The organism is Streptococcus sp. 1621, from assembly GCF_013276615.1.
Classification (GTDB): domain Bacteria; phylum Bacillota; class Bacilli; order Lactobacillales; family Streptococcaceae; genus Streptococcus.
The window spans coordinates 1-42965 of the sequence record NZ_VMLJ01000038.1 but is presented as its reverse complement, the minus strand read 5'-3'; the positions used below and the strand labels follow the sequence as shown (position 1 = coordinate 42965).

At 42.6% G+C, this 42965-nt stretch carries 42 protein-coding genes, 1 pseudogene and 1 riboswitch; of the genes and pseudogenes, 30 read left to right on the top strand and 13 right to left on the bottom strand.

Features of this window, described 5'->3' with window-relative positions:
• Nucleotides 1-160: 160 nt before the first annotated feature.
• The 9 genes from HT697_RS08870 to tig all read left to right on the top strand — a co-directional run bounded on the left by HT697_RS08870 (nt 161) and on the right by tig (nt 10133).
• Nucleotides 161-2302 carry an SHIRT domain-containing protein gene (locus HT697_RS08870; protein WP_240149839.1) on the top strand — a complete coding sequence of 714 codons (2142 nt, stop codon included), beginning with the start codon at nt 161-163 and terminating at the stop codon, nt 2300-2302.
• Between the two features lie 174 nt (nt 2303-2476).
• On the top strand, nt 2477-3355 hold the full coding sequence (mvk, locus tag HT697_RS08865) for a mevalonate kinase (RefSeq protein WP_173217972.1): 879 nt from the start codon (nt 2477-2479) through the stop codon (nt 3353-3355).
• Nucleotides 3337-4290, top strand: coding sequence for a diphosphomevalonate decarboxylase (gene mvaD, locus HT697_RS08860; protein WP_054373741.1), 954 nt, complete (start codon nt 3337-3339; stop codon nt 4288-4290). Before mvk ends, mvaD begins: the two co-directional genes overlap by 19 nt.
• Entirely contained in the window at nt 4277-5284 is a 1008-nt protein-coding gene (locus HT697_RS08855; protein ID WP_054373744.1) for a phosphomevalonate kinase, read from the top strand. The genes mvaD and HT697_RS08855 overlap by 14 nt, the downstream gene beginning before the upstream one ends.
• A complete protein-coding gene (fni, locus tag HT697_RS08850) occupies nt 5268-6278 on the top strand; it encodes a type 2 isopentenyl-diphosphate Delta-isomerase (RefSeq protein WP_054373746.1) in 1011 nt (336 codons plus the stop codon). The genes HT697_RS08855 and fni overlap by 17 nt, the downstream gene beginning before the upstream one ends.
• Nucleotides 6279-6355: 77 nt before the next feature.
• Nucleotides 6356-7054, top strand: a complete 699-nt coding sequence (liaF, locus tag HT697_RS08845) for a cell wall-active antibiotics response protein LiaF (protein ID WP_173217970.1) — start codon at nt 6356-6358, stop codon at nt 7052-7054.
• Nucleotides 7051-8046: a sensor histidine kinase gene (locus HT697_RS08840; RefSeq protein WP_054373750.1), complete on the top strand. Its 996-nt coding sequence runs from the start codon at nt 7051-7053 to the stop codon at nt 8044-8046. Before liaF ends, HT697_RS08840 begins: the two co-directional genes overlap by 4 nt.
• A 13-nt stretch (nt 8047-8059) precedes the next feature.
• Nucleotides 8060-8692 (top strand): response regulator transcription factor, encoded by a 633-nt coding sequence (locus tag HT697_RS08835; protein ID WP_173217968.1) that lies wholly within the window; start codon nt 8060-8062, stop codon nt 8690-8692.
• 157 nt (nt 8693-8849) lie between these two features.
• Nucleotides 8850-10133 carry a trigger factor gene (tig, locus tag HT697_RS08830; protein WP_173217965.1) on the top strand — a complete coding sequence of 428 codons (1284 nt, stop codon included), beginning with the start codon at nt 8850-8852 and terminating at the stop codon, nt 10131-10133.
• Between the two features lie 47 nt (nt 10134-10180).
• On the opposite strand, the gene HT697_RS08825 is transcribed toward tig, so the two are convergent.
• From HT697_RS08825 to rnhC, 3 genes are all read right to left on the bottom strand, one after another.
• Nucleotides 10181-12547, bottom strand: a complete 2367-nt coding sequence (locus tag HT697_RS08825; RefSeq protein ID WP_173218062.1) for an ATP-dependent RecD-like DNA helicase — start codon at nt 12545-12547, stop codon at nt 10181-10183.
• A gap of 224 nt (nt 12548-12771) precedes the next feature.
• Nucleotides 12772-13386: a signal peptidase I gene (gene lepB, locus HT697_RS08820; RefSeq protein ID WP_001083986.1), complete on the bottom strand. Its 615-nt coding sequence runs from the start codon at nt 13384-13386 to the stop codon at nt 12772-12774.
• A gap of 3 nt (nt 13387-13389) precedes the next feature.
• Entirely contained in the window at nt 13390-14271 is an 882-nt protein-coding gene (gene rnhC, locus HT697_RS08815) for a ribonuclease HIII (protein ID WP_173217963.1), read from the bottom strand.
• A gap of 86 nt (nt 14272-14357) precedes the next feature.
• On the opposite strand from rnhC, the gene zapA reads away from it, so the two are divergent.
• From zapA to HT697_RS08785, 6 genes are all read left to right on the top strand, one after another.
• Nucleotides 14358-14660 carry a cell division protein ZapA gene (gene zapA / locus HT697_RS08810; RefSeq protein WP_000002019.1) on the top strand — a complete coding sequence of 101 codons (303 nt, stop codon included), beginning with the start codon at nt 14358-14360 and terminating at the stop codon, nt 14658-14660.
• Nucleotides 14657-15205: a CvpA family protein gene (locus HT697_RS08805; protein ID WP_173217961.1), complete on the top strand. Its 549-nt coding sequence runs from the start codon at nt 14657-14659 to the stop codon at nt 15203-15205. The genes zapA and HT697_RS08805 overlap by 4 nt, the downstream gene beginning before the upstream one ends.
• Nucleotides 15206-15308: 103 nt before the next feature.
• Nucleotides 15309-17645 (top strand): endonuclease MutS2, encoded by a 2337-nt coding sequence (locus HT697_RS08800; RefSeq protein ID WP_173217959.1) that lies wholly within the window; start codon nt 15309-15311, stop codon nt 17643-17645.
• A 163-nt stretch (nt 17646-17808) separates the two neighbouring features.
• Nucleotides 17809-17897: riboswitch (glycine riboswitch) on the top strand.
• A 90-nt stretch (nt 17898-17987) separates the two neighbouring features.
• Entirely contained in the window at nt 17988-19310 is a 1323-nt protein-coding gene (locus HT697_RS08795) for a sodium:alanine symporter family protein (RefSeq protein WP_112444382.1), read from the top strand.
• A gap of 131 nt (nt 19311-19441) precedes the next feature.
• A complete protein-coding gene (locus HT697_RS08790) occupies nt 19442-19990 on the top strand; it encodes a carboxymuconolactone decarboxylase family protein (protein WP_000206767.1) in 549 nt (182 codons plus the stop codon).
• A 232-nt stretch (nt 19991-20222) separates the two neighbouring features.
• Nucleotides 20223-21122, top strand: a complete 900-nt coding sequence (locus tag HT697_RS08785) for a TDT family transporter (RefSeq protein ID WP_173262963.1) — start codon at nt 20223-20225, stop codon at nt 21120-21122.
• Between the two features lie 23 nt (nt 21123-21145).
• On the opposite strand, the gene serS is transcribed toward HT697_RS08785, so the two are convergent.
• From serS to HT697_RS08770, 3 genes are all read right to left on the bottom strand, one after another.
• The gene (gene serS / locus HT697_RS08780; protein WP_173262960.1) at nt 21146-22420 is read right to left on the bottom strand and encodes a serine--tRNA ligase; all 1275 of its coding nucleotides are present in this window, start codon (nt 22418-22420) and stop codon (nt 21146-21148) included.
• A 213-nt stretch (nt 22421-22633) separates the two neighbouring features.
• Nucleotides 22634-23005 carry a DUF956 family protein gene (locus HT697_RS08775; RefSeq protein WP_000079358.1) on the bottom strand — a complete coding sequence of 124 codons (372 nt, stop codon included), beginning with the start codon at nt 23003-23005 and terminating at the stop codon, nt 22634-22636.
• Between the two features lie 2 nt (nt 23006-23007).
• The gene (locus HT697_RS08770; protein ID WP_173262957.1) at nt 23008-24372 is read right to left on the bottom strand and encodes an aspartate kinase; all 1365 of its coding nucleotides are present in this window, start codon (nt 24370-24372) and stop codon (nt 23008-23010) included.
• A gap of 209 nt (nt 24373-24581) precedes the next feature.
• Here HT697_RS08770 and HT697_RS08765 point away from each other — a divergent pair, with 209 nt between their 5' ends.
• The 13 genes from HT697_RS08765 (at nt 24582) to HT697_RS08705 (ending at nt 35141) form a co-directional block, all read left to right on the top strand.
• Nucleotides 24582-25367, top strand: a complete 786-nt coding sequence (locus HT697_RS08765; RefSeq protein ID WP_173262954.1) for an enoyl-CoA hydratase — start codon at nt 24582-24584, stop codon at nt 25365-25367.
• Between the two features lie 93 nt (nt 25368-25460).
• Complete coding sequence (locus tag HT697_RS08760) at nt 25461-25895, top strand: MarR family transcriptional regulator (protein WP_173262951.1); 435 nt, start codon at nt 25461-25463, stop codon at nt 25893-25895.
• Nucleotides 25895-26869 carry a beta-ketoacyl-ACP synthase III gene (locus HT697_RS08755; protein WP_173262948.1) on the top strand — a complete coding sequence of 325 codons (975 nt, stop codon included), beginning with the start codon at nt 25895-25897 and terminating at the stop codon, nt 26867-26869. The genes HT697_RS08760 and HT697_RS08755 overlap by 1 nt, the downstream gene beginning before the upstream one ends.
• A 58-nt stretch (nt 26870-26927) precedes the next feature.
• On the top strand, nt 26928-27152 hold the full coding sequence (locus tag HT697_RS08750) for an acyl carrier protein (protein WP_000257838.1): 225 nt from the start codon (nt 26928-26930) through the stop codon (nt 27150-27152).
• Between the two features lie 116 nt (nt 27153-27268).
• Nucleotides 27269-28243: an enoyl-[acyl-carrier-protein] reductase FabK gene (gene fabK, locus HT697_RS08745; protein WP_112444397.1), complete on the top strand. Its 975-nt coding sequence runs from the start codon at nt 27269-27271 to the stop codon at nt 28241-28243.
• A complete protein-coding gene (gene fabD, locus HT697_RS08740; protein WP_173217947.1) occupies nt 28236-29159 on the top strand; it encodes an ACP S-malonyltransferase in 924 nt (307 codons plus the stop codon). The genes fabK and fabD overlap by 8 nt, the downstream gene beginning before the upstream one ends.
• A gap of 40 nt (nt 29160-29199) precedes the next feature.
• Nucleotides 29200-29931: a 3-oxoacyl-[acyl-carrier-protein] reductase gene (gene fabG / locus HT697_RS08735; protein WP_173217945.1), complete on the top strand. Its 732-nt coding sequence runs from the start codon at nt 29200-29202 to the stop codon at nt 29929-29931.
• Nucleotides 29932-29952: 21 nt separating this feature from the next.
• Nucleotides 29953-31188, top strand: coding sequence for a beta-ketoacyl-ACP synthase II (gene fabF, locus HT697_RS08730; RefSeq protein ID WP_173217943.1), 1236 nt, complete (start codon nt 29953-29955; stop codon nt 31186-31188).
• A 2-nt stretch (nt 31189-31190) separates the two neighbouring features.
• Nucleotides 31191-31676: an acetyl-CoA carboxylase biotin carboxyl carrier protein gene (accB, locus tag HT697_RS08725; RefSeq protein ID WP_112444405.1), complete on the top strand. Its 486-nt coding sequence runs from the start codon at nt 31191-31193 to the stop codon at nt 31674-31676.
• Entirely contained in the window at nt 31673-32095 is a 423-nt protein-coding gene (gene fabZ / locus HT697_RS08720; RefSeq protein WP_000565515.1) for a 3-hydroxyacyl-ACP dehydratase FabZ, read from the top strand. Before accB ends, fabZ begins: the two co-directional genes overlap by 4 nt.
• An 11-nt stretch (nt 32096-32106) precedes the next feature.
• On the top strand, nt 32107-33474 hold the full coding sequence (gene accC, locus HT697_RS08715; RefSeq protein ID WP_173253072.1) for an acetyl-CoA carboxylase biotin carboxylase subunit: 1368 nt from the start codon (nt 32107-32109) through the stop codon (nt 33472-33474).
• Between the two features lie 36 nt (nt 33475-33510).
• The gene (accD, locus tag HT697_RS08710) at nt 33511-34377 is read left to right on the top strand and encodes an acetyl-CoA carboxylase, carboxyltransferase subunit beta (protein ID WP_173253073.1); all 867 of its coding nucleotides are present in this window, start codon (nt 33511-33513) and stop codon (nt 34375-34377) included.
• Nucleotides 34374-35141, top strand: a complete 768-nt coding sequence (locus HT697_RS08705; RefSeq protein WP_173253074.1) for an acetyl-CoA carboxylase carboxyl transferase subunit alpha — start codon at nt 34374-34376, stop codon at nt 35139-35141. Before accD ends, HT697_RS08705 begins: the two co-directional genes overlap by 4 nt.
• A gap of 101 nt (nt 35142-35242) precedes the next feature.
• On the opposite strand, the gene nusB is transcribed toward HT697_RS08705, so the two are convergent.
• The 6 genes from nusB to gatC form a co-directional block, all read right to left on the bottom strand.
• A complete protein-coding gene (nusB, locus tag HT697_RS08700) occupies nt 35243-35668 on the bottom strand; it encodes a transcription antitermination factor NusB (protein ID WP_173253075.1) in 426 nt (141 codons plus the stop codon).
• Nucleotides 35661-36050 carry an Asp23/Gls24 family envelope stress response protein gene (locus tag HT697_RS08695; protein WP_173262945.1) on the bottom strand — a complete coding sequence of 130 codons (390 nt, stop codon included), beginning with the start codon at nt 36048-36050 and terminating at the stop codon, nt 35661-35663. Before HT697_RS08695 ends, nusB begins: the two co-directional genes overlap by 8 nt.
• Nucleotides 36051-36071: 21 nt before the next feature.
• Entirely contained in the window at nt 36072-36632 is a 561-nt protein-coding gene (efp, locus tag HT697_RS08690; RefSeq protein WP_000568643.1) for an elongation factor P, read from the bottom strand.
• Between the two features lie 131 nt (nt 36633-36763).
• Nucleotides 36764-38206 (bottom strand): Asp-tRNA(Asn)/Glu-tRNA(Gln) amidotransferase subunit GatB, encoded by a 1443-nt coding sequence (gatB, locus tag HT697_RS08685; RefSeq protein WP_173262942.1) that lies wholly within the window; start codon nt 38204-38206, stop codon nt 36764-36766.
• On the bottom strand, nt 38206-39672 hold the full coding sequence (gene gatA / locus HT697_RS08680) for an Asp-tRNA(Asn)/Glu-tRNA(Gln) amidotransferase subunit GatA (protein WP_173262939.1): 1467 nt from the start codon (nt 39670-39672) through the stop codon (nt 38206-38208). The genes gatB and gatA overlap by 1 nt, the downstream gene beginning before the upstream one ends.
• Nucleotides 39672-39974: an Asp-tRNA(Asn)/Glu-tRNA(Gln) amidotransferase subunit GatC gene (gatC, locus tag HT697_RS08675; protein ID WP_057487535.1), complete on the bottom strand. Its 303-nt coding sequence runs from the start codon at nt 39972-39974 to the stop codon at nt 39672-39674. Before gatC ends, gatA begins: the two co-directional genes overlap by 1 nt.
• A 213-nt stretch (nt 39975-40187) precedes the next feature.
• On the opposite strand from gatC, the gene HT697_RS08670 reads away from it, so the two are divergent.
• A complete protein-coding gene (locus HT697_RS08670) occupies nt 40188-41732 on the top strand; it encodes a peptide chain release factor 3 (protein ID WP_173262966.1) in 1545 nt (514 codons plus the stop codon).
• Between the two features lie 493 nt (nt 41733-42225).
• Entirely contained in the window at nt 42226-42501 is a 276-nt protein-coding gene (locus HT697_RS08665; protein ID WP_345789521.1) for a glycosyltransferase, read from the top strand.
• 131 nt (nt 42502-42632) lie between these two features.
• On the opposite strand, the pseudogene HT697_RS08660 reads toward HT697_RS08665, so the two are convergent.
• Nucleotides 42633-42794: pseudogene (locus tag HT697_RS08660) on the bottom strand (helix-turn-helix domain-containing protein); the annotation flags it as partial.
• Nucleotides 42795-42965 lie beyond the last annotated feature (171 nt).

Sequence of the window (42965 nt, the reverse complement as noted above, 5' to 3'; positions counted from 1 at the left end):
AAAAAATTATTACCTAATACTAATTTAAAAAAAAAAAAAAAAAAAAAAAAAAAAAATTCCCCGCCGTATCATTGATGAGTATAAACCGGACAATAATGATACTACAAAAGTGAATGAAGTGGTTTTAAAAGCTGAGTTTGAAATGGATAAAACTACAGCGATGACTGTGTATAGAAATCCTCATGTAGGATATGTTGGTCCGGTTTTATCCAACACATACAAGGATAATAACTTTAAATTAGATGAAAAGAAAAAAACTTACACCTATGTAGACTTAAATGTGAATTTAGACAAAGATTTAGTTGTTCCGGAAAAATTATATGCAGAGTTTAATGGTTACTCATGGAGACCATTGTATGCTCTTGGAATTAAGGAAGATGGAACGAAGGAAATCCTAAATGTGTATTCAAAAGAAGGGACAGCCTTAGGAAATACAAAAGATAGCTTTAATTCAATCGTTAGTAATACGGACCCTAGAGTCACATTTGGTGTTGAAACTAAAGGTAACCATAATATAACATTTAGAATGATTCTTAGATCTTTAAACGGATATGATAGTAATAGACCGGAAAATGAACGAAATGAGCGTATAGCTGAGAGTGTAGTAAAACCGGATGAAGGTAAGTCTATTGCTGAAACAATTATGCGCAATATGATACTTCGATCTCTTACATCAACAGAACTTAAAGCCTTGTTCCCTAATAAGAGTGATGAAGAAATCAATCAGATGGTTGTTCGTATTAATCAAGATAAAGCCAAAGAGTTAGCAGATACAAATGGAAATACAGTACTAAAAGTAACAGGTTCTGTTGAGGGTAATGTTCATCCAAGTGCAGGTAGAATCGGTAGTGGCTGGTTAAGCCTGGATTCAGCTACAAATTTACCTATTAACAAAGTAGAAGCTAACGTTTTAGAACTAGGTTATGTTACATTTTATAATGTATCCTACCGATTCCAAAGTGGAACAGAGGGAAAAGTATTACCAGCAGTAATCGAAAACTATAAGCCAAAAGATACAGCTACTTACGAAAATGAAGCGAATGTAACACCAACACAACCGACAACTACAGAGTATATAGATGCAGAAAACGATGGAAAATGGGTCTTCAAAGGTTATGATGAAGCTAAAAAACAAGTAAACAAAGCAGATGTGGAGTTCATTGGAACATGGGTATTCGAATCTAATAAATACGGTGTAACATACAAATTCGTTAGTGGAACAGAAGGTAAAGCATTACCAGCAGCAATAGAAGGCTATAAACCAACAGACCAAAACCGTTATGTAGATAAAGCAAATGTAGTTGCGACTCAACCGACAAAAACAGAGTACGTAGATGCAGAAAATGATGGAAAATGGGTATTCAAGAGCTACGATGCTGAAAATAAACAAGTAAATAAAGCAGATGTAGCGTTTGTAGGAACATGGGTATTCGTGGCTAATAAATACGGTGTAACCTATAAATTTGAAAGTGGGACACCAGGTAAGACATTACCAGCAGCAATCGAAAACTATAAACCCACAGACCAAAACCGTTATGTAGATAAATCAAATGTAACAACAATTCAACCAACAAAAACAGAGTATGTTGATACAGCAAATGATGGAAAATGGGTATTCAAGAGTTACGATGCTGAAAATAAAGCAGTAAATAAAGCAGATGTAGAATTTGTAGGAACATGGGTATTCGAAGCTAAAAAATACGGTGTAACCTACAAATTTGAAAGTGGGACTGAAGGGAAAGAATTACCGAAGAATATTACCGAATTAACTCCTACAGATAAAAATGAGTATATTAACGGAAAGGAAGTTAAAGCAGAATCTCCAACAAAAACAGATGTGAAGGATGGAAAAGGAAGCTGGGTATTTAAAGGTTATAAAAAAGATACAGAAACAATAAACAAAGCAGATATCCAATTTGTGGGGATTTGGAAATATGTAGAAGAACCAGAACCTACGCCAAATCCAAATCCAAACCCAGGACCAAATCCAAACCCAAGACCAAATCCAAACCCAGGACCAAATCCAAACCCAGGACCAAATCCAGGACCAAATCCAAGCCCGGCACCAAGTCCAAGTCCAGCACCAAATCCAAGCCCGGCACCAAGTCCAAGCCCGGCACCAAACCCAAGTCCGGTACCAAGTCCAACTCCTTCAGAGAATTGGAATCAAGGAAGTACTGAAGTGTACAAGCAGGATGAACTACCTCAGACAGGTAGTCAACAAGATGAATGGTTGGTAGCTCTAGGTGGCATATCTCTCCTAGCTGCTTTGACGGTATTTCCTAAAAAACGAGAAGAATAGTACCTGCTAGAAATCGTTTAAATAATAAAATGATGGAAATATATCCTTATAATGGGAAAAGCGATTGTGAAGGAAACAATCGCTTTTTTTGTGAAAATATAATAAAATAGATAGGAAAGAATAAATACTGGTATGAAAAAATAAGACGATCTTTTCGTCTAGTAAAAGGAAAACATGACAAAAAAAGTTGGTGTCGGTCAGGCACATAGTAAGATAATTTTAATAGGGGAGCATGCGGTCGTTTACGGTTATCCTGCCATTTCCCTGCCTCTTTTGGAGGTGGAGGTAACTTGTAAGGTAGTTCCTGCAGTGAGTCCTTGGCGTCTCTATGAGGAGGATACCTTGTCCATGGCAGTTTATGCTTCGCTTGAGTATTTGGATATCAAAGAAGCCTGCATTCGCTGTGAGATTGACTCGGCTATCCCTGAAAAACGGGGAATGGGTTCGTCAGCAGCTATCAGCATAGCGGCCATTCGTGCTGTATTTGACTATTATCAGGCAGAACTGCCTCATGATGTACTAGAAATCTTGGTTAATCGGGCTGAGATGATTGCCCATATGAATCCGAGTGGTTTGGATGCCAAGACCTGTCTCAGTGACCAGCCTATTCGATTTATTAAGAATGTAGGATTTACAGAGCTTGAGATGGATTTATCTGCCTATTTGGTGATTGCTGATACAGGTGTTTATGGCCATACTCGTGAAGCCATCCAAGTGGTTCAAAATAAGGGGAAAGATGCCCTACCGTTTTTGCATGACTTGGGAGAATTGACCCAGCAGGCAGAAGTTGCGATTTCACAAAAAGATGCTGAAGGGCTGGGACAAATCCTCAGTCAAGCACATTTACATTTAAAAGAAATTGGTGTCAGTAGTCCTGAGTCAGATTCTTTAGTCGAAACGGCTCTTAGCCATGGTGCTCTGGGTGCCAAGATGAGCGGTGGTGGGCTTGGAGGCTGTATCATAGCCTTGGCAACCAATTTGACTCAAGCTCAAGAACTAGCAGAAAGATTAGAAGAGAAAGGAGCTATTCAGACATGGATCGAGAGCCTGTAACAGTACGTTCCTACGCAAATATTGCTATTATTAAATATTGGGGAAAGAAAAAAGAAAAAGAGATGGTGCCTGCTACTAGCAGTATTTCTCTGACTTTGGAAAATATGTATACGGAGACGACTTTGTCATCTCTACCGACGGATGCGACTTCTGATGAATTTTATATCAATGGTCAGCTACAAAACGAGGCTGAGCATGCCAAGATGAGTAAGATTATTGACCGCTACCGTCCAGCTGGTGAGGGCTTTGTCCGTATTGATACTCAAAACAATATGCCTACCGCAGCGGGATTGTCTTCAAGCTCTAGTGGTTTGTCCGCCCTGGTCAAGGCTTGCAATGCTTATTTCAAGCTTGGCTTGGATAGAAGTCAGTTGGCACAGGAGGCTAAGTTTGCCTCAGGCTCTTCTTCTCGGAGTTTTTATGGACCGCTAGGTGCCTGGGATAAGGATAGTGGAGAAATTTACCCTGTCGAGACAGACTTGAAACTAGCTATGATGATGTTGGTGCTAGAAGACAAGAAAAAACCAATTTCTAGCCGTGACGGGATGAAACTCTGTGTGGAAACCTCGACGACTTTTGACGACTGGGTGCGTCAGTCTGAGAAGGACTATCAGGATATGTTGGTTTACCTTAAGGAAAATGACTTTGCCAAGGTTGGGGAATTAACGGAGAAAAATGCCCTGGCTATGCATGCTACGACCAAAACAGCATCACCAGCCTTTTCTTATCTGACTGATGCAAGCTATGAAGCCATGGACTTTGTCCGCCAGCTTCGTGAGCAAGGAGAGGCCTGCTACTTTACCATGGATGCTGGTCCCAATGTCAAGGTCCTCTGTCAGGAGAAAGACTTGGAGCATTTATCTGAAATCTTCAGTCAGCGTTATCGCTTGATTGTGTCAAAAACAAAGGATTTGAGCCAAGATGATTGCTGTTAAAACTTGCGGAAAACTCTATTGGGCAGGTGAATATGCTATTTTAAATCCAGGACAGTTAGCCTTGATAAAGGCCATTCCCATCTATATGAGGGGAGAGATTGCTTTTTCTGATAGTTACCGTATCTATTCAGATATGTTTGATTTCGCAGTGGATTTGACACCCAATCCTGCCTACAGCTTGATTCAAGAAACGATTGCTTTAGTGGAAGATTTCCTCGTTTATCGTGGGCAAACCTTGCGACCTTTTTCTCTAGAAATTCGAGGAAAAATGGAACGAGAAGGGAAAAAGTTTGGTCTAGGATCTAGTGGTAGCGTCGTTGTCTTGGTTGTCAAGTCCTTACTGGCTTTATATGATATTTCGGTTAATCAGGAGCTCTTGTTCAAGTTGGCTAGCGCTGTCTTGCTCAAGCGCGGAGACAATGGTTCCATGGGAGACCTTGCCTGTATTGTGGTAGAGGATTTGGTCCTTTACCAGTCATTTGATCGCCAGAAGGTGGCTGCCTGGTTGGAAGAAGAAAACTTGGCAACAGTTTTGGAGCGTGATTGGGGCTTTTCTATCTCACAAGTGAAACCAACATTAGAATGTGATTTTCTAGTGGGATGGACCAAGGAAGTGGCTGTATCGAGTCATATGGTTCAACAAATCAAGCAAAATATCAATCAAAATTTTTTAAATTCCTCAAAAGAAACGGTAGTTGCTTTAGTAGAAGCCTTGGAGCAGGGGGAAGCAGAAAAAATTATCGAGCAGGTGGAAACAGCCAGTCAGCTTTTAGAAGGCTTGAGCACAGATATTTACACGCCTTCGCTCAGACAACTGAAAGAAGCCAGTCAAGATTTGCAGGCTGGTGCCAAGAGTAGCGGTGCGGGTGGTGGTGACTGTGGCATTGCCTTGAGTTTTGATGCGCAATCAACTGAAACTTTAAAAAATCGCTGGGCCGATCTGGGGATTGAGCTCTTATATCAAGAAAGGATAGGACATGACGACAAATCGTAAGGACGAGCATATCCGCTATGCCCTTGAGCAGAAAAGTTCCTATAATAGCTTTGATGAGGTGGAGTTGATTCATTCTTCCTTGCCTCTTTACGACCTGGATGAAATCGATCTTTCGACAGAATTTGCTGGTCGAAAGTGGAACTTTCCTTTTTATATCAATGCCATGACAGGTGGGAGTGAAAAAGGTAAAGAAATCAATCAAAAACTAGCTCAGGTGGCAGAAACCTGTGGTATTTTATTTGTAACGGGCTCTTATAGCGCAGCCCTAAAGGATCCTACAGATGCCTCATTTTCTGTTAAGTCTAGCTATCCAAATCTCCTTCTTGGAACCAATATTGGATTGGACAAGCCTGTTGAGTTGGGACTTCAGACTGTAGAAGAGATGAATCCTGTTCTCTTGCAAGTGCATGTCAATGTTATGCAGGAATTGCTTATGCCTGAGGGAGAAAGAAAGTTTCGAAGCTGGCAATCGCATTTAGCAGACTACAGCAAGCAAATCCCTGTTCCTATTGTCCTCAAGGAAGTGGGCTTTGGAATGGATGTGAAGACAATTGAGAGAGCTTATGAACTAGGGGTTCAAACCGTTGACCTATCGGGTCGTGGTGGTACCAGCTTTGCCTATATCGAAAACCGTCGCAGTGGTCAACGTGATTACCTCAATCAATGGGGCCAGTCCACCATGCAGGCCCTACTCAATGCCCAAGAATGGAAAGATAAGGTTGCACTCTTGGTCAGTGGAGGTGTTCGCAATCCGCTGGATATGATTAAGTGTTTGGTCTTTGGTGCCAAGGCTGTAGGACTGTCTCGAACAGTTCTGGAATTGGTTGAAACCTATTCAGTTGAAGAAGTGATTGGCATTGTCCAAGGCTGGAAAGACGATCTGCGTTTGATTATGTGTGCCCTTAATTGTGTCACCATAGCAGATCTGCAAAAAGTAGACTATCTTCTTTATGGAAAATTAAAAGAAGCAAAGGATCAGATGAAAAAGGCGTAACCACCGCCTTTTTTTCCATCCTCAGACTGAGGTGACTTTTTTGAATTGTGATAAAATAGAAGGGAGAGGATGCACCTATGAGAAAATTTAAAATCTTTTTATTTATCGAAGCCTGTCTTCTGACAGGAGCTCTGATTTTGATGGTATCAGAGCATTTTTCGCGTTTTCTGCTGATTTTATTCCTCTTTTTGCTTTTGATTCGCTATTACACTGGTAAAGAGGGCAATAATCTTCTTTTAGTGGTTGCAACCATTCTCTTCTTTTTCATCGTCATGCTTAATCCCTTTGTGATTCTAGCTATTTTTGTTGCGGTTATCTATAGCCTCTTTCTTCTTTATCCGATGATGAATCAGGAAAAAGAGCAGACCAATTTGGTCTTTGAAGAGGTGGTAACGGTTAAGAAGGAGAAAAATCGTTGGTTTGGAAATCTCCATCATTTTTCAAGCTACCAGACTTGCCAGTTTGATGATATCAATCTCTTTCGTTTCATGGGGAAGGACACTATTCATCTGGAGAGGGTCATTCTAACCAATCATGACAATGTCATTATCCTCAGAAAGATGGTAGGAACGACCAAAATCATTGTGCCTGTAGATGTGGAAGTCAGTCTTAGCGTTAACTGTCTCTATGGTGATTTGACTTTTTTCAATCAACCCAAGCGAGCCCTCCGTAATGAACACTATCATCAAGAAACAAGAGACTATCTCAAGAGTAACAAGAGTGTCAAGATTTTCTTGACCACTATGATTGGCGATGTGGAGGTGGTTAGAGGATGAAAAAACAAGCCTATGTAATCATTGCTCTCACCTCCTTCCTGTTTGTCTTATTTTTCTCCCACAGCTTGCTGGAAATCCTTGACTTTGACTGGTCTATTTTCTTGCATGATGTCGAAAAAACAGAAAAATTTGTCTTTTTGTTGTTGATATTCAGCATGACCATGACCTGTCTCTTAGCCCTATTTTGGCGAGGTATTGAAGAGCTTTCTCTAAGAAAGATGCAGGCTAATCTCAAGCGTTTATTGGCAGGGCAAGAAGTGGTTCAGCTTGCAGATCCAGATTTGGATGCCAGTTTCAAGTCCTTGTCAGGTAAACTTAATCTTTTGACAGAAGCTCTTCAAAAAGCAGAAAATCAGAGTCTTGCTCAGGAAGAGGAAATCATCGAGAAGGAACGGAAGCGGATTGCTCGGGATTTGCACGATACCGTCAGTCAGGAGTTGTTTGCGGCTCACATGATTTTGTCAGGTGTCAGTCAACAGGCTTTGAAATTGGATAGAGAAAAGATGCAGATCCAGTTGCAGAGTGTCACAGCTATTGTAGAAACTGCCCAGAAGGATTTACGGGTCTTGCTCTTGCATTTGCGACCAGTTGAGCTGGAGCAGAAGAGTCTGGTTGAAGGAATTCAAATCCTTTTAAAAGAGCTTGAGGACAAGAGTGATCTCAAGGTTAGTTTCAAGCAAAATGTGACGAAATTGCCTAAGAAAATCGAGGAGCATATCTTCCGTATTCTGCAAGAGTTGATTAGCAATACCCTTCGCCATGCCCAGGCCTCTTGTCTGGATGTCTATCTCTATCAGACAGATTTTGAAGTACAGCTGAAGGTGGTGGACAATGGGATTGGTTTCCAGTTAGGGAACTTAGACGACTTGAGTTATGGACTGCGAAATATCAAAGAGAGGGTTGAAGATATGGCTGGAACAGTTCAACTCTTGACAGCTCCCAAGCAAGGACTGGCGGTTGATATCCGTATTCGCCTGCTTGATAAGGAATGATAAAGGAGTAAAGATGAAAATTTTACTAGTAGATGACCATGAAATGGTCCGATTGGGCTTGAAAAGCTACTTTGACCTCCAAGACGATGTAGAAGTTGTGGGTGAGGCATCCAACGGATCTCAGGGCATTGACTTGGCCTTGGAATTACGTCCAGATGTCATTGTCATGGATATCGTCATGCCTGAGATGAATGGAATTGATGCGACCTTGGCTATCCTCAAAGAATGGCCTGAAGCCAAGATTTTGATTGTAACTTCGTACTTGGACAATGAAAAAATCATGCCTGTCTTAAATGCAGGTGCTCGCGGCTATATGCTTAAGACTTCTAGTGCAGACGAACTGCTCCATGCTGTCCGTAAGGTGGCTGCTGGCGAGTTAGCTATTGAGCAAGAGGTTAGCAAGAAGGTCGAATACCACCGCAATCACATAGAACTACATGAGGACTTGACTGCGCGTGAGCGAGATGTACTTCAACTCATTGCCAAGGGCTACGAAAATCAGCGCATCGCTGATGAACTTTTTATCTCTCTCAAGACGGTTAAGACCCATGTGTCCAACATCCTAGCCAAGCTGGAAGTCAGCGATCGTACCCAGGCAGCGGTCTATGCCTTTCAGCACCACTTGGTGGGGCATGAGGATTTTTAATTGTTATATAAGAATAATATTGGGGAAATGATTGCGTTGAGTATCAAAGAAGTGAAGTAGCTCCAGCATGATTGAAAAGCGCAGTCATTACTTGAAAAAAGTCGCTCATTTATGTTATAATAGACTGTATTTAAAAATTTTAAGGAGAAATGACAGAATGTCTGTATCATTTGAAAACAAAGAAACAAACCGTGGTGTCTTGACTTTCACTATCTCTCAAGACCAAATCAAACCAGAATTGGACCGTGTCTTCAACTCAGTGAAGAAATCTCTTAATGTTCCAGGTTTCCGTAAAGGTCACCTTCCACGTCCTATCTTCGACAAAAAATTTGGTGAAGAATCACTTTACCAAGACGTTATAAACGCTCTTTTGCCAAACGCTTATGAAGCAGCTGTAAAAGAAGCTGGTCTTGAAGTCGTTGCGCAACCAAAAATTGACGTAACTTCAATGGAAAAAGGTCAAGACTGGGTTATCACTGCTGAAGTCGTTACAAAACCTGAAGTAAAATTGGGTGACTACAAAAACCTTGAAGTATCAGTAGATGTAGAAAAAGAAGTAACTGACGCTGACGTTGAAGAGCGTATCGAACGCGAACGCAACAACTTGGCTGAATTGGTTATCAAGGAAGCTGCTGCTGAAAACGGCGACACTGTTGTTATCGACTTTGTTGGTTCTATCGACGGTGTTGAATTTGATGGCGGAAAAGGTGAAAACTTCTCACTTGGACTTGGTTCAGGTCAATTCATCCCTGGTTTCGAAGATCAATTGGTAGGTCACTCAGCTGGTGAAACTGTTGATGTAGTTGTAACATTCCCAGAAGACTACCAAGCAGAAGATCTTGCAGGTAAAGAAGCTAAATTCGTAACAACTATCCACGAAGTAAAAGCAAAAGAAGTTCCAGCTCTTGACGATGAGCTTGCAAAAGACATCGATGAAGAAGTTGAAACACTTGCTGAATTGAAAGAAAAATACCGCAAGGAATTAGCTGAAGCTAAAGCAGAAGCTTACAAAGATGCAGTAGAAGGTGCAGCAATCGATAAAGCAGTTGAAAATGCTGAAATCGTAGAACTTCCAGAAGAAATGATCCACGAAGAAGTTCACCGTTCAGTAAACGAATTCCTTGGAAACTTGCAACGTCAAGGTATCAACCCTGACATGTACTTCCAAATCACTGGAACTACTCAAGAAGACCTTCACAATCAATACCAAGCAGAAGCTGAGTCACGTACTAAGACTAACCTTGTTATCGAAGCAGTTGCGAAAGCTGAAGGATTTGACGCTTCAGAAGAAGAAATCCAAAAAGAAATCGAGCAATTGGCAACAGACTACAACATGGAAGTGGCTCAAGTACAAAGCTTGCTTTCAGCTGATATGTTGAAACATGATATCACAATCAAAAAAGCTGTTGAATTGATCACAAGCACAGCAACAGTAAAATAATCTTAATAAGATAAAAGCCCACCTGAATTGGTGGGTTTTCTTATGCACTATTTTCCAAAAATCTCTTTGAGGTCTGCGTCTGTAATCCCAATCATGGCCGGGATGCTGTCCCAGTTTTCTTCGGTTAGGATGTAGGATTCTTCAGAGGCGCTTGATGCGACTGTTTCAGAGATAGCTTGTTGCTTTTCTTCAACATTCTCCAATAAATCACTGAAGCGTTCAATCAAATAGGTTTTTCGGGCAGTTCCGATGTGTTGGGTAGCATAATCAAAGGCCTGTAATTCGCCTAGTAAGATAAGCTTGCTTTTGGCGCGTGTAATGGCTGTATAGATGAGATTGCGCTCCAGCATACGCCTACTAGCACTAGTGATAGGTAGGATGACAACAGGGAACTCACTTCCCTGGGACTTATGGATGCTCATGGCATAGGCCAGGCGAATCTTGTACCATTCGTTACGTGGGTAAGAGACCTCGTTGCCATCAAAATCAATGACAATCTCGTCTTGTTTCGACTCGGTGTATTTACCAGGAATCAGGTCTGTGATAGCTCCCAAATCTCCATTAAATACATTGATTTCAGCGTCGTTGACCAAATGAATGACCTTGTCTCCCTTGCGATAGTGACACTGGGGAGCTTCAAAACTGAGTTGGTCTTTTTGTGGTGGATTGAGCAGGTCTTGCATGAGCTGATTGATAGCATCAATCCCTGCTGTCCCTCGGTACATGGGAGCCAGAACTTGGATATCACGGGCAGGAATACCACTTCTGAGGGCAGCGCCTAAGATTTTCTCAATGGTAGCAGGAATATGCCTACTAGCAATTTCAAAGTAGGAACGGTCAGCTTTTTTCTGGGTGAAATCAGCTGGCAAGATTCCCTGTCGAATCTGACTAGCTAGGGTGACGATGGTTGATTCTTCACTTTGACGATAAATTTTTTCCAAGCGAGTCTGAGGAATCAAGGGAATATGAAGCAGGTCGGCTAGAATCTGTCCAGGACTGACAGATGGTAGCTGGTCGCTGTCTCCCACGATAAGGATTTTACTGTTAGAAGAGATGTTGGAGAAGAGTTGATTGGCCAGCCAAGTATCCACCATGGAAAATTCATCTATGATGATAAAGTCGGCATCCAGATAATCTTCCAGATGACTGGTATCATCGTCCCCTGTCATTCCCAAGTGACGGTGTATAGTAGCGCTAGGCAAGCCTGTCAATTCATTCATGCGCCGAGCGGCTCGACCAGTTGGAGCAGCAAGAAGAATGGGCAGATTGCTTTTTTTCCTGAGGTCAAGTCCTTCTAAAAGGGCATAAACAGCGATGATCCCATTGATAACAGTTGTCTTACCAGTACCAGGTCCACCTGTCAGGATAAAGACCTTGTTCTGTATAGCGTCACAAATCGCCTGTTTTTGAATGCTATCGTACTCAATCCCCAGCTCTTCTTCGACAGTAGTGATATGCTTTTGAATGGTTTCTAAATCCTGGCTCTTCTGTTTTCCTTTTTCAAGGATACGAACCAAGTGACTGCGGATGCCTTCCTCCGCGAAAAAGAGGCTGTTGTCAAAAATCTTGGTATCAACCTGCTGAACCTTGTCTTCTTCGATTAGGTAGGAGAGTTCTTGGGCCACTTGGCTGGGATCCAGTTCCACGGGACGGGAAGATTCAAGGAGAGTTAGGGTTTGTTCCAACAAATCCCGTGCTTCAACATAGGTATCCCCTGTTTCCATACAGGCCTGAAAAAGACTATGAACTAGACCGGCGCGGAAGCGTTCAGGAGCCTGACTTTCGATGCCTAGTTCCTCCGCTAATTGGTCAGCAATGGTAAAGCCCAAACCCTTGATATCCTCAACCAGTTGGTAGGGATAATTTTCAACCACATCAAGGGTTTCTTCCTTGTAAAAGTCTTGAATCTGGAAGGCTAATTTATTGGGAATACCGTAGTTGGCAAGTTTGGCCAAAACCATCTCGGTTCCGTAGTTGAGGCGGAGAGTGGAGACGAAAGCCTCTCGATTTTTGGCAGAGAGTCCTGTGATGCCTTCTAACTTTTCTGGGTGTTGCAAAATTTCGTCAATGGTATTGTCGCCATAGGTATCCACGATTTTCTGAGCTGTCTTGAGACCAATTCCCTTGAAATGGCTACTTGAAAAGTACTTAACCAAGCCTTTGCTAGTTGGTTTTGCGCGTTCATAACGGCTGATTTGCAGTTGTTCCCCATACTTGGAGTGCTGGACAATTTGCCCCCAAAATGTATAGTCTTCTCCCTCAATCACATCAGCCATGGTTCCTGTGACAATGATTTCAAAATCATCAAAATCCTCTGCGTCTGTATCGTCGATTTCTAGGAGGAGGATGCGATAAAAATTGCTGGGATTTTCAAAAATAATCCGTTCAATGGTTCCTGAAAAATAAACTTCCATAAGATTCCTTTGCATAAATAGGTGAGAGTTAATACTCTTCGAAAATCTCTTCAAACCACGTCAGCTTCGCCTTGCCGTATATATGTTACTGACTTCGTCAGTTCTATCNNGATTTTCATTGAGTATAACTTTGTTTCTATCTTAATCAAACTGGGTAGCGAATAATCATATTCTCACGATAGAAGAAGAGGCAGAGATTCTTGATTCTCGGCCTCTTCGATTTCTTAAAATGTTCCGATACGGGTGATTGGCCAGAAGCGGAATTTAGCTTCCCCTGTGATATCTTTTGCTTTAAAGGTACCTACGTGGCGGCTGTCGCTCGAAACCAAGCGGTCGTCTCCGAGGAGAAGGTATTCTCCTTCTGGGACAGTAAAGCTAAAGTTGGTATTGTAGTTGACATCGACTGTGAAGGCTTGGGCTTTTTGAGCGATACTTCTAAAGAAAGTTCCTTTATTTCCTTCAAAGCCCTTGCCTGAGTAAGTGCTTTGTAGTTTGTCATCCTTGAAGCGTTTGATGTAGTCAGCTAGGTAAGGTTCGTCCGTTTCTTTATCATTGATGTAAAGTTTATCGTTCTCGTAACGGATAGTATCGCCAGGCATTCCAATTACGCGCTTGACGATGTCCTTATTGCCATCTTCCTCATGGGCAACCACGATATCAAAACGGTCAATAGGGAGGTGTTTGACAACAAAGAGGATTTCGCCATCCGCTAGGGTTGGATCCATGGAATGCCCTTCTACGCGGACATTGCTCCAAAAAAAGATACGACTTAAAGCTAGTAATGACAGAATCAGGAGGAACAATCCCCACTCTTTTAGGAAATTTTTAAATGAATTCATAACTTACCTTTCTAAGCGTTTTTTCGCTTTTTCAGTATTTTTAAAGTGCAGTTTGGCGCAGAAATTTAGTCCCTGCATACCATAGGCTTGTAAAATCTGGCTAGCCACCTTGTCAGAAGCCGTTCCAGCTCCACTTGGAAGTTGATAGCCCAGTTCTCGTCCCAGATTTTCAAGATTTTCTAGAAAGAGATCACGCGCAATGATAGAAGAAACTGCGACGGCCAAGTATTTGCCCTCGGCCTTTTCTTCTAGGCTAATAGGATTGCTGAAACGATTGGCCTCTTGCGCCAAGTACTTGTCATAATTTTTAGCACTGGTAAAGGCGTCAATCACAATTTTCTCGGGCTGGATGCCTTTTTGAAGGAGGAGATAGATAGCCTGATTATGGAGGGCAACCTTAACCGAAACAGCATTGTAGCGGTCTCCGATGACCTCGTTGTACTTGCTTGGTGAGAGAAGCAGTGCCTGGTGCTGGATTTTTTCTTTGAGGATAGGGGCAATCTGACGGATTTTTAGGTCGGTCAGAGTCTTGGAATCCCCTACACCGAGTTTTCGCAAGAAGGTATGCTGGTCAGGTGTGACAAAGGAAGCCACAACTGCAAGTCCACCAAAGTAGGAACCATTTCCTACCTCATCTGTCCCAATCAAAGGGAGATTTTGTCCGCTGGTTTGCTCTACAGCTTGATAGCCAAAGAAACGAGCGTATTTCTCAGCCCCTTCACCCTGAAGTAAGACCTTTCCAGAAGTATAGATAGAAACCGTTGCTTGGGGTAGCCTCAAAAAGTAGCGGATATAGGGATTCTTGCTGGGAGCCAGACTGGTTTGATAGTGTTCAAGAAAAGCCTGAATCTCCTTTTCACTTGGTGTGAGTGTTATACTTGCCATAGTTTCTATTGTACCATAAAAGCAGGCAAATTTGTAAAAACTGACAAAATTAGCGAATTTTGGTATAATATCGTGAGGTGAATTTTATGGCAAATCTAAATCGATTCAAATTTACATTCGGGAAAAAATCATTAACTTTGACAAGCGAGCATGATAACCTTTTTATGGAGGAAATCGCCAAGGTTGCGACAGAAAAATACCAAGCAATTAAAGAACAAATGCCTAGTGCAGACGATGAAACAATCGCTCTTTTGTTGGCAGTCAACTGTTTATCAACTCAGCTCAGCCGTGAGATTGAATTTGATGATAAGGAGCAAGAATTAGAAGAACTCCGTCACAAGCTTGTGACTTGCAAGCAAGAACAGAGCAAGATTGAGGATTCCTTATGATTTCACTCCTTCTTCTATTGGTCTTGGCTTGGGGATTTTATATCGGCTATCGGAGAGGCCTGCTCTTACAGGTTTATTACCTGATTTCAGCCATGGCATCGGCTTTTGTGGCCGGCCAGTTTTACAAGGGAATTGGAGAGCAATTTCATTTGCTGCTCCCTTATGCAAATCCGCAGGAAGGTCAGGGAACTTTCTTTTTCCCATCGGATCAACTTTTCCAGTTGGATAAGGTCTTTTACGCAGGTATCGGCTACTTGTTGGTTTTCGGGGTTGTCTATAGCATAGGTCGTTTGCTTGGTCTCCTCTTACACTTGATTCCTAGTAAAAAACTGGGTGGTAAGTTGTTCCAAGTTTCAGCAGGGATCTTGTCCATGTTGGTGACCTTATTTGTCTTGCAAATGGCCTTGACCATACTAGCAACCATTCCCATGGCAGCTATACAAAATCCTCTTGAAAAGAGTATCGTCGCAAAACACATCATCCAGAGCATACCAGTAACAACTAGTTGGCTCAAACAAATCTGGGTGACAAATTTAATCGGATAAAAAGGGCAGGAGTTTTCCTAGCCCTTTGTTTACAGATTTGACTCGAATCTATCAGAATATAAAAAGCTACCACACCTAGACATTCAAAGACAAGGAAATAAAGATGAATAAGAAAATATTAGAAACATTAGAGTTCAATAAGGTCAAGGCTTTGTTTGAACCCCATTTGTTGACCGAGCAGGGCTTGGAGCAATTGAGACAGCTGGCTCCGACTGCTAAGGCAGATAAAATTAAACAGGCTTTTGCTGAGATGAAGGAAATGCAGGCTCTCTTTATCGAGCAACCGCATTTTACCATTCTCGCAATTAAGGAAATCGCAGGAGTCTGCAAGCGGTTGGAGATGGGGGCAGATCTCAATATCGAGGAGTTCCTCCTCTTGAAGCGCGTGCTTCTTGCTAGCCGAGAACTGCAAAGTTTTTATGCCAATCTGGAAAATGTCAGCTTGGAAGAGTTAGCCCTTTGGTTTGAGAAATTACACGATTTTCCGCAATTACAAGGAAATCTCCAAGCCTTTAATGATGCAGGTTTTATTGAAAATTTTGCCAGTGAAGAATTGGCGCGCATCCGTCGAAAAATCCATGATAGTGAGAGTCAGGTACGCGATGTCTTGCAAGATTTGCTCAAGCAAAAGTCGCAGATGTTGACGGAAGGAATCGTTGCCAGCAGAAATGGCCGTCAGGTTTTACCAGTTAAAAATACCTACCGCAATAAGATTGCAGGTGTTGTTCATGATATTTCTGCCAGCGGAAACACCGTCTATATCGAACCCCGTGAGGTGGTCAAACTGAGCGAGGAAATTGCTAGTCTGCGAGCAGATGAGCGCTATGAAATGCTTCGAATTCTTCAAGAAATTTCTGAGCGTGTCCGACCTCATGCGGCTGAGATTGCTAATGACGCTTGGATTATCGGCCATCTGGACTTGATTCGTGCCAAGGTACGCTTTATCCAAGAAAGGCAAGCAGTCGTTCCTCAGCTGTCAGAAAATCAAGAGATTCAACTGCTCCATGTCTGTCATCCTTTGGTCAAAAATGCCGTCGCAAATGATGTCCATTTTGGCCAAGATTTAACAGCCATTGTCATTACAGGTCCCAATACGGGCGGGAAGACCATCATGCTTAAAACTCTGGGATTGACGCAGGTTATGGCTCAGTCAGGTTTGCCGATTTTAGCAGATAAGGGAAGTCGTGTTGGTATTTTTGAAGAAATCTTTGCCGATATTGGCGATGAGCAGTCTATTGAACAGAGCTTGTCTACCTTCTCTAGCCACATGACCAATATTGTGGATATTCTTGGTAAGGTCAACCAGCATTCGCTCTTGCTCTTGGATGAGTTGGGGGCTGGTACAGATCCCCAAGAGGGAGCCGCCCTTGCCATGGCTATTCTGGAGGACCTTCGCCTGCGTCAAGTCAAGACTATGGCGACTACCCACTATCCGGAACTCAAGGCCTACGGTATTGAGACAGCCTTTGTGCAAAATGCCAGCATGGAGTTTAATACTGCAACTCTACGCCCGACCTATCGCTTTATGCAGGGAGTTCCTGGCCGAAGCAATGCCTTTGAAATTGCTAAACGTTTAGGCTTATCTGAAGTTATTGTAGGGGAGGCAAGCCAGCAGGTCGATCAGGACAATGATGTCAATCGGATTATTGAGCAACTGGAAGAGCAGACGTTAGAGAGTCGCAAACGCTTGGACAATATCCGTGAGGTGGAGCAAGAAAATCTCAAGATGAATCGTGCGCTAAAAAAACTCTACAATGAACTCAATCGTGAAAAGGAAACCGAGCTTAATAAGGCGCGTGAACAGGCTGCTGAGATTGTGGCCATGGCCCTCAGTGAGAGTGACCAGATTCTCAAAAATCTCCACAGTAAGTCCCAGCTCAAACCTCATGAAATCATTGAAGCCAAGGCCAAGCTGAAAAAATTGGCTCCTGAAAAAGTGGACTTGTCTAAAAACAAGGTCCTTCAAAAGGCCAAGAAAAAACGTGCTCCAAAGGTGGGAGATGATATCGTTGTTCTCAGTTATGGACAGCGTGGTACCCTGACCAGTCAACTTAAGGATGGCCGTTGGGAAGCCCAAGTTGGCTTGATTAAGATGACCTTGGAAGAGAAAGAGTTTGACCTTGTTCAAGCCCAGCAAGAAAAGCAAGTCAAGAAGAAACAGGTCAATGTCGTGAAACGAACTTCTGGTCGTGGCCCACAAGCCAGACTGGACCTTCGAGGCAAACGTTATGAAGAGGCCATGAATGAGCTAGATGCCTTTATCGACCAAGCCTTGCTTAATAATATGGCTCAAGTTGATATCATTCATGGTATTGGAACAGGTGTCATCCGTGAAGGTGTCACCAAATACCTACAAAGAAACAAACATGTCAAGAGTTTCGGCTATGCCCCACAAAATGCTGGAGGGAGTGGCGCAACTATTGTCACTTTTAAAGGATAGCAGTATTCTGGACTTTATAAAGTAAAAACTGTTGAACTAATTTTTACTAATAAACACATTGACAAAAGCCAACATTTTTTGTAAAATAAGAATCAATTAAATACCAACACCGAATGAAGTTTAATAGAAGTGGGGAATCGTTTGATTTTCCATGACTGTAAATGGACGGAACTCTGGAGAGACCGTAAAGGCACCGAAGGGGCAAGGCAGGCAACTGCTCAAACTCTCAGGTAAAAGGACAGAGCTAGGATAGACCGCTTTTTAGCATTTATCTAAGCATTCCAGAGTACATGTATCTTGCATGTGCTCTTTCTTTTGGGGTTGAAAAGATAGGAGAAGGAAATGTTAGAATTGCTTAAATCAATCGATGCTTTTGCTTGGGGACCGCCCCTCTTGATTTTATTGGTCGGAACAGGGCTTTACCTAACTATTCGGCTAGGACTCTTGCAGGTTTTGCGTCTGCCCAAGGCCTTTCAGCTTATTTTTATCCAGGATAAGGGACATGGGGATGTATCCAGTTTTGCAGCTCTGTGTACAGCCTTGGCATCAACCGTTGGAACAGGGAATATCATAGGGGTTGCGACGGCTATCAAGGTGGGGGGGCCTGGAGCCCTCTTTTGGATGTGGATGGCGGCTTTCTTTGGAATGGCTACCAAGTATGCGGAAGGACTCTTGGCCATCAAATACCGCACCAAGGACGACCATGGTGCAGTAGCGGGAGGTCCCATGCATTATATCCTTCTAGGGATGGGAAAAAAGTGGCGTCCACTTGCTGTTTTGTTTGCAGTAGCAGGAGTACTGGTTGCTCTCTTGGGAATCGGAACCTTCACTCAAGTTAACTCGATTACAGAATCTATCCAGAATACAACGACTATTTCGCCAGCTATCACTGCTCTCGTCTTGTCTGTCTTTGTAGCGATTGCAGTCTTTGGCGGACTCAAGTCCATTTCAAAGGTTTCAACTACTGTTGTGCCTTTTATGGCTATCATTTATATCTTAGGAACTCTTACAGTTATTTTCTTTAATATCGGGAAAATTCCTTCTACAATTGCTTTAGTCTTTACCTCAGCTTTTAATCCCCTTGCTGCGGTAGGTGGATTTGCTGGTGCTAGCGTTCGGATGGCTATTCAAAATGGTGTGGCGCGTGGTGTGTTCTCAAATGAATCTGGTCTGGGTTCTGCTCCCATTGCAGCTGCTGCGGCTAAGACAAATGAACCAGTAGAGCAAGGTTTGATTTCCATGACAGGAACCTTTATTGACACCCTCATTATCTGTACTCTGACTGGTTTGACCATCTTGGTAACTGGTGTTTGGAGTGGTGACTTGAATGGAGTGGCTTTGACTCAGTCAGCCTTCTCAACAGTCTTTTCACACTTTGGACCTGCCCTCTTAACCATCTTCCTTGTTCTCTTTGCCTTTACAACGATTCTAGGTTGGAACTACTATGGAGAACGCTGTTTTGAGTTCCTCTTTGGGGTTCGCTTTATCTGGCTCTACCGTGTGGTTTTTGTGCTCATGGTCTTGCTGGGAGGATTTATCGAGTTGGATATGGTTTGGATTATCGCAGATATTGTCAACGCCTTGATGGCTCTGCCAAACTTGATTGCCCTCTTGGTCTTGTCGCCAGTCGTTATTGCTGAAACTAAAAAGTATTTTGATAAATAATGGAATCACACACCGCGTGTGATTTTTTGCTTTCATAAAAAATTTCTATCAGTGTAATTTAAAATATATATTATACAAGGTATAGAATCTGTGATAGACTAGATTTCAACAACATGAAAAGAGGTTTTATGATGACAACATTTACAATTCATACAGTAGAATCAGCGCCAGCAGAAGTGAAAGAGGTTCTTGAAACAGTAGAAAAAGATAACAATGGCTATATTCCCAACCTAATCGGTCTCTTGGCTAATGCACCGACTGCTTTAGAGGCTTATCGTACTGTCGGAGCTATCAACCGTCGCAATAGCCTGACACCCGTTGAGCGCGAAGTCGTGCAAATCACGGCAGCCGTGACCAATGGTTGTGCCTTCTGTGTTGCAGGTCACACAGCCTTTTCAATCAAACAAATCCAGATGAATGATGATCTGCTTCAAGCCCTTCGCAATCGTACTCCAATTGAAACAGATCCTAAATTGGACACCCTAGCTAAGTTTACCTTGGCAGTTATCAATACCAAGGGTCGTGTAGGAGATGAAGCCTTAGCTGAGTTTTTAGAAGCTGGTTATAGCCAACAAAATGCCTTGGATGTGGTTCTTGGTGTCAGTCTAGCAAGCCTCTGTAACTATGCCAACAATCTAGCTAATACCCCAATTAACCCAGAATTGCAACCTTATGCTTAATTCATATCTGAGTAAAATGAAGTCTGAAATAATCGGACTTCGTTTTTTTTTTTTTTAATACTCAATGAAAGTCAAAGAGCAAACTAGGAGGCTAACCGCAGGTTGCTCAAAACAGTGTTTTGAGGTTGCAGATAGAAGCTGACGTGGTTTGAAGAGATTTTCGATGAGTATTAAGTCCTCATTTAAGCGCTTTTATGCTATACTGAAACTAACATGATTATTGGAGGTTAGGATGAAAAAACTCCCCTTAGTATTTTCAGGTTGTTTGCTAGGTTTGGCAGGAGCTGGAAATCTTATTTTAGATACGTTGCCGGTTCTGTCCCATCTGTTGAGTCTGACAGGTTTGATTTTGTGGATTTACTTTCTGATTCTTCATCTCTTTAATTGGAAGGAAACCAAGCAAGAATTGACCAAGCCCCCTCTTTTGTCAGGGATGGGCACTTTTCCTATGGCTGGGATGATTTTATCTACCTATGTTTTTCGCGTCTTACCTCATCTTCCTTTGGTAGCGCAAGGGCTCTGGTGGTTTTCATTTCTCTTGGATGTGGCTCTGATTGCTGGCTTCACTATCAAATTTGCCTATCCAGGGCGGAGGGTTCATGCGACTCCAAGCTGGACGGTTCTCTATGTGGGGATAGCAGTAGCAGCCTTGACCTATCCTCTTGTAGGTATCATCGAAATTGCCTATGCGACCTTGAGTTTTGGATTTCTCTTGACCTTCTATCTCTACCCGCTTATTTATAGCGATTTAAAGAAACATCCACTCCCACAATCCATGCTTGGACAAGAAGGGATCTACTGCGCTCCTTTCTCTCTACTCTTGGCTTCTCTAGTTCGAGTTGGAGGAGCCAGCCTACCGACTTGGCTCTTGATTGCCATGATTTTGGCTTCTCAATCCTTCTTTTTCTTTGTTTTGACTCGCCTGCCCAATATTTTAAAACAAGGTTTTCAACCAGCCTTTTCAGCCCTCACCTTCCCAACCATTATCACGGCTACCTCGCTCAAGATGGCTCAGGGACTCTTGAAACTTCCATTTTTGGATTATTTGGTACTGGCTGAAACTGTTATTTGCCTAATTATTTTGCTCTTTGTATTAGGCGCTTATCTGATTTGGTTACGAAAAAAGGTCTAGCTAGAAATAGCTAAACCTTTTTTTTATGGTTTGATAACTTCAGCTCCACCCATGTATGGACGAAGAGCTTCTGGAATGGTTACAGAACCATCTTCATTTTGATAGTTTTCAAGAATTGCAGCCACTGTACGTCCAACTGCAAGTCCAGAACCGTTCAAGGTATGGAGGAGTTTCACCTTGCCGTCTGCTTCATCACGGTAACGGATTTGGGCACGACGGGCTTGGAAATCTTCTGTGTTTGAACAGCTTGAGATTTCACGGTAGGTATTTTGCGCTGGAATCCAAACTTCCAAGTCGTAAGTCTTCGCAGCTGAGAAGCCCATATCTCCAGTAGAGAGGGCAACGACACGGTATGGAAGGTTAAGTTTTTGAAGGATATTTTCAGCGTTTGCTGTCATTTTTTCCAATTCTTCGTAAGATTCTTCTGGCTTGGCAAATTTAACCATTTCAACCTTGTGGAATTGGTGCAAACGAATCAAGCCACGAGTATCACGACCAGCTGAACCAGCCTCAGAACGGAATGAAGGACTCATAGCAGTGAAGTAGATTGGCAGATCTTTACCGTCAAGGATTTCATCACGGTAGTAGTTTGTTAGAGGAACTTCAGCTGTAGGAATAAGGACATAATTGCTGTCGCTGAGTTCAAAAGTATCTTCCTTGAATTTTGGATATTGACCAGTCCCAAACATAGAATCATGGTTAACCATGTAAGGCGTGATGACTTCCGTATAGCCTTCTTTTCCATGTTCATCCAACATAAAGTTGTAGATGGCACGTTCCAAACGAGCACCGAGGCCTTTATAGAAGAGGAAGCGAGCGCCTGTTACCTTACCACCGCGTTCCCAGTCAAGGATACCAAGCTCTTCACCAAGATCCCAGTGAGCTTTTGGTTCGAAGTCAAACTCGCGTGGAGTCCCCCAACGGCGAACTTCCACATTGTCATCTTCGTCAGCCCCAACAGGAACACTGTCAGCTGGAATGTTTGGAAGAGTAGTGGTAAATTCTGTCAATTTAGCATCGATGTCTGCCAATTCAGCATCCAAGGCTTTGACCTCAGCAGATAGAGTTTGCATGGCAGCAATCTTGTCATCTGCATTTTCTTTGTTGCGCTTAGCTTGGGCAATCTCAGCTGAAACTGTGTTACGTTCAGCCTTGAGAGTTTCAACCTTGACCAAAATATCACGACGTTTAGCATCGATTTCTTTCATCTCGTTTAAGACAGCAGCATCTACACCACGTGTAGCCAATTTTTCTGCGACAGCATCAAAATCTGTACGAATACGTTTGATATCTAACATAAGAACTCCTTTATGAAAAAAGCACACCTGACAAAGCGTTGGAGTGGCAGGGCCACGGTTCCATCCAACTTCACAGGTGTGCACTTGATTGTGTATGTAATTGTTACTAACGGTAGAATTTCACCTATCCCTCCTATCTGCTCGCAGCACCCGCAGACTTTCTGAAAGAAGAAGATAACCTACTTATCCGTTGCTATGATTATACTAAAGTTTCTACTTTTTTGCAAATAGATTTTTAAATTTTTGGCTAATTGTCTGAATCAGGGTCGGAAGTTTGACGACCTTGTCATTGCCCAGTTTTTCGCGTGCAATTTTGAGAATAGCACCTGAGTCTTTTGAAGCAAAGAGGAATTTTCCTTTGTCTGTAAAGACTTCGAAGTGGCGACTGATTTTCCGCCCAGTGACATTGGCTCCAATCTGATTGATATGGCTCCAAGGAATCTGGATAAATTGTTCGACATTGACATCTGGGTAAAATTCCAGAGCCTGATCTCCGACCAGGAATTTCCCAACTTTCCCAGCGATAGAGAGGTAGGAAGTGCCTGTCGTGCTGAGCAGCACTGTTTTGTTAAGCGATTGGGCCATGATTAGTCTTCCTTACTTTCTCCAAAAAAGGCATTGTAGAGGGCTTTGATTGCTGCTTTCTCTTGGTCTTTATTGACAACAAACATGATAGAAACTTCACTAGAACCTTGAGACATCATCTGGATGTTGATCTTGTTTTCAGATAAAGCGCGTGTCGCAGTAGCAGTTACTCCGATATGACTCTTCATTTTTTCTCCAACAATCATAATGATTGAAAGGTCGTGTTCGATTTCTGCATGGTCTACTTCAGCCTTTTGAACCAACTGACGAAGGATTTCTTCTTCCTTGATAGGAGTTAGTTCACGAGAACGGAGAATGATAGAAAGATCGTCGATACCAGTTGGCATATGTTCCCAACCGATGTTAAGGTCTTCAAGGATTTGCAGAACCTTGCGGCCAAATCCAACCTCACGGTTCATAAGGTATTTCGACATGTTAATGCTGACAAAGCCTGAGTCACCAGCAATTCCCACAACTGGAAATTCATCACTACTGTGTTTTAGAACGATACGAGTACCTGGATGGTCAGGGTTGTTGGTATTCTTGATAACCAGAGGAATTTTTCCACGGTAGGCAGGAAGAAGAGCCTCGTCATGAAGGACTGAGAAGCCTGCATAGGCCAACTCACGCATTTCACGGTAGGTCAACTCAGGAATCGAGTGTGGTTGGTGGATAATACCTGGGTGGGCTGCAAAGATACCATCAACGTCTGTAAAGTTTTCATAGAGATCGGCCTTAACACCGGCAGCAATGATAGAACCTGTAATGTCTGATCCTCCACGTGAGAAAGTACAGATTTGATTTTCCTTGGTAACTCCAAAGAAACCAGGAATGACAAGAACTTCATTTGTATTTGTCAATTCTTCAATCTTGTCATAACTTGACGGAATGATGCGAGCGTGACCAGGTTCACTTGTAACCACAATACCAGCTTCTCTAGGATGCACATAGCGTGCATCAATCCCATTTTGGTTAAAGTAGGCAGCAATCAATTTAGCATTGTTATTTTCACCGGCTGCTAGGAAAGTGTCGTAGAGAAATTCATTTTCTTCGATAGGAAGAGTGGCCAAGGCGCGAATGCTTTTTGAAATTTTGTCTAGCACAGCTGGTTTCAGTCCTAATTCACTAACCATGGCAGCATAGCGGTCGATAATCCAGTTCTGACTTTTGCTAATATCGTTACCAGCAACATAGTCGCGGTAGTATTTAATCAAGGCATCCGTAACCTTAGTATCTTCAGCATTGCGTTTACCAGGCGCAGAAACGACTACAAAACGACGCTCTGAATCGCTTTTTACGATATTTAAAACTTTTTCTAATTGACTAGCAGAGGCAAGAGAGCTACCTCCAAATTTAACAACTTTCATAAGAACTCCTAAAGTAAGTATTTTATACGATTATAGCAGAAAGAAAGCCTTTTTTCAATGAAGAAAATAAGATGCTTTCTAGCCTAAAACGATGCTTTCTAATCGGCTGAGACACTTTTAGTCGATTTTTTATTGCTTTCTGCTCCTAAACAAGATATACTTTGGAAATAAAATAATTTAAACTGCTTATAAAATAAAAAGGAGTCCAGATGGAACACATTATTTATCAGCTTGAAGAGGATTTGGCAATCCTTACCTTGAACCGTCCTGAGGTTGCAAATGGTTTTCATATTCCCATGTGTGAGGAGATTTTAGAAGCTCTGACTTTAGCAGAAGAGGATCCGGCTGTGCATTTTATCTTAATCAATGCCAATGGAAAGGTCTTCTCAGTTGGAGGAGATTTGGTAGAGATGAAGCGGGCAGTGGATGAGGATGATATTCCATCATTGACAAAAATCGCAGAGTTGGTCAATACGATTTCCTATAAAATCAAACAAATAGCCAAACCTGTTTTAATGGAAGTTGACGGTGCTGTTGCAGGTGCCGCAGCGAATATGGCTGTTGCGGCAGATTTCTGTCTGGCGACGGATAAGGCTAAGTTTATCCAAGCCTTTGTTGGAGTTGGTTTGGCTCCAGATGCAGGTGGGATTCATCTATTGAGCCGAAGTATTGGTGTGACGCGTGCTGCTCAATTAGCCATGACAGGCGAGGCTTTGAACGCAGAAAAAGCTTTAGAATGGGGGCTGGTTTACCGCGTCTGTGAAGCTGATAAACTTGAAAAGACGAGAGAACAGCTTCTTAAAAAATTGAGACGCGGGTCAGCTAATTCCTATGCTGCCATTAAGAAGTTGGTTTGGGAGAGCCAATTTAAAGACTGGCAGGATTACGCTACTTTAGAACTGAACCTACAGGAATCCTTAGCTCAAACAGAGGATTTCAAAGAAGGAGTGCGAGCTCATTCGGAGAGAAGACGGCCTAAATTTACAGGAAAATAAAAAAATACTTGCATCATTCTTTGAACTTTGATATAATTCTCTTGTCAAATGTTTTGATTGTAAAAGTTTTTTTGAGAAGGAGGGAAAGAAAGATTGGACTACCAACGAATTAATGAATATTTAACATCTATATTTAACAATGTCCTTGTCATTGAGGAAGTGAGCTTGAGAGGTAGTCGTTTCAAGGATATCTCCATCAAAGAAGTCCATACAATCGATGTAATTGGAAAATTCCCAGACGTGACGCCAAGTCAAGTGTCGAAAGAGTTGATGGTGACTCTTGGGACGGTTACGACGAGTTTGAATAATCTTGAACGAAAGGGTTACATTGAACGCATTCGCTCAGAGCAGGATCGTCGTGTGGTGCATCTACATTTGACAAAGAAAGGTCGCTTGGTTCATAGGCTGCATAAACGCTTCCACAAGGCCATGGTTGAAAAAATCATTGATGGTATGAGTAAGGAAGAAATTGATGTTATGAGCAAAGGTTTGATCAATCTTTATCAATTTTTGGAGGATTTGAAATAATGGCTTTTGCAAAAATAAGCCAGGTTGCTCATTATGTACCAGAGCAAGTGGTTACAAATCATGATTTGGCTCAGATTATGGATACCAATGATGAGTGGATTTCAAGTCGGACGGGAATACGACAAAGGCATATCTCAAGAACAGAATCTACTAGTGATTTGGCTACAGAGGTTGCTAAGAAACTGATGGCTAAAGCTGGAATCACAGGGGAGGAGTTGGATTTTATCATCCTAGCTACCATTACTCCAGATTCGATGATGCCCTCTACAGCTGCTCGTGTTCAAGCTAATATTGGTGCTAATAAGGCCTTTGCTTTTGACCTAACAGCGGCTTGCAGTGGATTTGTATTTGCTCTTTCAACTGCTGAAAAGTTTATCGCTTCTGGTCGCTTTCAAAAAGGCTTGGTGATTGGTAGTGAAACCCTCTCTAAGGCAGTCGATTGGTCGGACCGATCAACAGCTGTTTTGTTTGGAGATGGTGCTGGTGGCGTCTTGTTAGAAGCTAGCGAGCAAGAGCACTTCTTAGCAGAGAGTCTCAATAGTGATGGGAGTCGTAGCGAGTGTCTGACCTATGGACATTCAGGGTTACACTCTCCATTTTCAGATCAAGAAAGTGCAGATTCATTTTTGAAGATGGATGGACGCGCAGTCTTTGATTTTGCCATTCGGGATGTAGCCAAGTCTATCAAGCAGACTATTGATGAATCTCCTATAGAGGCGACAGACTTGGATTATCTGCTACTTCATCAGGCTAATGACCGTATTTTGGATAAGATGGCTAGAAAAATAGGTGTTAACCGAGATAAACTTCCAGCCAATATGATGGAATATGGCAATACCAGTGCAGCCAGTATCCCGATTTTACTTTCAGAGTGTGTGGAACAAGGTCTTATCCATTTAGATGGTAGCCAAACTGTTCTGCTATCAGGCTTCGGTGGAGGCTTGACATGGGGCACGCTCATTCTTACAATTTAGGTAATCATGTGGTGAACACATTGTTATAAAAAACTATTTATTTTAAAGGAGTCCTATCATGGCAGTATTTGAAAAAGTACAAGAAATTATCGTTGAAGAACTTGGAAAAGACGCATCAGAAGTAACGCTTGAATCAACTTTTGATGATTTGGACGCAGATTCATTGGACTTGTTCCAAGTAATCTCAGAAATCGAAGATGCTTTTGATATCCAAATCGAAGCAGAAGATGACTTGAAAACAGTTGGTGACTTGGTTGCCTACGTTGAAGAGCAAACAAAATAAACAGAATATAGATAGAAGGAGTAGGGAAACCCGCTCCCTCTTGTTTAGGCAATAGTTTGATTGTCAAATTATGACGGTATCGAACTATTACGTAAGCAAGAAACGATGGAGGCACTATGAAAACGCGTATTACAGAATTATTGAATATTGAGTATCCTATTTTCCAAGGAGGAATGGCTTGGGTTGCTGATGGTGATTTGGCAGGGGCTGTTTCCAAGGCTGGAGGACTAGGGATTATTGGTGGGGGAAATGCCCCGAAAGAAGTCGTCAAGGCAAATATTGACAAGATTAAATCGTTAACGGATAAACCCTTTGGTGTCAACATCATGCTCTTGTCTCCCTTTGTGGAAGATATTGTAGACCTTGTTATCGAGGAAGGGGTTAAGGTAGTGACAACAGGCGCAGGAAATCCTGGTAAATACATGGAACGTTTCCATGAAGCGGGGATTACAGTTATTCCTGTTGTACCAAGCGTTGCCCTAGCTAAACGCATGGAAAAAATCGGTGCGGATGCTGTTATTGCAGAAGGAATGGAAGCTGGGGGGCATATCGGTAAATTAACAACCATGACCTTGGTGCGTCAAGTGGCTGCTGCTGTATCTATTCCTGTTATTGCTGCAGGAGGGATTGCGGATGGTGAAGGTGCTGCGGCTGGCTTTATGCTAGGTGCAGAGGCTGTTCAGGTTGGAACGCGTTTTGTCGTTGCAAAAGAGTCTAATGCCCATCCAAATTATAAGGCGAAAATTTTAAAAGCTAGAGATATTGATACTACGATTTCAGCTCAACACTTTGGACATGCTGTTCGAGCTATTAAAAACCAGTTGACTCGTGATTTTGAAAAAGCTGAAAAAGATGCCTTTAAACAAGAAAATCCAGATTTGGAAATTTTTGAACAAATGGGAGCAGGTGCCCTAGCCAAAGCAGTTGTTCACGGAGATGTGGATGGCGGATCTGTCATGGCAGGTCAGATTGCAGGGCTTGTTTCCAAAGAAGAAACCGTTGAAGAAATCCTAAAAGATTTGTACTATGGAGCAGCTAAGAAAATTCAAGAAGAAGCCTCTCGTTGGGCAGGAGTTGTAAGAAATGACTAAAACAGCCTTTTTATTTGCTGGCCAAGGTGCCCAGTATCTAGGTATGGGACGGGATCTCTATGATCAGTATCCGATTGTCAAAGAAACGATTGATCAAGCTAGTCAGGTACTCGGTTATGATTTGCGTCATCTCATCGATAGGGAAGAAGACAAACTCAATCATACCCGCTATACGCAACCAGCTATTTTAGCGACTTCGGTTGCTATCTACCGTTTATTGCAAGAAAAGGGCTATCAGCCTGATATGGTTGCTGGTTTATCCCTTGGAGAATATTCTGCTTTGGTGGCCAGTGGTGCTTTGGATTTTGAAGATGCGGTTGCCTTGGTAGCTAAGCGTGGAGCTTATATGGAAGAAGCAGCTCCTGCTGGCTCTGGTAAGATGGTCGCAGTTCTCAATACGCCAGTAGAGGTCATTGAAGAAGCCTGTCAAAAAGCTTCTGAACTTGGAGTGGTTACTCCAGCCAACTATAATACACCTGCACAAATCGTGATTGGTGGAGAAGTGGCTGCAGTTGACCGAGCTGTCGAACTCTTGCAGGAAGCAGGTGCCAAACGCTTGATTCCTCTCAAGGTGTCAGGACCTTTTCATACCGCTCTCCTTGAGCCTGCTAGCCAGAAACTAGCTGAAACTCTAGCTCAAGTAAGTTTCTCAGATTTCACCTGTCCCCTAGTTGGTAATACAGAAGCTAAGGTCATGAAAAAAGAAGACATTGCTCAACTCTTGATGCGTCAGGTCAAGGAACCAGTTCGTTTCTATGAAAGTATTGCGGTTATGCAAGAAGCAGGCATAACCAACTTTATCGAGATTGGCCCGGGAAAAGTTTTGTCAGGCTTTGTGAAAAAAATTGATAAAACGGCTAAACTAGCCAATGTTGAAGATCAGGCTAGCTTGGAAGCCTTGCTAGAAAACAAGTAATCCCTTCTCCCATAAAGACAAGAGGAAACAGGAGAAAAGAATGCAATTAAAAAATAAAAATATCTTTATTACAGGTTCTAGTCGTGGTATTGGTCTTGCTATCGCCCACAAGTTTGCTCAAGCAGGAGCCAATATTGTTTTAAACAGTCGTGGGTCTATCTCAGAAGAATTGCTCGCTGAGTTTTCAAACTATGGTGTCAAGGTGGTTCCCATTTCAGGAGATGTATCAGATTTTGCAGACGCTAAGCGTATGGTTGAGCAAGCTATTGCAGATCTGGGTTCAGTAGATGTTTTGGTCAACAATGCAGGAATTACTCAAGATACCCTGATGCTCAAGATGACAGAAGTAGATTTTGAAAAAGTGCTTAAAGTGAATCTGACTGGTGCCTTTAACATGACACAATCAGTCTTGAAACCGATGATAAAAGCCAGAGAAGGTGCTATCATTAATATGTCTAGTGTTGTTGGTTTGATGGGAAATATTGGTCAAGCTAACTATGCTGCTTCTAAGGCTGGTTTGATTGGTTTTACCAAGTCTGTGGCGCGTGAAGTGGCTAATCGCAATATCAGAGTTAATGCTATTGCACCTGGAATGATTGAGTCCGATATGACAGCTGTCCTATCAGACAAGGTCAAAGATGCCATGCTGGCGCAAATTCCTATGAAAGCATTTGGGCAGGCAGAGCAGGTTGCAGATTTGACGGTATTTTTAGCAGGCCAAGATTATCTAACTGGTCAAGTGGTTGCCATTGATGGTGGCTTAAGTATGTAGCAGAAGCTAGAGGTGAAAAAGATGAAACTAAATCGCGTAGTAGTAACAGGTTATGGAGTAACATCTCCAATCGGAAATACACCAGAAGAATTTTGGAACAGTTTGACAACTGGAAAAATCGGAATTGGTCAAATAACAAAATTTGATCACAGTGACTTTGATGTGCATAATGCGGCAGAAATCCAAGATTTTCCTTTTGATAAATACTTTGTAAAGAAAGATACCAACCGTTTTGATAACTATTCTTTATATGCCTTGTATGCAGCTCAAGAGGCTGTTAATCATGCAGGTCTTGATGTAGAGACTCTTGACAAGGATCGTTTTGGTGTTATTGTGGCCTCTGGTATTGGTGGAATCAAGGAAATTGAAGATCAAGTGCTTCGTCTCAACGAAAAAGGACCAAAACGTGTGAAACCATTGACCCTTCCAAAAGCCTTGCCAAATATGGCTTCAGGAAATGTTGCCATGCGTTTTGGAGCAAACGGTGTTTGTAAATCCATTAACACTGCCTGCGCTTCATCAAATGATGCGATTGGGGATGCCTTCCGCTCGATTAAGTTTGGTTTCCAAGACGTTATGTTGGTAGGCGGTTCAGAAGCCTCTATCACACCTTTTGCTATTGCTGGTTTCCAAGCCCTGACAGCTCTCTCTACTACAGAGGATCCAACTCGTGCTTCTATTCCATTTGATAAGGACCGTAACGGTTTTGTTATGGGTGAAGGTTCAGGGATGTTGGTTCTTGAAAGTCTGGAACACGCTGAAAAACGTGGGGCAACTATCCTTGCTGAAGTGGTTGGTTATGGAAATACCTGTGATGCCTACCACATGACTTCACCACATCCAGAAGGTCAAGGAGCTATCAAGGCCATCAAACTAGCCTTGGAAGAAGCTGAGATTTCTCCAGAGCAAGTAGCCTATGTCAATGCTCACGGAACATCAACTCCTGCTAATGAAAAAGGAGAAAGTGGTGCGATCGTAGCTGTTCTTGGTAAGGAAGTGCCTGTATCATCAACCAAGTCTTTCACAGGACATTTGCTAGGTGCTGCAGGTGCGGTAGAAGCTATCGTCACAATTGAAGCTATGCGTCATAACTTTGTACCAATGACAGCTGGCACAAGCGAAGTATCAGACTATATCGAAGCCAATGTCGTTTATGGACAAGGCTTGGAGCAAGAAATTCCATACGCTATTTCAAATACCTTTGGTTTTGGTGGCCACAATGCAGTTCTTGCTTTCAAACGTTGGGAGAATAAATAAGTATGAATTTAAACGATATTAAAGACTTGATGGCCCAATTTGACCGGTCAAGTTTGAGAGAATTTTCTTATAAAAATGGGACGGATGAGTTGCAGTTCAGCAAGAATGAAGCTAGACTTGTGCCTGAAGTTACAGCTCAAGTCGCTCCAGCACCCGTTCAAGCAACACCGAGTCCAGTAGCTCCTACATCTGCTCCAGCAGAAACTGTAGTGGAAGAAACTTCAGCGCCAGCTGAAGCAAGTGTGGCTGCTGAGGGAGATATTGTAGAGAGCCCACTTGTTGGGGTGGCTTACTTGGCTGCTGGCCCAGATAAACCTGCCTTCGTTACAGTTGGTGATAGTGTCAAAAAAGGTCAAACACTAGTGATTATCGAAGCCATGAAAGTCATGAATGAAATCCCAGCTCCTAAGGATGGTGTGGTAACGGAAATTCTTGTTTCTAACGAAGAAATGGTTGAGTTTGGTAAAGGATTGGTACGCATCAAATGATCGATATTCAAGGAATCAAAGAAGCCCTTCCCCACCGTTATCCTATGCTCCTAGTGGACCGTGTGTTGGAAGTGAGCGAGGATACTATTGTTGCTATCAAAAATGTGACCATCAACGAGCCTTTCTTTAACGGTCACTTTCCTCAATATCCAGTTATGCCAGGTGTTCTGATTATGGAAGCCTTGGCGCAAACTGCTGGTGTGTTGGAGTTGTCAAAACCTGAAAATAAAGGAAAACTGGTCTTTTACGCTGGTATGGATAAGGTCAAATTCAAGAAGCAAGTTGTACCAGGCGACCAATTGGTTATGACAGCGACTTTTGTAAAACGTCGTGGCACCATAGCCGTGGTTGAAGCAAAGGCTGAAGTGGATGGCAAGCTTGCAGCTAGTGGTACTCTTACCTTTGCAATTGGGAACTAAGGAGGTTCTCCATGTTTCGAAAAATTTTAATTGCCAATCGTGGTGAAATTGCGGTTCGTATTATTCGTGCGGCGCGTGAATTGGGGATTGCGACGGTGGCGGTTTATTCAACTGCTGATAAGGAAGCCCTTCATACGCTTTTAGCAGATGAAGCAGTTTGTATCGGCCCTGGTAAGGCAACAGAGTCTTATCTCAATATCAATGCGGTTCTATCGGCTGCAGTCTTGACTGAAGCAGAAGCCATTCACCCCGGTTTTGGATTTCTCAGTGAAAATTCCAAATTTGCGACCATGTGTGAAGAAGTTGGTATCAAGTTTATCGGCCCATCTGGTCATGTCATGGATATGATGGGGGATAAAATCAATGCGCGTGCTCAGATGATTAAGGCTGGTGTGCCTGTCATTCCAGGTTCAGATGGAGAAGTGCATAACTCTGAGGAAGCCTTGATTGTTGCTGAAAAAATTGGCTATCCTGTTATGCTCAAGGCTTCAGCAGGTGGAGGTGGTAAAGGGATTCGTAAGGTTGAAAAACCAGAGGACCTCGTATCAGCTTTTGAGACCGCCTCTAGTGAAGCCAAGGCCAATTATGGCAATGGTGCCATGTACATAGAACGGGTTATCTATCCAGCTCGTCACATCGAGGTTCAAATCCTAGGAGATGAACACGGGAATGTAATCCACTTGGGGGAACGGGATTGCTCTCTTCAACGGAATAACCAAAAGGTTTTAGAAGAAAGTCCTTCGATTGCAATCGGAAAAACGTTGCGTCATGAAATCGGTGCTGCGGCTGTTCGAGCGGCAGAGTCTGTTGGTTATGAGAATGCAGGGACCATTGAGTTTCTTCTTGATGAAGCAAGTAGCAATTTCTACTTCATGGAAATGAATACTCGTGTACAAGTAGAACATCCAGTAACAGAATTTGTTTCAGGTGTGGATATCGTTAAGGAACAGATTCGCATTGCGGCAGGTCAGCCTTTATCTGTTAAGCAAGAAGATATTGTCCTACGCGGTCATGCCATCGAGTGTCGGATCAATGCAGAAAATCCAGCCTTTAACTTTGCCCCAAGTCCAGGTAAGATTTCCAATCTCTATCTGCCAAGTGGGGGAGTTGGCTTGCGCGTGGATTCAGCAGTTTATCCAGGTTATACCATTCCGCCTTATTATGATAGTATGATTGCCAAAATCATCGTTCACGGTGAAAATCGTTTTGACGCCTTGATGAAAATGCAACGTGCCCTCTATGAATTAGAGATTGAAGGAGTGCAGACCAATGCAGATTTCCAGCTTGACCTCATTTCAGATCGCAATGTCATTGCTGGGGATTATGATACTTCCTTCTTGATGGAAACCTTCTTACCTAAATATCAAGAAAAAGAATAAAATGACTTCAAGAGTTTAAACCGAAAAGGGGAATCAATGGCTCTATTTAGTAAAAAAGATAAGTATATTCGAATCAATCCCAATCGTTCGGTTAGGGAAAAACCTCAAGCTAAGCCAGAGGTTCCAGATGAATTATTCTCCCAGTGTCCAGGCTGCAAGCATACCATTTATCAGAAGGATCTGGGAAGTGAGCGTATCTGTCCGCACTGTAGCTATACCTTTCGTATTTCTGCCCAAGAACGCTTGGCTTTGACGATTGATATGGGAACCTTCAAGGAATTGTTTACAGGGATTGAAAGCAAGGATCCCTTGCATTTCCCTGGTTATCAAAAGAAACTAGCAACTATGCGTGAAAAAACAGGTCTGGATGAAGCCGTTGTGACAGGAACAGCTCTTATTAAAGGTCAGACTGTGGCTCTTGGGATAATGGATTCTAACTTTATCATGGCTTCTATGGGTACAGTTGTAGGTGAGAAAATCACTCGTTTGTTTGAGTATGCGACTGTCGAACAATTGCCAGTTGTTCTCTTCACAGCCTCTGGTGGAGCCCGTATGCAGGAAGGAATCATGAGTCTCATGCAGATGGCCAAGATTTCTGCAGCGGTTAAACGCCATTCAAATGCAGGTCTCTTTTACCTGACCATTTTGACAGATCCAACGACAGGTGGTGTGACAGCTTCTTTCGCTATGGAAGGCGATATCATTCTAGCAGAACCACAGAGTTTAGTCGGTTTTGCTGGGCGTCGTGTCATTGAAAATACGGTTCGTGAAAGCTTGCCTGAGGGGTTCCAAAAGGCAGAATTCCTATTGGAGCATGGATTTGTGGATGCTATTGTCAAAAGAAGAGACTTACCAGATACGATTGCTAGTCTAGTCAGATTGCACGGAGGGGGTCCCAGATGAATATTGCAAAAATAGTCAGAGAAGCGCGTGAGCAGAGTCGCTTGACAACTTTGGACTTTGCGACAGGCATTTTTGATGAATTTATCCAATTACATGGTGACCGTTCTTTTCGTGATGATGGTGCAGTTGTTGGTGGTATCGGCTGGCTTGGAGATCAAGCTGTAACAGTGGTTGGTATCCAAAAAGGCAAGAGTTTACAAGATAACCTCAAGCGGAATTTTGGTCAACCGCATCCAGAAGGCTACCGCAAGGCCCTACGGTTGATGAAACAGGCTGAAAAATTTGGCCGTCCAGTTGTGACCTTTATCAATACAGCAGGTGCCTATCCTGGTGTGGGAGCGGAAGAACGTGGACAGGGAGAAGCCATTGCTCGCAATCTCATGGAAATGAGTGATCTGAGAGTTCCTATTATCGCTATCATTATCGGTGAAGGTGGTTCAGGTGGTGCTCTGGCTCTAGCAGTCGCAGACCGTGTTTGGATGCTGGAAAATTCTATCTATGCTATTCTCAGCCCAGAAGGCTTTGCTTCCATTTTATGGAAGGACGGCAGTCGTGCCATGGAAGCAGCAGAACTGATGAAAATCACTTCACATGAGCTGCTAGAAATGGACGTGGTGGATAAGGTGATTTCTGAAGCAGGACTTTCTAGTAAAGAACTGATTAAGAGTGTAAAGAAAGAACTCCAAACGGAGCTAGCCCTACTTTCAAAAAAAACGTTAGAAGAGTTGTTGGAAGAGCGTTACCAACGATTTAGAAAATACTAATACAAAAACTAGAACTGGCAGTCAGTTCTAGTTTTTTGAGGTTCTTACTCTGTGCAGAGGGGAAAGTCAAAAGGTGCTTGGAAGACCAAACACCTTTTCGATTATTCATTTTCTTCTGTCACAAATTGACTAAGCAGTCCGTTGATAAAACGGGCTGATTTTTGATCTGAAAAATTCTTAGCGAGTTCAATGGCTTCATTGACTGCTACAAGCTGAGGTGTATCAAATGATGTAATTTCAAAGATACCCAAGCGTAGTAAGTTTTTTTCGACCAAGGTCAAGCGTTCAACTGTCCAGCCTGACTTGAGGTGCTGGTTGATTTGTTTATCCAACTCTTCTTTTTGAGCTTGGATACCAGAAACCAAGTTTAGAAGAAAGGCAGGGATTTGCACATCTGCATCTTCACGGTCATGCGTGTAGGCAAAGTGACAAGCTGTTTCCATATCTGTGTCGAATTCAAGGCTCATAAGAGCTTGAAAAGCGCATTTACGAAGTTCGCGTCTAGATTCTAATAATGGACTAGTCATTGAGGAAGTCCTCGTTAAATAGATCTTTCAACTCAGGTTTTGGTGTTTTATCTGGAACGATTCCTGCAACATGGATGTTAACAGCAGAAAGTTCCACATCAGCCATATCACGGACAGCATCTTTAACTGCTTTTTGAATAGCAAGAGCAACTTTAGGTACTTTCACACCGTACTCAAGATAGAGATAGATGTCAGCAGTTAGCTCTTCGTTGCTTTCTTTTAAGTAGACACCACGACCAAGAGAGAGTTTTGATAGGGTATCAGATACGGATTTATTTGAAAATGAGTGGACACCTTCAACTTTAGCAGTTGCGATAGCAATGATTTTTTCAAGTACACGTGGAGCGATAACGATTTCGCCAAATTGTTCTTCAATTCCCATAGAATGACCTCTTTCTAGAGATTAGGCACGAGAAACGTAAGTTCCTTCTGCAGTGTTGATGATCAATTTTTGTCCAGCTTCGATGAAGTCAGGAACGTTGACAACAAGTCCAGTTTCCATAGTTGCTGGTTTACCAGAACCTGTAACAGTAGCACCTTTGATAGATGGTTGTGTTTCAGCAACTGTTAATTCAACAGTAGTTGGTACAGTTACACCGATTACTTCAGTTCCGTAGAATTGGATTTTCACATCAGAGTTTTCAAGGATGTAAAGCAATTCATTTTCAACGTTTACGACTGGGATTTCGTATTGGTCGTAAGTTTCAGTATTCATGAAGTAGGCAGTTTCATCCATTTTGTACAAGTATTGAGCTGGAACAGTCTCGATAATAGCTTGTTCGAATTTTTCTTCTGGACGGTAGCTTGTGTCAAATGTAGAACCAGTACGGACATCACGCAATTTCATACGCATGATTGTGTTCCCTTTACCTGGTTTGTGGTGGCTAGCTTCCAAAACGCGGATCAATTTTCCGTCTGCAGTTTCAAATGTCATACCAGCTTTCAATTTGCTTGCTTCAATCATGTTTTTACCTCTTTAATAAATATTATTACTCTTCATTTTACCATAAAATCTTCTGGAAATAAAGCCAAAATAGTTATTGGGATTTGTTAGGAGCGAAAAAAACCAACCTTAGGGCTGGTTTCTTTTACATATTAATCTTCTTTCAACTTCGCCAATTCTTGGGCAAGGAGTTTAAGGGCGACTTGTGGGTTGGCTTGGCCTTTGGTTGCTTTCATAAGGAATCCTGTAAAGGCCTTATCTGCGTTGCGTTTGCCTGACTTGAAGTCGGCAACAGCAGCTTCGTTATCCGCAAAGACTTGGTGGATAATTGGAATCAAGACAGCTGGATCTGAGATTTGAACCATACCTGCTTTCTCAACGTATTCACGCGCACCACCACCATTTTTAGCTAGGTGGACAAAGACTTTCTTGGCAATCTTAGAAGAGATAGTGCCATCTTCGATGATGGCAATCATTTCAACCAAGTTTTCTGGTGTCAATTCGATTTGTTCGAGAGTTTTGCCTTCAGCGTTCAAGAATTGAGCGACTTCCCCTTGGAGCCAGTTAGAGACTTGCTTAGCATCGCCACCGAGGGCGACAGCTTTTTCAAAGAAGTCAGAAGTGACTTTGTTAGCAGTCAACTGTTTAGCATCGTAGTCTGACAAGCCAAGGTCAGCCACGTAACGCGCACGTCGTTCTTTTGGAAACTCTGGCAATTCAGTACGCATTTCCTCAATCCACTCGTCTGAGATTTCAAAGAGGGGTAGGTCTGGTTCTGGGAAGTAGCGGTAGTCTGCAGCTCCTTCCTTAACACGCATGAGGATGGTTGCTTTGTTAGCTTCATCATAACGGCGTGTTTCTTGGCGGATTTGCCCCCCTGAGCGAAGGATTTCAGCTTGACGTTGGACTTCGTATTCAAGACCTTTGCGAACATTTGAGAAGGAGTTGAGGTTCTTCAACTCTGTCTTGGTACCGAATTTTTCTTGACCATACGGACGAAGAGAGATATTGGCATCCACACGCATAGAACCCTCTTCCATCTTAACGTCAGAAATGCCAGCGTACTGGATAACTTCCTTGAGGGCTGTTAGATAAGCGTAGGCTTCCTCTGGGGAACGCATGTCGGCTTCAGATACAATCTCAATCAAGGGTACCCCTTGGCGGTTGAGGTCAACGTAAGAGTAGCCATCTGTACCGTGGGTGTTTTTACCAGCGTCTTCCTCTAGGTGGGCACGTTCGATACCGATTTTCTTAGTCGTACCGTCTTCAAGCTCCACTTCAATCCAACCGTTATAACCGATTGGCTCATCAAACTGAGAAATTTGGTAGGCCTTTGGATTATCAGGGTAGAAGTAGTTTTTGCGGTCAAAGTGCATCTTTTTATGGATGTCCATGTTGAGGGCAAGAGCAGCCTTGATACCGGCATCGACAACACCTTTGTTGAGAACCGGCAGAACTCCTGGGAAAGACCAGTCAATCACGTTAGTGTTGGCGTTTTGGTCATTTCCAAAGTGGGCAGAAGTAGGTGAGAAGATTTTTGAATTGGTGTTGAGCTCTACGTGGACTTCAAGTCCGATGACTGTTTCAAAGTTCATTAGTTGTCACCTCCAAAAATCACGGGTTGTTGTTTGTGGTAGTCTGTTGTTGCTTCAAAGGCAGCAGCAGCTTGGTAAATGGTTTCCTCAGAGTACTTAGGACCAATCAGTTGTAGACCAACAGGTAGTCCTTGAGAAAATCCAGCAGGAATCGAAATCCCTGGAAGACCTGCCAAGTTGACTGGTATTGTCAAAAGGTCAGCCAAGTACATGGCAACTGGGTCATGGTTGAGAGAATCCAAGTCATAGGCAACACTTGGAGCAGTTGGACCCAAAATCAAATCGTAATCCGCAAAGACTTTTTCAAAATCTTGGATGATGAGGGTACGGACCTGACCAGCTTTCTTGTAGTAAGCATCGTAGTAACCTGATGAAAGGCTGAAAGTACCTAGCATGATACGGCGCTTCACTTCTTCACCAAAACCTTGGCTACGGCTGTTTACATAGATTTCATCAAGGTTGGTTGCATCTTCTGCGCGGTAGCCATAACGGATACCGTCAAAACGTTGCAAGTTTGATGAAGCTTCTGATGAAGCGATGATGTAGTAAACGGCAACACCGTATTTAGAGTGAGGCAGGCTGACTTCTTCGACGATAGCACCCAATTTTTCAAAGTGCTTGGCCGCGTTCAAGATTGTTTCCTTAACTTCTGGGTCAATCCCTTCACCAAGATATTCTTTAGGTAAAGCGATTTTCATTCCCTTGATGTCTTGACCGATTTTTGAAGTAAAGTCGGCAATGCGGACAGGGGCAGAGGTAGAATCTTTGGCATCTTCGCTGGCAATAGCGTTGAGCAAGAGAGCATTTTCTTTAACAGTAGGAGCAAAAGGTCCAATCTGGTCTAATGAGCTACCGAAGGCAATGAGACCGAAACGAGAAACTGTTCCGTAGGTTGGTTTGAGACCAACAATCCCGTTGAAGGCAGCAGGTTGGCGGATAGAACCACCAGTATCAGAACCAAGTGACAAGCGGACTTGTCCTGAGGCTACAGCTGCGGCCGAACCACTTGATGATCCACCAGGAACCTTGCTGTGGTCCCAAGCATTTTTAGTTGCTCCGTAGTGAGAAGTCTCACCTGAACCACCCATGGCAAATTCGTCCATGTTGGTTTTCCCTACGACAATCATGCCTTTAGCCTTTGCATTGGCAACGGCTGTCGCATCAAAGATTGGCTCATAGTTGTAGAGCATTTTTGAGGCGGCAGTTGTGAGAATACCATCTGTAGAGATATTATCTTTAACTGCAAGTGGAATTCCTGAAAGGACATTATCAGCATCGATTCCAGCTTCATCAATGGCTTTAGCTTGAGCAAGAGCTTGCTCCTCAGCGATGGTGACAAAAGCGTTGATAGCTGTCTCGCGAGACTTGATATCTTCAAGCGTAGCTTGTGCCAATTCCGTTGCTGAAATTTCCTTAGAAACAAGGAGATTGTGCAAGTCTTCAATGGTTTTGTTATTAAAAGTCATTAGGCATCTCCTCCATCGTCTAGGATAGCTGGTACCTTGATATAGTAGTTGTCTTTTTCAGGTACGTTTTTAAACAAGCGATCACGGTCTGTTCCTTCTTCGGCTACATCAGGGCGGAGTACAGTCTTGCGGTCAGCCATAGTCGTAGTAGGTGCGACACCAGTTGTGTCAACTTCGGCCAGTAACTCAACCATGTCAACAATCTTAGACAAGGTAGTCGCAAAGGCAGCAGTTTCTTCTTCAGAGAATCTTAATTTTGAAAGATTGGCAACGTGTGTTACCTCTTCTTGCGTAATTTTCATCTTGCATCCTTTCGTGAAATGATGATTTTTAGTCTGTTCTATTTTACCATATTTTCCTATAAATAAGGGAGGGATAAGTGAAAAGAAATAGAAATTGAAAAAAATGCTAAAATCCGATATAATGGAGTGTTGAAAGGAATGGTAAAATCCAATGTAAAAATCATTCTTAGCTATCGAAACAAGGAAAATAGAGAATCTAAAGAAAGAGAACTTATGAATATTCAAGAAGAAATTAAGAAACGTCGTACCTTTGCCATCATCTCCCACCCGGACGCGGGGAAAACAACCATAACGGAGCAGTTGCTCTACTTTGGGGGTGAGATTCGTGAGGCTGGTACCGTAAAAGGAAAGAAAACAGGGACTTTTGCCAAGTCTGACTGGATGGATATCGAGAAGCAACGTGGGATTTCGGTGACTTCATCTGTTATGCGGTTTGATTACGATGGCAAGCGCGTCAACATCCTAGACACCCCAGGGCACGAGGACTTTTCAGAAGATACCTATCGTACCTTGATGGCGGTGGATGCTGCGGTCATGGTTGTGGACTCTGCCAAGGGTATCGAGGCGCAAACCAAGAAATTGTTTGAGGTTGTGAAACACCGTGGCATTCCAGTCTTTACCTTTATGAACAAGCTGGACCGTGACGGTCGTGAGCCACTGGACCTCTTGCAAGAATTGGAAGAAGTATTGGGCATTGCGAGCTATCCGATGAACTGGCCAATCGGGATGGGGAAAGCTTTTGAAGGCTTGTATGACCTCTATAATCAACGCTTGGAGCTCTACAAGGGGGATGAGCGTTTTGCTAGTTTAGAAGATGGGGATAAGCTTTTTGGTAGCAATCCTTTCTACGAGCAAGTCAAAGATGATATTGAACTTTTAAATGAAGCTGGAAATGAGTTTTCAGAGGAAGCTATCCTTGCTGGAGAATTGACACCTGTCTTCTTTGGTTCAGCTTTGACAAACTTTGGTGTGCAGACCTTCCTTGAGACCTTCCTCAAGTTTGCTCCAGAACCACATGGACACAAGAAAACAGACGGTGAAGTTGTGGATCCGTACGACAAGGATTTCTCAGGATTTGTCTTTAAAATCCAAGCCAACATGGACCCTCGTCACCGTGACCGTATTGCCTTTGTCCGTATCGTATCAGGCGAATTTGAGCGTGGTATGAGTGTCAACCTGCCTCGTACTGGTAAGGGAGCTAAGCTGTCAAATGTTACTCAGTTTATGGCGGAAAGTCGTGAGAATGTGACTAATGCCGTAGCAGGTGATATTATCGGTGTTTACGATACAGGTACTTATCAAGTTGGAGATACCTTGACAGTTGGTAAAAACAAATTTGAATTTGAACCACTGCCAACCTTTACACCTGAGATTTTCATGAAAGTTTCTGCTAAAAACGTCATGAAACAAAAATCCTTCCACAAGGGGATTGAGCAATTGGTGCAAGAAGGTGCTATTCAGCTTTATAAGAATTACCAAACAGGCGAGTACATGCTGGGAGCGGTAGGTCAACTCCAGTTTGAAGTCTTTAAGCACCGTATGGAAGGAGAGTACAATGCGGAAGTGGTTATGAGTCCAATGGGTAAAAAGACTGTTCGTTGGATCAAGCCTGAGGACTTGGATGAACGGATGTCATCAAGTCGCAATATCTTGGCTAAAGACCGTTTTGACCAACCAGTCTTTCTCTTTGAAAATGACTTTGCCCTCCGCTGGTTTGCGGACAAGTATCCAGACGTAGAGTTAGAGGAGAAGATGTAGATCGCCAAAGTTACTTGATTGTGTAACAATCTAAGTAACTAACGCCAAGTTTCTATGGAACTTGGCTAGGCGCTCCACTAGTAAAGTTTTACGAATAATATCGATTCGTAAAACTTTACGTCGTAACAGTTAGCAAGCGGTAACTGCCTCACTAACTACGTTTGGCAAATAGGATCGATTTGTAAAACTCCGTGTCGTAATGTAAAAAATAGCCTTACCTAAACGCTTCACTAGGCAAAGTCCACGAATGGTATAGATTCGTAAAACTTTCCGTCGTAACTGGTAGTGAGTGGTCTAGCTAACTGCTTTACTAACTACGTTTGGCAAATGGAATCGATTTGCCAAGCCCCGTGTCGTGGTGTAAAAAATAGCCTTATCTAAACGCTTTGCCGTCATAATGGAAAGTAAGCTCCCCAAACATATGATGGGAATAAAAAAGAAATGAGATAGAGAATGAAAGAAGAGAAAAAAGCGATTGTCTTAGGCGCAGGTAATGCTCAGTATGAATAAAGTTGAAACAACAATAAAGTCCCTGTGTGTTCATTATGATAATCGGAAGTTTTATATTTTTAATGATGATCTTCCGATTGACAGTAGTGTTCTGAAAGATTATCGTTTGCCCTTTGAGGGACTTTCTTACGCTACCTTCTTTAGGTATTTTATTCCAAAGTATGTAAGTGAGGTTCGTGTACTGTATTTAGACTTGGATATTATAGTTAGAAAACTGATAGATGAGCTGTGGTACTTATACTTAACAGCCGTCTCCTGAGTAGTAGTTAGAGATGATTTTTATACACCTATTTTCAATGCTGGTTTTTTGTTAATCAACAATGACATGTGAAGAGCAGAAAATGTCACGTAAGATCTGATTTTAGACACAAATAAAAAATCTTCCAATTCTCTGTTTCCGTGTCTGAAGACTTCTTTTCCTTTCTGTTGATAGGCTAGTAGCAGACGATTGATTTGTCTTTCAGAAAGATTGAGTTCGACACAGGCTCGTTTCTTTGTTTTCTTTCCTTGGGCTATAGCTTTTATCACAAGATATTTTTTCGTTTCATTCATATTCAGTTGGATCTTTTTCATATGACTATTCTACCAAATGGGACATTTTCACGTTCGATTTACTAAAGACATTATCACATTCTAATCACAAATAGGTAAATTCCCAAACTAACTTCCACTGCTAATCCAAGTGGAAGTTAGTCTGATAAAAATCGTAAAAACCAGTGGAAA

Excerpts from the sequence above, each read along its gene's own strand:
- HT697_RS08870 (WP_240149839.1), top strand. The coding sequence starts at position 161 with ATGACTGTGTATAGAAATCCTCATGTAGGATATGTTGGTCCGGTTTTA.
- mvk (WP_173217972.1), top strand. The coding sequence starts at position 2,477 with ATGACAAAAAAAGTTGGTGTCGGTCAGGCACATAGTAAGATAATTTTA.
- mvaD (WP_054373741.1), top strand. The coding sequence starts at position 3,337 with ATGGATCGAGAGCCTGTAACAGTACGTTCCTACGCAAATATTGCTATT.
- HT697_RS08855 (WP_054373744.1), top strand. The coding sequence starts at position 4,277 with ATGATTGCTGTTAAAACTTGCGGAAAACTCTATTGGGCAGGTGAATAT.
- fni (WP_054373746.1), top strand. The coding sequence starts at position 5,268 with ATGACGACAAATCGTAAGGACGAGCATATCCGCTATGCCCTTGAGCAG.
- liaF (WP_173217970.1), top strand. The coding sequence starts at position 6,356 with ATGAGAAAATTTAAAATCTTTTTATTTATCGAAGCCTGTCTTCTGACA.
- HT697_RS08840 (WP_054373750.1), top strand. The coding sequence starts at position 7,051 with ATGAAAAAACAAGCCTATGTAATCATTGCTCTCACCTCCTTCCTGTTT.
- HT697_RS08835 (WP_173217968.1), top strand. The coding sequence starts at position 8,060 with ATGAAAATTTTACTAGTAGATGACCATGAAATGGTCCGATTGGGCTTG.
- tig (WP_173217965.1), top strand. The coding sequence starts at position 8,850 with ATGTCTGTATCATTTGAAAACAAAGAAACAAACCGTGGTGTCTTGACT.
- HT697_RS08825 (WP_173218062.1), bottom strand. The coding sequence starts at position 12,547 with ATGGAAGTTTATTTTTCAGGAACCATTGAACGGATTATTTTTGAAAAT.
- lepB (WP_001083986.1), bottom strand. The coding sequence starts at position 13,386 with ATGAATTCATTTAAAAATTTCCTAAAAGAGTGGGGATTGTTCCTCCTG.
- rnhC (WP_173217963.1), bottom strand. The coding sequence starts at position 14,271 with ATGGCAAGTATAACACTCACACCAAGTGAAAAGGAGATTCAGGCTTTT.
- zapA (WP_000002019.1), top strand. The coding sequence starts at position 14,358 with ATGGCAAATCTAAATCGATTCAAATTTACATTCGGGAAAAAATCATTA.
- HT697_RS08805 (WP_173217961.1), top strand. The coding sequence starts at position 14,657 with ATGATTTCACTCCTTCTTCTATTGGTCTTGGCTTGGGGATTTTATATC.
- HT697_RS08800 (WP_173217959.1), top strand. The coding sequence starts at position 15,309 with ATGAATAAGAAAATATTAGAAACATTAGAGTTCAATAAGGTCAAGGCT.
- HT697_RS08795 (WP_112444382.1), top strand. The coding sequence starts at position 17,988 with ATGTTAGAATTGCTTAAATCAATCGATGCTTTTGCTTGGGGACCGCCC.
- HT697_RS08790 (WP_000206767.1), top strand. The coding sequence starts at position 19,442 with ATGACAACATTTACAATTCATACAGTAGAATCAGCGCCAGCAGAAGTG.
- HT697_RS08785 (WP_173262963.1), top strand. The coding sequence starts at position 20,223 with ATGAAAAAACTCCCCTTAGTATTTTCAGGTTGTTTGCTAGGTTTGGCA.
- serS (WP_173262960.1), bottom strand. The coding sequence starts at position 22,420 with ATGTTAGATATCAAACGTATTCGTACAGATTTTGATGCTGTCGCAGAA.
- HT697_RS08775 (WP_000079358.1), bottom strand. The coding sequence starts at position 23,005 with ATGGCCCAATCGCTTAACAAAACAGTGCTGCTCAGCACGACAGGCACT.
- HT697_RS08770 (WP_173262957.1), bottom strand. The coding sequence starts at position 24,372 with ATGAAAGTTGTTAAATTTGGAGGTAGCTCTCTTGCCTCTGCTAGTCAA.
- HT697_RS08765 (WP_173262954.1), top strand. The coding sequence starts at position 24,582 with ATGGAACACATTATTTATCAGCTTGAAGAGGATTTGGCAATCCTTACC.
- HT697_RS08755 (WP_173262948.1), top strand. The coding sequence starts at position 25,895 with ATGGCTTTTGCAAAAATAAGCCAGGTTGCTCATTATGTACCAGAGCAA.
- HT697_RS08750 (WP_000257838.1), top strand. The coding sequence starts at position 26,928 with ATGGCAGTATTTGAAAAAGTACAAGAAATTATCGTTGAAGAACTTGGA.
- fabK (WP_112444397.1), top strand. The coding sequence starts at position 27,269 with ATGAAAACGCGTATTACAGAATTATTGAATATTGAGTATCCTATTTTC.
- fabD (WP_173217947.1), top strand. The coding sequence starts at position 28,236 with ATGACTAAAACAGCCTTTTTATTTGCTGGCCAAGGTGCCCAGTATCTA.
- fabG (WP_173217945.1), top strand. The coding sequence starts at position 29,200 with ATGCAATTAAAAAATAAAAATATCTTTATTACAGGTTCTAGTCGTGGT.
- fabF (WP_173217943.1), top strand. The coding sequence starts at position 29,953 with ATGAAACTAAATCGCGTAGTAGTAACAGGTTATGGAGTAACATCTCCA.
- accB (WP_112444405.1), top strand. The coding sequence starts at position 31,191 with ATGAATTTAAACGATATTAAAGACTTGATGGCCCAATTTGACCGGTCA.
- fabZ (WP_000565515.1), top strand. The coding sequence starts at position 31,673 with ATGATCGATATTCAAGGAATCAAAGAAGCCCTTCCCCACCGTTATCCT.
- accC (WP_173253072.1), top strand. The coding sequence starts at position 32,107 with ATGTTTCGAAAAATTTTAATTGCCAATCGTGGTGAAATTGCGGTTCGT.
- accD (WP_173253073.1), top strand. The coding sequence starts at position 33,511 with ATGGCTCTATTTAGTAAAAAAGATAAGTATATTCGAATCAATCCCAAT.
- HT697_RS08705 (WP_173253074.1), top strand. The coding sequence starts at position 34,374 with ATGAATATTGCAAAAATAGTCAGAGAAGCGCGTGAGCAGAGTCGCTTG.
- nusB (WP_173253075.1), bottom strand. The coding sequence starts at position 35,668 with ATGACTAGTCCATTATTAGAATCTAGACGCGAACTTCGTAAATGCGCT.
- HT697_RS08695 (WP_173262945.1), bottom strand. The coding sequence starts at position 36,050 with ATGGGAATTGAAGAACAATTTGGCGAAATCGTTATCGCTCCACGTGTA.
- efp (WP_000568643.1), bottom strand. The coding sequence starts at position 36,632 with ATGATTGAAGCAAGCAAATTGAAAGCTGGTATGACATTTGAAACTGCA.
- gatB (WP_173262942.1), bottom strand. The coding sequence starts at position 38,206 with ATGAACTTTGAAACAGTCATCGGACTTGAAGTCCACGTAGAGCTCAAC.
- gatA (WP_173262939.1), bottom strand. The coding sequence starts at position 39,672 with ATGACTTTTAATAACAAAACCATTGAAGACTTGCACAATCTCCTTGTT.
- gatC (WP_057487535.1), bottom strand. The coding sequence starts at position 39,974 with ATGAAAATTACGCAAGAAGAGGTAACACACGTTGCCAATCTTTCAAAA.
- HT697_RS08670 (WP_173262966.1), top strand. The coding sequence starts at position 40,188 with ATGAATATTCAAGAAGAAATTAAGAAACGTCGTACCTTTGCCATCATC.
- HT697_RS08665 (WP_345789521.1), top strand. The coding sequence starts at position 42,226 with ATGCTCAGTATGAATAAAGTTGAAACAACAATAAAGTCCCTGTGTGTT.